This is a genomic window from Bacillus sp. CCB-MMP212, from assembly GCF_022748145.1.
In the GTDB taxonomy this organism is placed as follows: Bacteria; Bacillota; Bacilli; order Bacillales; family Bacillaceae_G; genus Bacillus_A; species Bacillus_A cereus.
The window spans coordinates 1-57,671 of record NZ_JALDQE010000016.1; the positions used below are offsets into that span (position 1 = coordinate 1).

The following is a 57,671-nucleotide window of genomic DNA, read 5'->3' on the forward strand; positions in this document are numbered from 1 at the left end:
CCAGCAATCGCAGTAGTTCCAGCTTTTCTCATCGCTTCTACACACTCTTTCGACGCAGCCAGATGTAAAAAGCCCCAGATTATAAGATCTTTTTTAAAGTAACGATATTCTTCAGGTAATGGTTCTTTTACTTTAACTACCATATCAACTTCCCAAGCTTCTCCTTGTGCTACTAAATTTGCACCTGCGCCTGTATATTCATCATTTGTATATCCTGATCCAATACCTGCATCTTTTTCTACTAAGATTTGATGCCCTTCTTCAACTAACTTCCGAACATTTTCAGGGGTCATTCCTACACGTGCTTCTCCCTTTTTTATCTCTTTAACTACTCCAATTCTCACTTCTAACACATCCTTTTATAAGCAATATAATACCTAGGATTAAAAAAGTAATACGCGAATTTACCAAACTTATTATGTCCATTCATGTTATTTTTATCGCCTAACTAGCTTTTAAGGTAGAAAACATTCAATATCAATTATTGTTATATGGATATGTAAACATTTTTGAAATCCTAGGTAATATTCCTCCTTCCAAAAATATGTGGAATTGATTCGGCGACTAAAGAGACGATGCACTGAAAGAATGTATGTACTGAAATTGTCGCGAAAACAGCATTGCTACTTGTATTAATAACAGAAACTGTATTAGAATTCACATTGGCAAAATAATATATTAACTAATTCAGTCAATGATGACCTCATAAACGTAGATTTAAATTAAGAAACCTCTTTAGAGAAAAAACCCTAATTAGGGGCTGTTACTGTGCTTTTACAACAAGGCTATTCAAGAAATTACTAATTGAAGAAGCTTGAAAAATACGTAGGCTAAAAGAGCTGATATTATAATGCTTTTCAGTAATTATAAGTATTGATGGAAAGTATTTAGATTCTTTTGGCTGCCAAGATTCGTTATGCCATTCCTGACTGTGGAAGTATAATTCATACCTATTTATTTTATCTTGCATAACTTTTTTGCTGTAAACTGACCTCTGGACTTCAATGAAGAATGGAGATCTACGCCAAATTGTAAATGCATCAGGTTCCATGAATTCTTTACCGTACTTTGGCTCCACTTTAAACAGTTTAGGTTTTTCATAATAGATAAGCTGTTTATATACATCTAATATGCCTAGAAAGTGGGGAATCTTTTGGCTAGTTTTGCGAAGTGTGCTGGATTGAGGGAAGTAAATGTATGGCTGTTGCGAGATATTGGCATCCACATGACCATCTCTTCTTAATCGCTTCATCACCGTATTACAGCATGTAACCGCGTTCTTTAATCCTTGAAAATGCAAATCAATAATGTCATCACGAGACATACATCTAAAACGCTTCAAATGGTTTAGTATGGCTTTGTCTCTATTCCTCATAATCTAACACCCCGAATAATTGATTTTCTTCTTGTGGTAAGTTTTGCAACTTTATATTCTCTTTCGGAACGCGATAAGGTTCAACTATCTTCTTGGCTTTACTTAATTCTAAATAAGGAGATTGTACTTTCTTTAATCCATTTAACTTTAATATCATTTGGCCAGATTGCTCCAAGCGTTCTGAACCAGGAGTACCCATAATATTACTGTTAATTGTACTATCACATTTAAAGCCCATTCTAACTGTCATATTGAGCTTTAACTTACCATCCAGTACTTTTGCATCAGGGCGTTGCATACTTAGCATTAAAAAAACTCCAAGTGCCCTTCCGACTGCCGATATTTTTTCAACTATAGACATACATTCTTTTTCGTCTTGCAACATGACCACTTCGTCGATAGCGAGTAAGATATATGGTTTCTGATTATCAGGATTTAATTTGTTGTATTCGTCAATATGATCTACTTCATACTCTTCCATTAATTTTCTACGTTCGCGTATTTCCTTCCACACTTTCTGCAGCATAATCTTCATTTCTATTTCTTCCATGCAAACCTCTTTTACGTGTTTCACCCTTCGCAAGAAATGAAATTCGGAATTCTTCAAATCACCCAGGTACAAATGTAATTTATCAGGAGACATATATTGAATGAGTGTGGACAGTACAACGCGTACCATACTACTTTTTCCGCTCCCTGTCTCTCCTGCAATTAGAAGATGCGGCGTGTTTGAAGCAATCATGTCATACGTAATCATATTTCCAAATTGGTCACGCCCTACAATTACGGGAAGATGATGTTGTATAAGTAATGGTTGCCACTTCTTATAACTGTAATTGTATGCTTGTAGCCCAGCATCCGAATGAAACACATTAAGAACAAACCTTTTAATATCACCTTCAATTGCTACATTACGCCCTAATATTTGTTGAAAGCAAAACCACTTCTTTTCAATGTTTTTCGGATCTAATCCGTTTGGAATGGTAAATATGTATCGAACCTTTTCTTTCGAGGAAAAAATGTCATGTATCTTCGGGTAAATGGGTACTTTTCCACCTCTTGTTTGATGGTCTACATATAAACCTGCCTTTACAAATACCTCTATAAGTCGATTCTTCAAACTTTGTTTATGAAGCCAATCCTTTAAAATCCCCATGTAATTTCCTCCCTAAAACATCTCCACAATTTGAATGAATACATAACCAATGAAACAAACTCCACCTATCCTCATTCCATAATATATTCCATCACTTAAAAGTTTCGCTGCTGCAACATGATCATTTTTCACAAGATGCTTTTCTAACAACGCCCCTCCAATTGTCGTTACTCCTAAAGCTCCTAAAGAGATAAATGTAGTTAACATATAAATCTCCCCTTTATAAACAGAATTTTGAATATTGATGATACATGGGCTTACAAACTTAGAAATTTGGTAGAGTTACCTTGATAGCTAATTTGGTAGCAACCTTGATACATCTTATTGTGAATAGCTTGTCCAATATGCAAATTTTTCTTTGCAATTGCGTATAGTTTTTTGCATTTTGGACAAGGATGATTAAAAAAGGTTATGGAGGAGATTAGCGTGTGGGGTAGAGGTATTGGGAGACATAGAACAAAGCTAGCTAAATTTTTAGCTAGCTACGATTACTCAATTCAGGATTTTTCTAAAGCTAGTAAAGTAAACAGAAATACATTAGGCCAACTGTGTAATGACAAGGATTATGTACCATCACCAAATACAATGCAAAAAATAATGAAGATTGTTAGAAAACATGATTCTCGAAAACAAGTAACTGACTTTTGGCATATATAAAGAGAATAAACTCTTTATATATCATTCCTTATGCAAGCTTGATATTAATTTTTATAGGGATACGGTAACGATTCCTTATAGGCATTTCCTTACTGCCCTCTCGTTCTCCCACTAAGCCTTAATTAATTTTTTAGTAGTGGAAGATTGTTTTCTTTTATTAAATCATAAATGAATTTTTCTAATACACTTTCAGCTGCTTCTCGCATTTGATTCGGTGTTGAATCATTAAACACCTTTTCTATCTCCCTAAGTAGTTGTTTTAAAGAATGGTTTTCCTTGCTATTTTCCAGGAATTCTTCACCTAACCCTTGAACAAATGTACTAATAACAATTACCTTTTCCAATTTAGTTAGTTCCACCTCTATTCCTCCTAATCAGATTATCATTCTCATCAAACATGACCTCTCCCCTAATTAATAAAGAGTTACAAAAAGTCTTGTTGTTATGACAAGATATGCATAGATATTGTCGATTCTCATGATTTAAGTATTATATATATCCTGCGGTCTAGTCTTAACGAAATGCTCAGGAACTTCCCTAAATCGTATAATTTTCATAATAGACCAGTAAAAGTCTCTAAAGGTATTACTTTAAATTCGAATCACACGTTTGTTAGGATCTATAAATCCACACTAGAGGTAAAAAGTGGATTTATAGATCCGTATTTTTGGACAAATTTACCGGATGAATTAGCAGAAACTTTGTGTTATTCTGAATTTGTTGGATATCCCAATACATTCAACAATGCTCAAAATTGCATATTTATTATGCAACCATCCATCCTGATACCTTAGCTAATACTTCTCCCTAATTGTCGTTATTGCTAAGGTATCTTTTTAGATGTCCTGTGTGCAGTGCGTTTTATCACAGTGATAAATCTATTTTCCCCATCATGTTATCAATACTTTTAGTACATATTCTTAACAAAATTAAATTTCATATTTTTACTTTGTGTATATAATTTTTACGTCTTTAAGTTTTGTCCTTACCATTTTGAAATCTTATGTTAAAATCTAAACATATTTTTGTTACTTAAACTAATATATAAAGTTTAAGTAACAAACTTTTATTTCATATTAAATGGTTGCCATAAAGACAAGGCAAATATCCAAGTAGGATCTCCATTTCCTTCATAGCTTTGAACCGCTTCATAAAATTTCCCTTGATACTCTACTTTATCTCCTTTTGTATATGCTTTTTTGGGATCCCATTTTTCATACGTTACATTTTGACTCTTTGTTGTTACTGTAAGGATGTTGCTTTGAACCGAGATATTTCCAGCCGTATCTACAGCCTTTACAGTATATTTATATTCTTTATTAGCTGTAAGGTTTTGATCAGTAAACTTTGTTTCTTGTACAGTTTGAATTAATTGTCCATCACGTAACACTTGATACTCTTTTACACCCACATTGTCTGTAGAAGGATTCCATTTTAGCTCTACACTGTCTGATGCAACATTGCTTGCATATAATCCTTGTGGCTGTGTTGGAGCTTCTGTGTCCGGTTTCGGATTAACAATTTGATTTACTTTCTTCAGGCCATCCTTTGTAACTTCATATATTACTTTTTTATCAAAGCTTTCGCGTTTATTATTATCCAGATTTGTTAATGTCGCTCTCTCTCCACCTTCTAGGTGTGTAAGTTCAATAAAATTGCCCACTTTTACTGGGACTGTTTTTGATTCAGCTTTTTGTTGGGTATTCCCATAAACCTCTTTGCTATATACCACTTTACCTGATGTATCCTGTACTTTAATACTTGCATACGTACTATCAAAATAATTGTGTGGTGTACCTGCTATTAAACTAACTTGCAATTCTTCTGTTGATTTATTTAAATCAAGTTTTGCAAATTCAAAATCTCCTATACCCTTCATCGACCATGCAAACCGATCCCCTTCTAAAATGTTTGGAGATTCATTTTTGATTTTCACCTTTTTTTCCACAGTTTGATCAAATATATCTGTTAATACAATTTTTGCATAAGTATTTGTTGGTAATGATATAGATTGGCTGATTCCATTTTGGTAAGATTTAATATCATTAATTACGTTAATCGGTTGGCCCGTCATATTTTCATTATTATAAATTTCAATTTTCCCCTTAAATTGAGGGGTACTACTATCTTTTAATTGCCAAGTTATATTTAATTTTTCATTTTCATAATACATAGACTTTACATCATAATCTAGTTTTCCTATTTCAGGTTGGCTAGGTTGATTTAACGTAAATGTTTTTCCTGTTCCAATAGTTGATCGAGAGTCTCCCCCAGCCTTAAACCAAAGATATTCTGAAGTAGCTCCCCCATCCCAATTATTATTCAATGGCTCTTGCCCCTCTATTGATTGAGTATTCCAAGATGTCCATTTTTTATCTGAGATATTTCTTCCATATCCATTTTTTACACGTGCCTCTCTTACATCGTGTCCATTACCAAGCCAGTCTTCTTGAAACAGCGTTTGTCCATAGTTAAATGTAACGTTAGGAACTGGAAAGTCCATAATCCCAATAAGCTTCCATTGGTTTTTTGAAACATCTTTTAACCACTGTCCAAATTTTGTGTGTCCATTCTCTTGCCAAGAACGCATTGTCATGCGATACCAATTATAATTCTTCCAATCATATGTCGTCTGAATTTTAAGACCTGTTCCTTCCCCACCAAAATTACTTGCAACTGATGTAGGGGATACATATTCTGCTTTTATTGCTTCCTTAGAAGAAATAGGATCCCAAACTGCAAAGTGCAAAGTACGCTTTCCATTTTCATCAAAACCGCTTTGTTGTTGGAATCCAGCATACCCACCAGCTTCTCCCCCCTGGTTCCAGTTATGTACAGCCCAATATGTATAAGGTGCTGTTTGAACAGGAGACCAGTCTATACTAATAATATCTGAAGAAACACTATTTTTAGGTGTAACATAAACTCCTGGAGCAGACGCCGCCTCTATGATAGAAATTGATGATCCAAACATCGAAAACACCGTACTAGCTGCTGTAATTGCTAGGATTTTTTTGACGCCATTTCTTGTTCTTTGATTGAACATAATTTTCCCTCTCCTCTTTCGTTATTAATAACTATTTAAAATAATATCTCTCTATATACAATTGAACAAATTCCCCATGAATGTAGTACTATTTTAATAAAATGGATATATTTGATGTTATTTTCACTGTTATTCAATAAGCATTTATAGTATTTCGTTATAAATTTAAGTTATATATCGCTGAATTTATCCTATTAACAATAGAAAAATTCATAAAAATAAAAATATTTTAGAACTTTTTAAGCACTTATTAATTAAAAACCCCCATTTTTCTACAAATGAGGGCGTAATGCGTTGAAAATCTTATAGTTTACTTTCTACATCTTACTTGTCTAAAAAATATTGAATTCATTTTTAAGTATTTGATGATATTGTTTCTCTGTTATTTCTTTTTTAATTTTCTTTCCATGCCGGGTTTCTGTAAAACTTTGCTTAGTAAGTGCAATATGCCCGTGTTCAATTAATTTACAAATAATATTCGCCTTATTTACTGGTGATTCTGGATGCTCTATAACCATGTTTTGTATAGCATTCACTTTCTTTTCATTAATTGCATTTAAATAAAAAGCATAACCGATAGACCAGGTATCACTAAGATCCGAATCAAAAAAATGTGAAGTTTCTCCATTTTTTCCTTTTTTCATTTCTAATACATGGGTTCCTTTCTCCGTATTTTGTTTACGAACACGATATTCACCCGTTACAGAAGTCACGCTGTCACCGTGAAAAGGAACAGGATGTAAAGGGAGATAGGATGCAAAACCGGCGTCTATAATATAGTTTTCATATTTGTGTTGTAAAACGATAAGTGCATGGCCATCATCAGGGTTCCACTTTCTTGTTTTTGGATCATATAGAGTTCCAGCTATTCGATACACATTAAATCCACAATCACATAAAAAATAATATAATAAAGAATTAATTTCATAGCATAATCCACCACGATTCTTTAAAAGCAGCTTTTCTTCAATATTTTCTCTAGAAAATTCTTTCGTATTTCCTTCCATGATGTCTAAGTTTTCATAAGGTAATAAGTGCCCCATCTGCAAAAGAATTCTATGTAAATCTTCAAATTTCACATTTTCTCTTGGGGGAATTTTTAATTTTAAGAAAAACTTTTTTTGTAATTCAGTTAACATTATATATCTCCTCCATTTGCAGAAATCATATACATTTACCTATATATTAAGACTATTAATTATATATGGTGTACAGCTTAATTAATACATTTCATAAGAGTGTGTAGCACTAACCATATTAGCGACAATTAAGGAGCAAGTGCTCAAAAATTCCTTAATATTTATTCAAATGTATGTTTTTGATATTTTGATATCTTTGCTAATTCCCCAAAACTGAGTTGATAAGAATTTTAAATGTAACGTCTAAAAGTGTACTTTATGAAAAAACAAAAATAGAGAATCTAAGATGCAGTTATTATTTAGATAAATAACTATATAACCTTTAATCCTTCTACTTATACATATAATACTCTTTATATCGTTCAAACTTAGATTTTTTTTGTTTTTGCTGGTATTATGGGTGACCTTAATGTTTTAGAGGGTGCCGCTTGCTTTGGCATTTCTAATACTCCACGTTTCTTGAGCTCTCTATACAAACTACTCACTTTACACCCTACTATTTTCGCAATGTCTGGATATTCGGTCCCTTGATTAAATAATTGAACTGCTTGTTTGCATCTTTCATCCCATTTTTCTTCTGTCGTTCGATTTTTAACTGATTTTTTTTCTAGCTTGAAATACTCTCTTTCTATATTACACTTCTCCGCATTATACTGTTCTGCGTCCGCTTGAAGATTACAAAACTCCTCCCCCTCTAAGGGTATCATTTGTGCTTTTTTCGTAATTACTTTCATGTTTCATTCACCTCATTTTATTTAATAAATTCTTGCATCCTACTACGTTATCTACAATTCTTGCTAGTTTCTCAGATAATACTTATAATAAGGCCATTAATACTTCTATCCTTATCACTTCTATTACAACTTTTAATTAATTATTTACAAGCCACATTGATTTTGCTGTTTACGTAAACTACTTATTTGACATTCAAATTGATGTACATTTCTTATACATATCCATTCCTTCTTAACACCAGCGCTTGCTAGCAAATGTAATCCCACTTCAGTTTTATTTTTCTTTTAGCAGCCTTTTCATCAAAAATCAATTCCGTTCCTATTTGACATACTGCTTTTCCAATTTTTTAATCATCAATAAAATATTTATGTACACTACTAGTATGATGATCTTGCAAATCTAAAATACAAATTCTCATTTCTCTATTATTCATAATTCCAATCTCTGCGGTATAATAGTTGCCAATATTACACCACTAATGACAGCGCTTTCTGATTCTAATAGATTTGATTGATCGCATTTGAACAAGTCTATCCATTTTTGAATCCAACTCCAAACAAGCCTACAATTCCATTCAAAACAACGGGTATTTTAGTCTGAATTTTAAAATTATTTTTCTGTACAAATGTTGCCGATGTGGTAAAATTATAAATGAAAAAGAGTATGGATTTAAAAGAAGCCAATGAATATAAAAATTGGCTTTTTTCTTGATGGAAAATGAAACAAAAACTTCTTTAAATCTTTATTAGTGATAAGTTTTAAAGAAAATCCATCCTGGTTATAGTTTTACATAATTGTAAACTATAGTAAATTGATATTATTAATATTGAATATTCTTAACGTTAATCCCACTTATACACATCAACAAACAAAACATTACTATTAATTTCTACTAATTTTTTGTAAACATACTAAATTATCACCTCTTAATGTATTTATCATTAAATTTATATATTATCTTTTATAATTTAAATACCTCTTTGTATTTAATATTTCTTTTACAAATACAGGTAATCTATCAAATATAGTGAATCTGAATTAGGGATATGAAGTCTATACATCTTCTTTAATTTCTAAAATTACTGATTCAGAAAATTTATAAGTCACCTACTATTTATCAATGTGTAGCATAACAATTGCCCTCGAATCTTCAAGTAACCCACCAAAATTAATTTGTCTTTCAATAACTCCCTTTAGGTGTCCACCTACTTTTTCAAAAAGCTTCTTTATCTTGAATAAACCCTTTTTACGTTCAAATAAATATTTTTTCAAACTTGTGCGTGCCCTAAAAAAATACAAGTGATTTTATTCTAATCACCTTGAATTTCTTGCACACCTAGTGAAAAGAATCCGTTTTTTACTAACGGGTTCTTTTCTTTATTCGTCATACTATAACTAGATTGTTACATTTTTTCACAGCTCACCTTTACTTGCATAAATATTCCGTTCTTATAAATCCGTAAATCCTCTTTCCTTTAATGCTTTTATGTTATTTGAGTCTATTCATGTAAATTCATTATTTCTCCCTTATTCAATAGCCTCTGAACCTGTAGGTATAAGGTTTATCTAGAAATATAGTCTAGGACACATAGGATTTTTGTGTACGAAAGAAAGAATCGTAATTTCAACCAAAAACCATTTATTTACCTATTTTAAGTTTCTAAATTTGTATTGATAATTCTTGGCTTTAGAAGTATCCTATACATATTCAAACATTTGAAGATGTATAGGATACTTCTGAAATGTTAAATGTAAATATATACTTGAGGTGTTTTAATGGGAACCGAAATGCAACAATTTAAAGCAGATTTCTTTAAAGCTTTATCGCATCCTTTACGAATAGGTATTTTGGAACTTCTATCAGAAGGTGAAAAAAGTGTAAATGAAATTCAAAACATTCTTAAAAAAGAAGGTTCTGCAGTTTCTCAACAATTAAGTGTATTACGCGCGAAAAATATTGTTGTTGGCACTAAAGATGGAAAACGAGTATTATACTCCCTTCGAGATCCTATGATTATGAATTTATTAGTGGTTGCGCGGAAAATTTTTAACAATCATTTAATTGATACAATTTCTATGTTAGAAGAGCTAGATGAAGCAGAAAACGAAATGGTAAAGGAGGAATAAATTGAGCAATGAGGCTAAAAGAGAAGATATCATCCAACATGGAATTGAGATATTTCACTCTATAGGAGCTCATCACGTTTGTAATGTTTGCATTAAAAGTGGGTATTCTTGTTGCGTTTCATGTCAACATTTACAAGATGGTATTGGATGTCAAAAAAGGAACACAGCTTGTACAGCATGGTTATGCGGCATTCAGAACTTTTTGTTTGATCAAATAGGATTATTAGAAGAATGGAATCGTTTTTGGACTGAAATTCCAGGACAGATGTTTCGTAGAGATATTACTCCAGATAAAGTAAAAGTCACTACGTTTATTGATACGAAGAAGCTAGATAGTCGAGCTGGAGAACTTCTAGCGGAAAGATTACAATTCCATGTACAACAAGGTGGAGATATAGGAAAATTAGAACGTCATTTAAGCAAAACTTATAGTAAGTATTAGGATGTCGTTTTCTTTGATAAAAATTAAATCCTCCTGTATAAAACGAATGCGACACATAGTTGTAATCCGGGTTTATTAAAAAGAGAAAAGAAGGGTTTGTAATGAGAGGTTTATTTACGGGAAGGTTTGAAGGATATTCATTAGGGCATTTTCAAAAAGATCTTCTTTCAGGACTGATTGTTGGAGTTGTTGCGATTCCTCTTGCTATGTCTTTTGCCATAGCTTCTGGTGTAAAACCAGAGTATGGAATTTATACAACGTGTATTGCCGGGATACTTATCTCTATATTTGGTGGTTCAAGGTATCAAATTGGAGGGCCTACAGGGGCTTTTGTTCCCATTCTTTTAGGGATTGTCATTACTTATGGGTATGAAAATTTACTACTCGCTGGTTTGATGGCTGGAATTATCTTATGCCTTATGGGAATTTTTAAATTAGGTTCGTTAATTAAGTTCATACCACGTCCTGTAACAATTGGTTTTACTTCAGGAATTGCTGTTATTATATTCACTGGACAAATTGCTAGTTTTTTAGGTTTAACAGGCATAAAAAAACATGAGGACTTTATAGCAAACTTGAAAGAAATATTTACTCATATCGGTACCACTAATTTTTATAATGTAGTAACTGCTTTGATTTGCTTTTTCGTTATACTCGTAACACCAAAAATTTTGCCAAAAGTACCGGGTTCATTAGTAGGTGTTTTGATTTCAACTATAATTGCAACTATATTTTTCTCAGGTCATGTACCTACTATTGGTACAGCATATGGTACGATTCCAAATACACTACCTCAGTTTGATATACCAGAGATCACAATAGAGCGTATCCAACATTTAATTGGCCCTGCGTTTGTTATTGCTATGTTGGGCGGTATTGAGTCCCTTTTATCTGCTGTCGTTGCAGATGGGATGACAAATAGTAAACATAACAGTAATAAAGAACTTATTGGTCAAGGAATTGCTAATATTGTTACCCCATTATTTGGAGGAATTCCGGCGACTGGAGCAATTGCTCGAACAGCAACGAATATTAAAAGTGGCGCTGTTTCACCCATGTCCGGTGTGATTCACGGAGTATTTGTGTTATTTACGCTTCTACTGCTAGCTCCATACGCCTCGCACATCCCACTTGCTAGTATGGCTCCTATTTTAATGGTTGTAGCGTGGAATATGAGTGAGCAACAGCATTTTGTTCATATACTTAAAATGAAGACCGGAGATTCTCTTGTATTACTAGTAACATTTTCCCTTACTGTATTTACAAGTTTGACAACGGCTGTGGAAATCGGTCTTATTTTAGCTATTATTTTGTTTACAAAACGTATGAGTAATATGCTTGTGATGTCAAAAGTGCTTCCTGATCATACAACAAAGAATGAAAAATTATTACCGCATGTGGTAAATAATGCTCATGATTGCCCTCAAATTAGTATTTACACAATAGAAGGTCCATTATTTTTTGGAGCTGCGCAAACATTCGAACAAAACATTTTAGCGACAATTCATTATAAACCCAAAATTCTAATCTTACGTATGGGCAAGGTTCCTTTTATTGACACAACAGGCGAAGCCTACTTTAGGAATATTGTCCAACATTTTAAAAATCAAGGTGGCGTACTTCTCATTTCAGGGGCTCAATCAGAGTTGAAAACAACTCTAATTAAAAATGGATTATATGCTGAGATTGGAAAAGAGAACTTTTTTGATCATACAGGAGAAGCAATTAACTGTGCTTTAAGACATTTGAATAAAGCGAAATGTGTAGGATGTAAACATTTTGCTTTTCATGAATGTGCCCAGCTCTCCCAACAATGCCAGGATATTAATACAATAAAAAATAAATCAAAAGCATTAGAATTTTAAAAAATATATTTCCTATACAAAGTTTACTTGTTTTGATTTACTCTTTTAAATATTTTGCTACAAAGCAGAAAAGGAGAATGTTTAATTTGGCGAATGCGAAGAAGATTTTTATAAAGCTTCAACAAGAAGGATTTTCATACATTCAAAAAATGATCATTACACAACAAGAAGAGAATATATTCCTTACATTTCAATGCAAAAAAAATTGTACAACTAGTACCCTTTCAATAGATGATAAAAAGAATTACGAAAAAGCTATATCGTTTTTTTCTCATGCTTCTGGTGGTGTAATTTTATGGGGAATAGATTCAAATAAAAATAATAATGGTGTTCACATAGCTAAAAAAATTCAACCTATCTCTAATGGAAAAGAATTTTTTAGTAATCTAAATGATTTATTATTTAAAAATCCCAACAATACAAACCAGGATGTTAAAAATATATATATTCCTTTGCCTAAAGAAGTAAACCGTGGATTTGTAATCACCTATGTCCCCAGGAAAGACTATCTATTAAAACTTAATGACTACTATACAAAAACCAGGGATAACTTTGCAATGATGATGGGACAGATTCTATTAAATGATATGTTAGAAAATAGAAAATTGTTAAGGGAATCACTATAAATCATGCATATAAAGGAACCCTCTTGCTTTTACAAGAGGGTCTCACTTTACATTATTTTATTTCGGTATAAAGATAAATAAAAAACTGTCATTTGAATAAAGAAAACACTAAATACAATGTATAAGGGATATCCTGGAATATACATATTAAAAATAGGAGAAAGCACTAAAAATCCAATTGCGATGATTAACACATACCATACTGAAACAAATGCTGTACGACAAGCTCTTTCAGTAATTAACTTTTCACGTTCGTCTTCTAGGGGAAACAATAGTGGATACATCAGATATGAAAGGGCGTTATATTTCTTCCTCTGTATCTTATAAAAAAATGTTATTACAATACCTATAACTAATAAGAATAAGACTGGTGTAATATTTAATGATACTTCAAAGGCTACTTTCCTAGCTTCAATAATATTGGCAAGTTCTATAATGCCGTAATAAAGTTCAATGAATACCCAACATGCTAATGCCATAATAAGTACATTAATCACATAAGAAATCATCAATCTATTCATCCTCTTCTTCCTCCTTATTTAATACAAACACTTCTTCCATCTTCAAATCAAACACATCACAAATTGACAATGCTAGTAATAATGAAGGGACGTAATCCCCTTTTTCAATTGCTGCGATCGTTTGCCTCGTCACTCCAACTTTTTCAGCTAATACACTTTGTGTGAAATTAAAACGAGCTCTAATTTCCTTTACTTTGTTAAAAATAGTCAAGTTCACCACCTCTTACCCTCAATGTATACCATAATTAACAAAATGTAAAATTAACTTAACATTCATTCCGCTAAAAATCCAATTTTATAAAAAACGGTACCACCACATATTCATTAATTTAAAAATTGTATAGTGGTCCTAAAACAAAACGCTGATTGCGTGCTCTAAGGCTGAATTATTTGATATAGCAGTAAACTTCAAATACTCCTCACCTTCCAATAGAATCAATTAATAACGTGGAAAAATCAAGTGAACTCTTGCTGTTCGAGTCGTTTAGGCACCCGAAGCTCACAAGAAAAAGAAGAAACCATATTTAAGTCTTAGGAAAGAGATAAACATTAGAAAAACTGTCATTAAAAATTTAAATAAACTCTCTAAAAAGTTTTACAATCAAAGCAGAGAGACTTTGAAACAGGAGGCGCCAATTTATGAATCGGATTGAACGTGAAGAGAAAACAATTAGCATTATGATTGATATATATTGTAAAAACGAACATAAACAAAATACTCTATGTGAAGAATGTCAAAAATTAAAAGATTATGCTTATTTTCGTTTATCAAAATGTCCATTTCAAGAAAAGAAACCAGCATGTCAAAATTGCAAAATTCATTGTTATAAACCAGATATGAAAGGTTTAGTTAAGGAAGTTATGAAAAAGAGCGGACCGAAAATGATTTTAAAACATCCATATTTCACGCTCATGCATGCTGTTGACACAATGAAGAATCCTCCTAGCTTACCAAATAGAAAAAAGTATAAAAAGAAAAAACGGTTTGTCTAACAAACTAGTTTTTTTATTCCTTTTCGACTAAAGAATTATATGTGAGTTTTAAATCCTAATTGCTTCTGAATCATCTTCAAAATAAAAGTATTTAGAAAATGTTATGCAGAGATCCCTTTCCTCAAATTCGTTCGCTTTATCTCCAAACTAATCATTTTTTTGAATAGAGATTTCCGTTAGAAATCTTGGTACATCTTCATCATAACTCCAAAGATAGGTTCCGAACCTAAAGTGGCAAAAAACAAAGAGTCAATTATCGCTGTGATATCTTGGGCGCACTAGTTCAGGAATAGATACTGTATTGTTCTAAAAATGCAAATGCTTCATTCGTAAAGCAACGAGCTCATTTAGAGATAATCCGTATTCTATATGCCAGGGGTTTTTTGAGGAGGGTTTCCTTATAGTAGTAGGTTTGCTTTTATTTGCTACTTTCTCCTCGACGACTTTATCGATAAGATTAGCAATAACTTCCGTGCATCTATAATAAAATCAGCATCCTCACGAGTAGTATCACTATTACTAATACGTTCAATCACTTCTGTTCCATATTCCCTATCTTCATCTGATTCTGCTAAATACCTTTTGTAAGCCCTTATAACTAGTATTGCTTCTTTTTTATCCATATCAATTTGGTATAGTTCATCTTCAAAGTTTTCCAATGAAATCACTCCTGTTTGTAAATAATAAATTACACTTGATTATATTATAATATAATAATTTATCGTTGTATTATTTTTGTGAACTTGTGTAAAAGTGTAAATGTCCACGTTTACACTTTTACACATTAAGGAAGAAATTACATGGAGAAACATGAAGTTGGATATGACAAGCGATATTCATGTGACTCTTGTCAAGAAGGATTTACAACAGAGGAATATAGCAATTTATATTTTGATAACTGTGTGATAGAATAGGGGTTTTTAGATTAAACAATATCTATTAAATATCGAGTCAATACTATAACTCGATGCGGCTGAAAACGGAATATAGTATTAAAATCGAAGAAGTTGAAAATGTATACGCAATATCAATAAAAGAACTAAAATATCTAATGGATTTCAAAAATAGTATAGGAAATGTATATAAAAAGATCACTTGTCTTGGAAACAAGTGATCTTTTTATTAGATAAATTGCTACTTGCCAACAGCAGGTAGTTGTTATCCTATTCATATGTTCAATAGATATTATAACACATATTCTAGTTATGTAGTCGGAATTGTTTCAATAGAAAATAGGAATTATACTTTTTTACTAGTGTACAAGCCGTATCTTTTAAAGGAAGCACAACATAAAATACAATACAGGACAAGACTTTCAAAAAACTTGTCCGAGTTAATTCTCAAAAAGGGTGAACAGAACTGCCTATCGTCAAGCCTTTTATAGCTGGAAGAAGATTTGTAAGTACAGCAGCAACAGGAACTGTCGCTGGAGCAGATTTAACTTTTGCTAACATAAACTTCACTGATGACACTAATGCTGTAACTACTTTCCCTGCTTCTTATGCTTATTTTACGCTTTATATTAATGACGTTTATTACCTGTGTGACTACTACAGCTGTTACTATTGTAGGAGGAGCCGTACTAAATGGATGTACTCCTATTGCAATTGAATTTACTATAACGTAACTTTAGTTGTCTTTTTAGAGGTTTCATTAAAAGAAACCTCTAATTTTAAAAACTACATAATACATTGCATATACCAGTATAGAATGATAGGTATTTATACTCACTCTTGGAAAGGGCACTTATTCATATTGCTCTTTTCACTTTTAATTTTTATTATCAAATAGCGTTTTGGTTGAAAATGATGCCTTTATTTATTTGGACATATTTACCAGTGTTTTTACCAAAAAATTCATGATACGGTTAATCAGACGAGTACGTCATTACTTGACGATTACCCTTAGAAACCCTGTAGACAAACAGGGTTTCTTTTGTTTAAATAATGATTTTTTCTTACTCCTCAACCAGCTAAAACTGCGTTAAAATTAATCCATACTTTGTAATTATGTATTTAAAATGCTCTGACCATATACATGTGTACCTTGTAATCAACCTCTCATACAACACGATGAACATTCGTTTATTCATTACTGTACTAATCCAAATTGTGAAGAAGCAAAATTACATTTATCTCTTTTTTCTTTCTAATAAGAATTTTGTTTTAAATTTGCACCTACCTTAATAGCACGCATACAATATCGTGTGTATTCATATTCAGCATCACTTTTGGTAGAGAGCTCTTTAAAAAGAGCTTTCTATTTTTTTATTTAATACATATCAATTAAAATGGTGGTAAGTAATTATATTGATTATCGCCTATCTAATTCCGGCACCTGTACGAGGTGCTCTTTTTTGATTTTTACAAAATAAAAATTTTGTTTAGTTATCCTTTGATTAATCATATTTAAAATTTTTTAACATACCTTAATATTAACCAGGAATTAGGCTACCCCCCAGTAGACCTGTAGTTCCTGTAATTGAGCCTATGACTCTGATCAGAACCTGTTATAATTAGCGGGTTCTATTTATTATCATTCTTTATCCCAGTTAGATAACTATTTGGTTCAGTTTTTCACCTTTTTATCACTTATGTGTATGCGAATTCATACCTCTCATAGAAATTACATGATAACAATTATACATTAATAATATATGATATATAGATGCAATAACAGGCTTTAGGTGGTTGTGTACACTCCCAGGCTTCGAAGAGAGTATATGTGAATGTGTTTTTAAATTTTCTAAAACTACATTGGTTCACCGTATCATTTCAGGAAAATTGTACGTTTAGACACACTTTTGACAAAAAACAACCGATTCCTTATACAATTAAGAAATCGGTTATTTATTTTATATTAAATGCTATTACCTATTGGGCTAATTTTTCAATTGTAGGCATAACAGCGATTGGTGGTAATGATGCAGTCCAACCAACTGCATATACGTTTAATTTTTCACCTAATGTGTAATTTTCCCCATCTGAAACAGGAACTCGTAAAATTTTATTCTGAGAAACTAGATCCCACAAATCATTTTGGTACGCAAGTGCTTCATCTTTTGTAGAAGTAGCAGCAACCACTAAGTAATTCTTATCTACTGAAATGACATATCCAGTAAAAGGCTCTTGCTCTTGGTTTTGAATAGAATGAACAGGAGTATTGTTGGCAGAAATCTTAGTAGAATCTGCAAAGGCTGGTGTTAATCCGAACGTAAATCCACATCCTAATGTTAAAGCTGTTACGGTTGTTACTAATTTTTGTTTTTTGTTAAACATAATATATATCCCCCTTATATTTTATCCCTACACTATCCACATTCCATTTGTATACATATAAAGCCTTTTAATATTAAGATATTTAACAAAGTTGTCACAACAATTCCATTAATGGTAATATTACCTATTAATAGGAGCTATTTTATGTTATAATTCACTAGGTGAACTATTATTGTTCCTTTCATCACTTGATGAATGTATGCCCTTCCTTAATTGTAAATATGTTTGAATTTATTGGTGAAGAGGGAGATATCCCTCTTCTTTTTTTGCTTTTATGAATAAGTATATATCCTCCTATTATATAAAAATATATAAAGTAAGTATTCTTTGTCCATTTCTTTGGCTGTTTTCCTTCAATCATAAAAGAATGTTATTCTCCTATAAAAATAGTAGAAAGTATCTATACTAAACATTAGCAATTTTTTGTAAGGATATTATCAATATACAATTCTTTTTAATGATGATAAGTTGAATATAAGCGATATAGTTGAAGGAATACAATTGTGAGAAATGCATCTTTGATATTACAGGTAATTGCATAGTGGTTTTTTACTATAATTATTTAAGGAGGCATTTAAAAGATGAAACGATTTAATCATTCCGTTATTATGAAGAAATTTGTGGGTGTTACATTAGCTAGTGCAATTGGGTTTAGTGGTTTTGGTGTTTTCGGGATAAGTGCTCATGCTGCAGAGTATACAAATGATGTTTCCATAAATCAGCTGGTAAAAGTTGAAGATATGTCATTGAAACAATTACAAGAAGCAATTCAACAAAAGAATGATCCATTTATTAATCAGGTGAAAGTATTTATAAATAAACATTTTCAGGAAGCTGAATTTTTGTGGGGAAAAGTAAGTAATCCTTTAAAAACAACTATTGTAGATTTATTAATAGGTGATGAAAAAGACTATTCTAAGAAGGTAGATACTGGCCTTAAGAATCATTTTAAGGAAGTACCTGCTTTGTTGAAATTTGCTAGTCCTGACTTTTTAAAAGATTTGATTAAGTTACTAGATTATTTACCAGAGTAAGTTAAAGAAAACTTTGTATTAGTAATAAAAATAGAAACAACTATTCCGTATTCGGATGTTATGAAATAAAAGGGGATCATTCTAATTAGGATGATCCCCTGATTAAGTTATTTACATTATTCTCGCTCTTGGAAGTTTTTCTAATTCGAAAGGATATTCATAATACAGCTAAGAACGTATTATCCTTTTATACCTCTTTTTTGTGATTCCTCTTTCATAATTTCAGTAGACTTTGTAGCTTTTTCTTTATCAATTTTTATTTCAAACTCTCGATTCCAATTGCTTTTTGTTTCTCCAATTCTATCAATTTATAATTTCATTTTAACAGAATCTAGAAATTTATAAGATTTGTCTCCAGAAATTTGAATGAATCCTTCTGATTCATCAGTCATTCTATATGGAACATCTTCTGTATTAAATTCGATAAGTTGAAGTACATCACCATATAGTTAGCAGATTGCCTCCTCACAAAACAAATAAGTTGAATTCTCATATATAACTGTAAAACTATTAATTTTTTATTTTAGTGTTCCTTCAAAATCTTAGGTTGCTGGACATGTGATGAGTCTCTAATTTTTATCTAAGAATTATAAATATTTAATATTTATTCAAATTTACAAATAAAAAAGAACCAGCTGGAGTTCAGGCCCTTTCAGAAGTACAGAGGTTGTGAAAGAAACAAATATTAGTTCATAATACTCCACTTAGGGATTATTTAAAAAAATTCAGAGAATGCCCTTTTTGGGCATTTTTTGCTTTCTTATAAACAATCCATGCTGCTGCCAAATCTTGAAATGGCATGCCTACTGCATGGTATATTGTATAATTATATTTTTCTATAGGATGTTTGAGAGGCTTTTTTAAGATAAAACCTAATTCTGCATCTATACAATTAGGATTAATCCCCAAGCTACCTATAACCCCAACGGATAATGCTAATTTTTTGCTATCACATACAAAAAATGATTTTTTAATAACTTCTGCAGACACTTCCACTTTCACTGCTATAATGCTGTAAATTTGTATTCGTCATAAAACTAATTGCTGTATTAAATGCCAGTGTAGGTTCCATTCCTTCTATTTTGCTAGGATTCAATGGAAAAACACCTTGTAACCTAAAAACAAAATAAATAAATGTAATCATACAAACATTTGTTAACAACATAGCAAATGCGTATTGTACCCAGGTTTGATTATTTTGTTTTATATTGCCACATTTAAAAATAATTCTTTCGATTGGCCCAAATACTTTATCTAATGTCTGACTACCTTGGAACGATTTTTCTAAATAAGTTCCCATTGGAATCGCTAGTAGTACAAACAGTAATATCGTTACAATAACTGCAACCCATATCATTATTGTTGCCTCCCCTTACTTAAAACTTCTCTGGATTTAATAACGCATATACTAAATAACTTGTAATAAGTAATACTACAATCGAAAGTACAATCATCATTTCGATTTTTCTTCTTTCACAATTTTATTTGACCAGCTTGCAAGCCCTATCATAGATGTTACTAATACAACCAGGATTCCGATTATTACTACATCTAGCATTATAATCCCCCACTTCCAAACGTTAAATTTTACCATTAAATAACCAAAAAAGAACACTGAGGCTCTACTCAGCGTTCAAAAACGAACAACACAAAAGTAAACCTCCTCTCCAAACGCTTACGAGGTTAGCTGTCGGATTCGGGCCTAAAGAGTAGCCCTACTTTCTTAATGAAAGATTCACCCCAAGTGACAATGCACAAAATTGGTTCCCCCGCTCCATTTCTGGACTCAGCGATATAAGGTTGTTTTTGGAAAATTTTATAATCAATTTATGAATGTAAATATACTCCTCTAGATTTAACTTGTAAAGATTAGAATCACCTTAAATAAGGATAAATTTAGCTATTTATAGGATTATATGGAGTATAATGAACCTCTTATCATCTGTTTACTTGTCTTTCCTTTCTTTTTCATCAAAATCGATTTTTAATATTAAAAAAAGAGAATGAATTTAAATATCTTCCTAGTAACATCTTGAATTCATTCCCTTTTTATATTATAAAAATATAAAGAATACTAAGAAAACGAACTATTAAAGGAGATTCAATAAAATGAACATTGCATTTTTTCTTACTCCTAAGAGTGAACTTGTATATATAAACATAAATTCAACGATGCGTCAGGCTTTAGAGAAGTTAGAACACCATCGATATACAGCTATTCCCTTAGTCAATGATAAGGGGGAATATGCAGGTACACTAACAGAAGGTGATTTACTATGGAAACTCAAAAAAACATCATCTTTAACCTTTAACAATACCCATCAAATTCTTTTAAGTGAGGTTTCTTTACACCGTTTTAATGAACCAGTTTCCATAAATGCAGAAATCGAAAACCTTGTATCAAGAGCTATGGAGCAAAACTTTGTTCCCGTTATAGATGACGAAGGTATTTTTATAGGAATCGTTAAAAGGAGAGATATTATCCACTATTGTGCACAAGGTATATTATTTAACAATAATTCTATAACATGATAAAGGAAGGAGACAGCCAAGATATACACGTGTCTCAGCTGAATCTCAAACGTTGTAATATTGCTTTTCGCAACTCTTTTTCTTTTTTAGACGTATGTGTTTAAAAATACTGGTTATTGGGTGTTTTATGTAGCCATATGCTATCGAAATCTAACTTTTTTACATTCTATTTTTGCAAGTCCTACCTGTGAAAAGTCCTCTTTTTAGTTGGCAAGCGAAAAGAGGACTTTTTTAATTTATCTCACACTATTGTTCTTTATATGATATTGTTTTTATGGGAAATTTAATCATACCTATACATTTACCATTCGAGGGGAGTTATTATTTTGATTAATAAAATTTTCAAAAGACAAAACCTATTCTTCAAACTAAATCCAGCGCATATTTTAGTATTAGGTTTTTTAGGCTTAATTTTAATTGGAACCTTTTTACTCATGTTACCTATATCCACTCAAGATCGTCATCATTTATCGTTTATTGATGCGCTTTTTGAGGCGACATCAGCTGTGTGTGTAACAGGGCTTGCCGTAGTTGATACAGGAAGTACATTTACTGTATTTGGACAAATTGTTTTGCTTATCCTTATCCAGCTTGGTGGTTGGGGATTTATGACGAGTGGGATTTTGATGTTTCTTATTTTAGGAAAAAAAATTGGCATAAAGAAGAGACTGTTACTTCAGGAGGCTATTAATTCCTTGTCTTTGCAAGGCGTTATAAAATTAGTGCAACAAATTATTTTGATTACACTTGTCATTGAATTAGTTGGAGCAACTGTTTTAGCGATACGATGGTCATATGAAATGCCTTGGCCAAAAGCAATATATTACGGGATATTCCATACCATTTCAGCATTTAATAACGCAGGATTTGGATTAGAACCAGATAGTTTGAGTAATTGGGTAGGAGACCCTGTAGTCAATATAATAATTACGTTTCTATTTATAAGTGGTGGAATCGGTTTTATTGTGATTTTAGATGTAATTAAGAAAAGAAAAATTAGATATTTCTCACTACATACCAAACTTGTTTTAGTAGCCACACTGTTTCTTAACATCATAAGTTCCATTATTATTTTATGTTTAGAATACAATAACCCTGCAACATTAGGAACATTGTCGCTTGATGATAAAATTTGGGCATCTTATTTCCAAGGTGTTGTTCCTAGGACAGCAGGATTTAACACCATTGATATTGGGCAAATGACGATGAGTTCTCAAGTCTATACAATAGCATTAATGTTTATCGGAGCATCTTCTGGATCAACTGGTGGTGGAATTAAGGTAACAACAGCATTCCTGCTTTTATTATCCATTGTAGCAATTATAAGAAATAGAGAGGATATTCATATATTTAAAAGAAGAATTCCAAAAAATTTAGTGAATCGAGCAATCGCCATTGCTACGACAGCTGTTTTGTTTATCTTTATCATATTTTTCTTATTAACAATTACTGAAAAACATGCTGAATTCTCTCAAATTTTATTTGAAACAGTTTCTGCATTTGGGACAGTTGGACTTAGCGCAGGATTAACAGGAGACCTTACTCCTGTAGGACGTATTTTGATTACAATCATGATGTTTATTGGCAGATTAGGACCATTAACTATGGCATTTGCGCTTGCTATGGCCAAAAATGAGCATAATAAGATTCGTTATGCAGAAGAAAAAATCTTAATTGGTTAAATTATAATCATTTCTGTACTCAAATTAGGTAAAACAAAGAGGTAGTTCAAGTAGTTAGTTAACTATTTAAACTACCTCTTATCATAAATTTGTGAGTGACTCCAAAAAAGATTATTGCCGTACCCCTAATACGTAAAACTATTATTCATAAACGTTTAATATAGCTGAACTGGGTGACAACTACTTCAAACTATGACGAACAAGAAATTGACCATTTCTTGTTCAAATTATCCTATGCGAGGAAAATTCATTTTTTAATCCTAACAATGTATTAGGTGTCACCATATCATTTCGGGGAAATTGTACGCTTAGACACATTTTAAACAAAAAAAACAAGTGTATAAATTTTGATGATGGTTATAATTTCAAAAGTGGATCAGATTTTTTTATTATAACTAAAAAATCTGATTCACTTATTTGTGTCCTTAAAAATAATCATATTTGAAAAAAGTAATAAATGAACTTTTATTCATCATTTAATAGGTTTTAACTTTTTCTATTCTATATAGAAATATTTGTTTATTTTTCTGTAATATTTACAAAATTAACGGCTCCCTTGCCCTTAGTTCCTAAAACCATATTCACTTTATCTATTTCCTTACTTAATTCTGGTGCTTTTCCTTGATTGACTAAATTAAGATTCCCAAAAGATTTATTAAAAGATACAATCTGTCTAGTTTTTTCTTTCCCATTTATTTCTTTAAATAATGTATCATCTACAATTAATAGGATTTCATTGGATTTACCACGATATGGAGATAGCCATACATCTCCTTTGTATTGAACATTCATTTTTTTGTTATCGAATGTTAATTCTTTTAAGTCTTTATATTCTTTATTTGCAAATATGATAGCTTCATTTTTCCCTATTTTCGGTAACGAATCAAGAGAGTCTGAAGATAGGAGCCCCTCGTTATTATCCCTTTCACGTATAAGTCCCTTTTTATTCATTTTTTCAGCAGTTGTTCTACTAATAAATAGTAAATTACTAGTAGCAGCATCCATAGAATCCCCAAAATTAGTCGGTAGCTTTATGTCGAGCTTGTTATTATCTATGGCCCCTTCTTTTATTTGATATAGGTCTTGTGATGTTATTATATCTTTGTACAAGTCTATTATAGAGTTTCTTGCTTGTTCGTTTATCTCTCCTACTTCTATTGAAATTCCATTTGCTTGGGAGTTTTTTGTACCAAATAATGAATATGCTCCTAACATGGTAATCGAAATACCAGCTACTATTAATAATCCAAGTCTTTTTTTCATCCTATATTCTCCTTTTTTTAAATTAAAAAATTGTTTTATACATTTTTTTCAAATATTGAGCTCGAACAAAGTAAAAGTATATAATTTGCATAACTAAGAAACAAATCAATACCATAACGGAACTACCCAAGACTGAAAAATTGGCTAACTTTTGCAAGGCCATAAAAGCAACCGTACTATGTGTAATCGCTATTGCAATTGGTAAAAAGAATAACAATGCAAGTTGACGTGACACAATTTTCTTTAATTCCGGTTTGCTTAAACCAACTTTTGCTATCATTTTATATTGCTGCTGATTTCGTTCTAAGTCTGTGTATAATCGGAAATATAAAAAGCTTGCAGCAAACGTAAAGAAAACAATACCTATTAATACACTCATGATAGATGCAAGTCCAAATCCTTGCTTCATAGCTATCCATTTAAAAATTAAAGACGAAAATTGATATGATTCGTTGTATACCCTAGGATCATTTACATCTTTGTTCCCTTTCTGTAAGGAAGCCAAAATTTTTTCAGCAACTTTTTTTGTTTTCTCCCAATCTTTCACAACAAAACCATTGATAGTGAATTGACCATATTGATTATCTGAATCCAGAATCATTTGATTATATACAGTATCCGTAATAATAACTGTCGTTATGTTTGTATCTTGTAGTTCTTTTGGCGTTAGTATTTTATCTACATGCATATCTTTTTTTATGTTTTCATGCAACAATTGAAATTCATCTTGTTTAGATTTTGTATTAGTAACTTTTCTTGATGGTATGACAAAACTATCATTTTCATCTTTTAAGCTTTCTTTTTCAAAACCAAATACCTCAGCTAACTTATTATAATCACTTATTTTTATAACGCTTAATAATACATTACTGTTATAAAGGGTATCTGGAATTTGTTTTATGGAATAAGCTACTTGTTTGAATTTAAACCCACCATTATTGAGTTCGCTTTCTATTTTTTTTAGATGCTCTTTTTCTAAAGGATTATTATTATAGGACTCATAAGAAAATGCAAAGGGACTATTTGATTCAGCCATTGATGAGTTACCTAATCCCATACAAGTTCCCACTGCAGTAAAGGCAACGGTAGAAATAATAGTGACCATAAAAAACATTTTTGCATTATCTTTTAATTGATACACTAAATCTGAGATGGTGAGTATGTTTGTTTTCTTAAAGAAAATATTTTCTCTTTTCTTTAATGCACGTAACACATACACACTGAGCTGGGTAAATAAGAAGTACGTTCCAAATACAACAAAGCTTACCCCTGTCGCCATCATGAATAATACATATTTCACATCCTTGTAATGAATTGCGTTAACACTATGGAAAACAGCTGTATATCCTAATCCAATACAAATTAGTGCGAACAGAGATAGCCAAAGGGATGCCTTTGGTTCAGGCTTTGGCTTTTCTTCTGCTTTTATTAATTCTACTAATTGCTCTACATTTATTAATCGAGAAGTAAAAAGTGAAATAAATAAAAATAGTAATAAGAATGCTCCAAATGTTATCCCAATTGCTTTAAATGGCATGTAAAATGGAAGTCCTTTATCAATCATTAACAGATGGTTGCTCATAATTAAGATAAACTTAGAGAACGCCATTCCAATTGTAATTCCTGTTAAAATAGAAGCGGTACCAATTATTATATTTTCAATAAATACTAATTTATTCAACTGTGAACGCGACATCCCATGTAGCATTAGAATTCCAAAATCTTTTTTTCTTGTTTTTAAAAATGCACTTACAGAATATAAGATAAAGAAGAATGAGAAGAAAAATATTAACCCCTGCGATATCAGTAATCCTGACTTTGCAAATGTATTGATTGTTATACTAGCAGCAAGATCCCCTTGTAAATTAGGATGAAATGCAAGTAATGCATAAGTAAAGAAAATCATAATAGCAAACGTACTACTTAAAAAATGAGCCAAATATGTTCGTTTACTTCGAATGACGTTATTAAATGCGAACTGTCGAAAAGTCATTTGCATTTCCTCCTAATAATGCTAAAACCTCTAGAATTTTTTGATAAAATACTTTGCGATTATCTCCACAATAAATCTCATTGTATAACTGTCCATCTTTGATAAACACAATTCGATCACAATAACTTGCAGCCATTGCATCATGTGTCACTAACATCATCGTTGTGCTATTTTCTTTATTAAGCGTTGTCAATAATTCCATCACATCACTAGCAGATTTTGAATCCAGATTTCCTGTAGGTTCATCCGCAAGTAATAATTTCGGATTATGAATAGTAGCTCGTGCGATAGCTGTTCTTTGTGCTTGCCCACCAGAGATTTCATACGTACGTTTATCTAATATTTCAGTTATCCCTAGTTTTTCAGCAATAGCTTCCACTTTACCTTCCATTTCTCTAGGGCTTACACCATCAAGCGTAAGTGGCAGAACAATATTTTCTTTCACTGTCAATGTATTAAGGAGATTAAATGATTGAAAAACAAACCCTAATTCACGTCTTCGAAATAAAGACAACTGATCTGGAGATAACAGATATGGGTTTTCTCCATGAATTAATACTTCTCCTGATGTTGGAGCATCTATAGTAGAAACCATATTTAATAGCGTTGTTTTACCACTCCCAGATGGTCCCATAATTCCTACAAATTCACCTTTGTTTATTTTTAAATCAATATGGGATAATGCTGTACAAGAAATTTTTCCAGAATAAACTTTCCCTAAATCTGAAACATGTAGTATCTCCACAAGTATTTCACCTTCCATTTCTCTTTTCGATACATGAAGTGTAACTTATATATAGTATGTCTCATATCGATTTCCCTAACATTTATCTAACAAGTTTGTAAGATTCAAAAGAAAAACCGATGAAAGGTATACCTTTCATCGGTTAACGAGATGCATACGGGAATATGATTCTAATTTTTGTTCCCTTACCTACCTCAGATTCTAGCTCAATCTTATGATTTAATTTTTCACATACTTCTTTAACAAGATATAATCCCATTCCCGTAGACTCTTTAAATTTCCTACCATTTTCTCCAGTATAAAATGGATTGAAAACACGTGGTAAATCAGCAGTAGGAATACCAACCCCATAATCTTTTACTTCCAAAACAATTGCTCGTCCCTTTGAACACGCCGAAACTATTACTTTTTCTTTCTTACTTGATGAATATTTAATTGCATTTGACAGTACTTGATTGAGTATAAATCGAAACCATTTCTTATCTGTTTCTACAATAAGATTCGGATCTACTTTTACCTCTGGATACACATAACTACGTATAAAAAGACGTTTATTTTCATGAATAACGGAATCAATCATTTCTAATAATTGCACTCTTTCCACATGAAAATCTTGTTCAAATGTTTCTAAGCGAGCAACATATAAGACCATTTCTAGCCCTTTTTTGATTCTTTCTGTTTCTTCATTAATACTGTCAAATCGTGAGTCTTCTGCATCTTGTGTAATTAACTCAATAACAGAAATAGGTGTTTTCATTTGATGAACCCATTGATTCATAAAAGTCATTTGTTCTTGTTGTTTTCGTTCCCATTTTTTTAATTGGTTTTGATAATATTGATATTGAGATTGTAGTAATGTTTCTAAGGCCATTGATAATGGAGTCAAATCACTATCTTTTATTGACTCATTTAAAGTTTCCATTGGTGTTGATAGACGCTTGTAGAATGAACGATGACTATAATAACGATAGATTAAATAACCCATTAATAAAAAAACACCCAAAAATACAGAATATAATGCTGTCAATATATGTGGATAACCATCAAACCAATATATAAAAAGAATGATAAGCAATTGGGCAAATGTATAACAAATAAGTGGAATATGTTCTTGTAAAAATAATTTCATTATTCCTTTCCTTCCTCCTCCCAAGTAGCATGCAAACGATATCCAGCACCACGAACCGTCTCCAATGCGTTTTCGATACCTAAATCTTGCAATTTCCTTCTAATTCTACCTATATTTACACTCAATGTATTTTCGTCTATATATGAACTATCCCATAATTGTTCTAAAATCACTTCACGTTTTACAAGGAGCGGAGACTTTGTTATCAATATTTCTAATAAAGTTGTTTCTTTTCTAGTAAGTAATATTGTCTTATCATTTAGTTGAATTTCCATTCTTTCTGGAAACAGGATTAACCCTGATTGCTCAACTATTCTTTCTTTTACTTTAGGAGCATATTCACCATATGCTCTTCTGAGCTGGCTACGGATTTTAGACATAACAACTTCATAATAAAAAGGTTTCGTAATATAATCGTCACCACCATTTTCTAAAGCCATAACTTGATCCATCTCTCCACTCCTTGCAGATAAAAATACAATTGGACAAGTGGAAATAGCTCGTATTTTGCGACACCAATAATAACCATCAAAATTAGGTAAATTTACATCTAATAGCACTACATCTGGTTTTATCTCTTGAAATATATCTAAAACATTTTCGAAGTCCTCTATAATAACACTTTGGTATCCATATTTTTTAATATGAGTTCCCAGTAATTCAGCAATTTTCATATCATCTTCTACAATCATGATTGTATTCATAACGTAATCTCCTTTAATTTAGGCGCAATTTCTAAAGTTCATTTAATATTAAATATTTTACTTATGTAAAAAAATGATATCTTACCTATCCCCTCAAATGCAATATACATCCAACAAATTGTATATTTGTCGTTTCTTAATTAATAAAATTTTTCACAGTAAATGGATTGGGATTTTTCAAAATATAGATAGATCTCACTAGTAAGGGTATGTAAATAGTTTATTTTTTAAAATTCTAATTAACATATATTACTGTACTATCTGTACAGTAAATTGTATTATTGAGTTTTGAGAATCCCTTAGAGTATAAAAACGTTAAAATGTGCGTGCTACCCCTTAGACTTAGTAGCTTTAAATCTCCGTTGCATTCAATTTTTAGCTCCCACTGGTTCATGACCGAGCACAAATACCTTTTTCTTTTTTCTAACTCCAGATGATACGTAATATTTTTTATGATTCATTACGATGTTAAATTGATCACGTAGACAAGCGATAACCCGACGATATCCATACCGATATTTATGATGTTGACATATTTCTATTACGGTTTTTTCTTCATAATTAGTTACTGTTTTCTCGTGCTTTTTCCAACGATAATAAGTAGCACGTGAAATACTAAATATGGAACACAGTTCTGCAATTGTGAAAGTTAATTGCCATTCTTTTATCATTTTCCTTATTTCTTCTTTTCCTCCCACCTCCTTAAGATTTCTTGTCTTTTTCCAGCAATATATTCTTTGCCTTTAAATAACGTATTTCTAATTCTTTTTGTTCAAGTTCTGTTAACTTTTTTTATGTGCAGATTGTCTTCCAATAAACTGTTCAAACCGATAGGTCTCGCCTTCACGATACCATTTCATCCAAGTTTTAATTTGAGCCACATGTCTACTTCCTAAGGCATCCATAATTTCTTTATTTTTGAATTCTTTGTGTTTCATTTCAACTACTTTCCACTTTATTTCGGCGGGATAATATGCCTTTTTCCCCACACGAAAAACACTTCTCTAAATCATAACTGATACTTACGATTTAGAGAGGTGTTTTTTATCGTCTCATTCTCAGGGTTCAATCCACTAGGAACCGACTTTTTTATATAGCATATTAAAGCTTTAATTTGTTCTTTCTAATGTACTCTTCCATACTATTTATATTTTGAGTTTCCTCTGCTAATGCAATATAACCGTCAGGTCTAATCAGAAAAGTAGATCCCAATTTTATACCTGCTTTTTGTACCTCTTGAGTATAAGGGAATGTATACAAAAGAATGTTATTTTCTTCTGCAAATTTACTAAAATCAGGGACTACATCCCCATATACGTGTAACTGCCAATCAAAAGATTCAAGTGGCGCAAAATTATCTGTATCATCAAAAGGAATCCATGGTAAACGATCGCCTCCATGAATTTCACCTGTATTTCCTTTAGAAAGTTGACTATTTCGATAGTGAATCCTTATTTGTGAAATAACTTTAAATATCATTTTTCTAACTATCGAAAACTTAGTCATCCTTGGAATAATAATTGGAATTAAGTATTGCCGAGTGAACTTTTCAAATATGCTGTTACCAACAATCGAAGAAAAAACTTTATCTGTTGTTGCTACTAAAAGTTTGGCAAATGCTATTCTTTCTTGCTCATAGGAATCTAGAATAGATTCACTTGCTTTCCCTTGAATCACTGCTCCAAGCTTCCATGCTAAATTAATTGCGTCACCAATGCCTGTATTCATTCCTTGTCCTCCTGCTGGGCTATGTATGTGCGCAGCATCTCCCGCAATGAAAACGCGTCCTTTTCTAAAATGTTCACTTACTCTATGATGTACTTTATATGTTGAATACCAATTTACTTTCGTAATTTCTAATTCCATATTTTTTTGGATATAAGGTCTAATTAAAGAAAAATCAGCTTCTAAATTTTCTTTGTGCATCAAATCCTCTGGTATTATTCCAATTAAGCGTAACGATCCAGCAGTCCGAATTGGCATAAGAATCCCAAATCCCTTTTTAAATAGTCTCATTTGAAACCCAACACTTTCTTGGTTGTGAGTTTGCACATCAGCTACGTAAAACATTTGCTTATATGAGTCACCAGGGAAATTCAAATTTAACCCTTTTCTGACGGAACTGTGTGCACCATCGCATCCACATAAGTAGCCATAAATACTTTCTTCTTCCACACCATTTTTTATGGTACTAACGTTAACATGGTCATTTTTCTGATGAAATGATACAAGCTCAGTGTTCCATTCTACATTGACCCCTTTTGCTTCTAATTGTTCAATTAAAAATTTTTCATGCTCATCTTGAGGAAAACTCAACATAAAGGGATATGGGCTTTGTCCTTTTCCCATATTCTCAAAGTTGACCGTAGCCTTCATTGTTGTATTTTTATAAAATTTCATATTAACTGATTTAATTCCTTTTTCTACAACTTGTTCTGCAAATCCAAATTGCCGATAGAATTCTAATGTTCTTGCTTGTACAGCCAAAGCCCTTGAAGCTTCTCCAGGACCTTTCTTTTTATCGATGATTCTAAAAGGGATTCCTTGCTTTGCAAGTCCAATAGCTAAAATTAATCCAGTTGGTCCGGCTCCAACAATTAACAATTTATTCTTCATAAATCTCCCTCCTGATAATTAATCAATTTTGCATAGTTGCTTTTATTTTCACAGAAGTAATTAATGCGAGTATCGTACCTACCAAACTAAAGAAAAGTCTAATATCTCTTCAGTTCTTTATTCTTACTTATCTATTTCCATCTATATGATTTTGTTTGGAAAAATAGGAGGATCACTTACTTAATATATATATATTGATTTACGAATCATTCGTACAAGTCCAGGTACCAACGTTGCTACAATGAGGGGGAAATGAGTATTTTAATCTAGATTAGGGTGTTCTTTATTCTGTAGACGGTTTTCCTAATTACACCATTTTCTTTTGCAATATGAGAAATGGCTTCGCCACCATTTAACATTTCAATCACTCGATTGTATACTACCCTTTTTTGAGGGTTTTTTGTTGTTGAAGAATAGATGGTTGGACTACCTTTTTATGCACCTTTCTTTGTGGTTATTCTATATGTTTATTGTATTGAAGAATAAAGAGAAGAGGCAAACCTTGAGCAAGGGTTTGATGGATTTTATTTTTAATAAAACTTTTTGGTACGTGAAATTATAACCACACCTACATAGGTATATCTCCCTTTCTACTTTTTTCTCTGCTTCTTTAAATAGCCTTGTTGTCTTTCATTTATTGTTTTTACCTTTTCAAGGGGAAAAATTATTGCTCTTATCTTTTTCTTTCGGTAGAAGAGGATCTGAGAGTTCGTTTTTACCTTCTCCGCAAAGTAAATATTAATTTTATGCATTTACCAAAATGTACAAGGAGTGAACCATCTGAATTAGAGGTGAATCATTAAATAGGAGGAACAATAATCATCCGCTCGATGTTTCAACTCTTCAAACGTGTATAATTTTTGTTTATCAAATAATTTCGGCTGTTTTTTTCTATAGTATTCAAAAAGCTCTTCTCCATTTTTCCTTATACAATACCGACGGCTTTGTTTGATTGTGCCTGATATTTCTTCAGGAGCTAACTGTTTTAAAATTTGTAATGCTTGCCGATCTGAGATTTCTTCTCCTGTTACGTAGGCATGGATAAAAATAAGTTCTTTCACTGTTATATAATTATATTGTGAAATTTTATTCATAGATGCGCTCCCTCCTCTATCTATTATTCCTATAAGTACATATTACTAGGCATATAAACAAATCCATGTATTTAACATGTAAGTATCTTGAGTGTTTGTTTCACCTTTTCATCATCCACTCGATAAAATACTTCTAATCCTTTTCGTTCATATGCTACGACTTTATGTGTTTTTAGCTTACTAAGATGTTGCGAAACAGTCGATTGTGGCATGGAGAGAAACTGTTGTAATGCAGAAACATTTAAAGACTTTTTCTTTATTAATTGATGTACAATTCGTAGACGGACAGGATGTGCCAACACCCTTAATGTTTCTGAAATACGTTCGGTTCCATATGGAAAACATTTGTCATCTTCTTTTCCTCCTCATTTCTTTTTTCCTTATAAAAAGAATTTAAAATTTCACATCTTACAAATCATCTTGCACCACGTATTTTCTCACCTTATACTAAACAAAAACTAACTATAATAAGAGGTGTCCTATGAATAAAACAGAATTAATAAAACAAGTCGCAATACAAGCCGAACTAACAAAACCATAAACAAGTCTTGCGGTGGATGCCGTATTAGAATATATTCAACACGCTCTGTAAAATGGAGACAATATACAACTAATTGGATTTGGCACATTCCAAGTACGAAATCGTGCTGCCCGTGAAGGACGCAATCCACATACTGGTGAAGCTCTTACCATCCCTGCGAGTAAAATACCTGTCTTTAAAGCGGGGAAAGCTGAATAATCTTCATTAGTAGCATGAGATCACTAGGATTCATGCTACTGTTTTATTCTAAAATCGAACCGTGGAGATTGCATGTTTATATACAAGCTGTTGCTTTCCTTCAAATTCTACTAAAACAGAGTAAGTATCAAATCCTCTTATCCCTCCTTTTACATGTAATCCTTTTAACAGAATCAATGTGATATTCTGACGCTTTTGAAACGCCTCTTGTAGCAATTGTTCCTGTGAAAATAGCATGTTCTTACTTTTATCCTTTTGAAATGCTTGTAATTTCGTTTCCAACGAATTCTCCCCCTATTCTTCTCGTCTGTTCTTCAACACCCAAAAAAGACGTACTAAAGTCTTTTTTTCTAGGTATTATTCCTATTGCTTGAAAAACAAACTCTGTATATTCTGACTACTAAGTAGGTATTTTTTCCTCCCCCTCCCAAAAAGGAAGAAAAAGAACTACTTAATAATTGTAGAGATTACTTGTAGATGAATTGATGCTTACCATGAACTATCATAAAGACAGTAAATTTATCTGTTGCAAGGACCTATCTACGTATTGGAACCTCACTCTTTAAAATGATAATAATGTTCCTTTTTTCTCTTTTAACTGTTCACACATATATTCTGTAAGTTATACATGGAATGCACCCTCACCTCGTGTTTCCCATTCACTTTCTATTTTTCTAAACCATTTTCCTACTTTGCTTACATAATATTTTTTCACTTCATCATACGGAATCCAGATTTTACGTTTCTGTATTTGATTCATCACTTTATGAAGAATTTCATCATGCTCGTACTTTCTAGGTTTTCTATGATGCGTTCTTACAAACTGTGTATATTCCCAATGTAACCAATTAGAAATATGTTTTTTGTTTTTGCCGGAGATGTGACCACTTTTTATTTGTTTGATGGAGTCGTCCCTTTACTTTTACATGGTTTTTCACCAAACTTCATCCCCTTTTACCATCTAAATGCATATATAACTATCGTATCACATTTAAATTAAAATACTGCTCTAATTACATGTTTTCGCAAAAAAATTCAGAATTCTCCATTTCAAAAATACAAATTATACTTATATAACATATTTATTTGAATTTCTTGCTATTCCCTCATTTCAAGGAGTTGGGCAAAGATAACCTATTTAAATATGTTTCTAGTGGTAAAATAGAAGAATTTATTGCTTTCTTTCAAATCATTAAAAATATATAAAGAGATATAAAATAACAATCCAGATACAAATGAAGGAACAACGATTTATAAAATCTACTATTTCACTTTCTTCATGTTAGTTTTCTAAAAAATATGAAATGTATCTCTAAGTATTTGATGATATTGTTTCTCTGTTATTTCTTTTTTAGATTTTTTCCCATACCGGGTTTTTGTAAAACTTTGCTTAGTAAGTGCAATATGCTCATTTTCAATTAATTTGCAAATAATATTCCCCTTATTTACTGGCGATTCTGGATGCTCTATAACCATGTTTTGTATAGCACTCAATTTCTTTTCGTTAATTTCATTTAAATAAAAAGCATAACCGATCGACCAGGTATCAGTAAGATCAGAATCAAGAAAATGCGAAGTTTCACCATTTTTCCCTTTTTTCATTTCGAATACATGGGTTCCTTTCTCTGTTTTTTGTTTACGAACACGATATTCTCCGGTCACAGAAGTCACACTGTTACCATCAAAAAGAACGGGCTGTAAAGGAAGATACGATGCAAAACCTGCATCTATTAAATAGTTCTCACGTTTGTGCTGTAGAACGATGATTACATGGCCATCATCAGGACCCCATTTTCTTGTGTTTGAATTATAAAGAGTTCCAGCTATTCGGTACACATTAAATCCACAATCGCACAAAAAATAATATAATAAAGAATTAATCTCATAGCATAATCCGCCACGATTCTTTACAAGTAGTTTTTCTTCAATATTTCCTCTGCAAAACTCTTTCATATTCCCTTCCATGATGTCTATGTTTTCATAAGGTAATACGTGCCCCAACTGTAAAAGAATTGTATGCAAATCTTCAAATTCCACATTTTCTTTTGGTGGGATTTTTAATTTTAAGAAAAACTTTTTTTGTAACTCAGTTAACATGATATATCCCCTTCCATTTATAAAAATTGTATTCATTTCATAAATATTACAATCACTAAGTTTATACGGTATATAGCTTGAATAACACATTTCAGTGCTAAACATTAATGGACAATAAGGAACCAATGCTTAATAATCTCTTAAGATTTTTAAAAAATTAATTTTTGTGTATTTTGGTATTCTTACGCATCCTGATTTCAAAAAAGAGAGTACACTGAATTGATGAAAAATAAATATAATGTTGCAATATTCAATTGTATTTCTAAACAAACGCTTTTTTAAATCCCTTTGATTATATGCAGATTATATATCTAGCAATAGTATTCCTAATTCAATTTATTGATCCTATCATCAGTAATTCTCTTATTTATACATATAGTATTCTTTATATCGTTGGAACGCCGATTTTTTTGTTTGTGGTGATAGTATAGATGGTTTTACTACTTTAGATGGTGCTACTTGCTTTGGCATTTGTAATACACCACGTTTCTTGAGCTCTCTATACAAACTACTTACTTTACATCCCACTTTTTTTGCAATAACTGGATATTCCATTCCTTGATTAAATAATTCTACTGCTTGTTTACATCTTGCATCCCATTTTTCTTCTGGCGTTTGTACCTTTTGGGTTCGTTTTTTAACTGTATTTTTTTCTAGTTTGATACACTCTTTTTCTATTTTACACTTCTGTGCACAATATTGTTTTGTGTCTACTTGACGCTCACAATGCTCCTCCAGTAAGCGTAGCCTTTGTACTTTTTTTGCAACTCCTCTCATGCTGTATTCACCTCATTTCCTTTAATATATTCTGTAAGTACCCACATCCTACTGTATCAACTACAGTCTCTGTTAGACTCTTAAATTATTCTTATACGAAGGTCATTCATAATGTCATTCCTTATCATTACTCATATGACAACTTTTAACCTACTCATTACAAACCAAGTTGATTTAGCTATTTATGTAAATTACTGACACGACATCCTAATCCATGAACAATTTTTTATTGTGTATCCTTTACTTTTAACTGGAGGGCTTGCTGGTAAATAGGAATATTGTTTCATCCCATTTAAAGCAGTCTATCCATTGTTTGAGCCTATATTCAAACACTCCTACAATTGCCTTCATCAAAAGAGGCAAAAAGTCTTAATATTGTGTGTGATTAAGCTTGTAAATGTTGATGGTTTGGCAAAATTATAAATGAAAAAGAGCATTGATTTAAAACAAGCCAATTTGTTTAGAAGTTGGCTTGTTTCTTCATGATGACTCCAACAAAAATCTCTTTAACTCTTCATTAGAGGTAAGTTTTAAAGAAAAACCAACTTTGGATATATCTTTACATAATTGTAAACTATAGTAAATTGATATTATTTACACTGAATATTCTCAATATTAACCTTTTAAAATTTTATTTTGAGCAACCAATTTCCACCAATCATTTTGATATGAGAGTGCTTCTTCTTTTGTAGTTGTATTTGCAACAACTAGATAATTATTATCCACTGAAATAACATACCCAGTAAAGGGTATTTGTTCTTGTTCATGGAGAATAGAATGTGTTGTATGATTTGCGGGACCCCCATTAAAGTCTGCGAAAATTGGCGTCATACCCACAGTTAATCCATATCCTATATGCTACAGTAGTTGCTACGATTACTAGTTTTTTTGTAAACATACGAAATTATCCCCTTTATAATTGTATTTATATATTCATACGCTAGAAACCTCTTTATATTCAAATATTTAACATTTCTGTCACAAATCAAGGGGATATAATAGAGTTAGTAAAATTGTATCTCGATAAAAACTAAAAGCAACCTGTGCAAGGTTCCTTTTTGGCAGTGAAAACATCAACAATAAGGATATTTTGACACTCCCACGGCTAAAGCCGCAAGTCCTACACCTTACGCTGTAACGGATGGGATTCTTGAATGACTAAGCATTCGCAGTCCATTTCTGTTTTGAACAGCCTTCAAGATGAGGGTGTGCCATCCCCCTCCTAAAACAGGCCATATAGTGGTTGACTATTACCTCCAACCACAGTTGCGTAGCAAATATTTATCGCCCCAACGATATCACGATGTTTCTCAAATCCACATTGGCACTTGTATTTTCTGTCTTGTACCTTGTTCTTTTCAGAACATTTCGGACATGTTTGACTTGTATAAGAATGGTTCACATATTGCATGTTTTTACCAGAATGTTTATCGATAAAAAATATCCCGATCTTCTATCCCTAAAACTTTCATATTTCGAATTTGTTGTCCTTCATTTGAATCTTTACTGGAAACTCGTACATATCCAAACTTTTTATGTTTCATTTCATACACCTCATTAAGAATGATAGTAAATCCTTATTGTAAATATTTGTAAAACAAACAACCGTCAACAAATTATAAAATCTATGAAGAATACATATGTATTCTTCATAGATTTATATGTATCTGTAAAGGTGCATCTTTACAGAAAAACTAAGAAATCACTACATGTTTAATCCATACCCATGTAAAGTTAATCTTAATTTGTAAATTTTTATAATAAATAATTAAAAAAGGTTAATATTGTTTTTTGAATTTCTTGTTGATTTTTCAGCATATTCAATATATATTAAATATAAGTTCTTAAAACGAGGTCATTTGAACTCGTTTTAAGAACTTATAATTTTATGTACCTAATTAAAATGAAGACATTCGTCATGTAGTAAAGAGAAAAGTCCTACTATATATAATTTTAGTGGGACAGAATCAGGAGGATTCAAAATGAAAGAAAATGTAAAACCAGAAGAATGGGAGAAGAAGCCATCACTACTTGGAATGTTTACTTCTCCTAGCCTTCAGTTTGAAAGGATTAAAACAAACCAAAAAGTTTGGGGTATATTCTTTTTAGTTGCACTGTTACAAGGAATTTTAGGTGGTTTGAGTAAATATGTGATGTATTCCTCACCTGAGATGATTCAGATGAGAAAAGAATTTGGAGAACTTGCTGGAAAGAGTACTCTTGCAGGAGAAGTTATTTCTGGTATCTTATCAAATTTTGTAGGGACAATGATTGGAGCACTGTTTATAACAGCTATTTACAAAGTGTTTATCGTATTTTTTGGCAATGATACATCTTATAAAACATTATTAAGCATAGTTACATATACAAACATTATTCTTATCGTTGGCGGATTTATAAATACTACTTTAAGTTTCATTGTGGGTAGTGGATCCACACAATATACAGGTTTAGGGGCAATTTTGTCCGAGGGTACATTTACATATGGGATTGGTAATGCAATAGAAATATTTTACATATGGAATTTGGTCTTAATTTGGTTAGGATTACAAATTACAGCGGGATTAAGTAAAGTAAAAGCAATTATTCCGATTATTATTCTATTCATTATTAAAATAGGATTCTTAGCTACTATTATGGTGTTAATTGTAAAATTCTTGCCGGGTGTACCTATACAATAAGAAATTTTTTTGAAGTAAGGCATGATTTTTAAACTGTTTTTCTTATGACAAATACAAATTATATTTATAAACATTCCTAACTATCTAAAGACATGTGAGTTATTAAAGAAAGGAATGCTACGAATGAAGGGGGAATCCGATGTATTCATTGGTCGTTGGGGTTGTATTATTTGTGATGATTTTATCCAGCATTTGGTTCGTATCGGGTAAACTAGGGGTTTTTGAATGGATAGGTAATGTCGCATTAAAAATAAAAAATAGCTTCAGGGAGGAAGACAAAAAATGAAAAAGAAAATGGGCGCTATTATAGTAGGAATAGGACTCTTAGTAGTTGGAGCTTTAACTGCAATAAGTGTAACAGTAATTGAACAAGGACATGCAGGTGTAGTTTATAATAGAAGTACAGGTGTGGAAAAAGAAACATTAGGCCAAGGTTGGCATCTAGTATCGCCATTTAAACGTGTAACGGAATATCCAGTTTCTACGGAAACGATACAAGTAAAGAGTTTTAATGTACAAACAAAAGATGGTAAACCATTAGCTGTTAGTTTATCTTATGATTATGCAAATGATGTAGAAAAACTCCCTAAAATATATAACAAATTTAAAGGGCAATCTCCAGATGTGATTGAGAATGGTTGGCTACAAACACGTATCAAAAAAGCGACACTTAATGTGTTTTCGAAATATTCTGTTCTCGAAGTGTTCCAGCATCAAGGAGAAATTAATGCGGCAATTGAAAAAGAATTTCGTGGAATTGTAGATGATACTGGATTTATGGTTGATTCAGTAACACTTGAAGCACCAAAACCAGACGAAAATACAGCAAAAGCAATTCAAGGTGTTGTAGATGCGCAACAAAGATTAGAAAAATTAGAGATTGAGAAAAAACAAGCTATTGTGGAAGCTGAACGTGACATAGAAGCTGCGAAAGGTAAAGCACAAGCAAATGAAATTTTAAAGCAATCTCTATCTCCAGAAATAGTAGAAATCAAAAAAATCGAGAAATGGGACGGAAAACTCCCACAAGTAAGCGGTGGTGCTACCCCGTTTGTACAAGTGAAATAATTAGGCCCTCTAGGCGATCTAGTGCAGTTTTGTTCCTTTTTTCTTTCAACAATTACTGAGCTAGTTGAATATACACAGAAATATACAACAAATAGGGATCAACATACATACCCATGAACTTAAGGGGTTTTAATACCTCTAAGTACCAAAAAAGTTATTCTTTCTAACTAGATTAATTAGAAAGAATAACTTTTTTTATGAATATTTCGATTCAAGATGAACTACTATCATTTGTTGAAAAATTACAGCGATATATTACACTTGTATTTTTAGAAGAACTGGCAAGTAAAATTTGGTTTATAAAGCTAATTTTTCTTGTTCAAACTTAGCTACCATCTGTAGGGTAGTTTCATTAGATAACCATGCAACATAACTCTATACATTATTAGATTTATTGTAATTTTTTATTATCTCCTCATTTTAAAGAAAAAATCCATTAAGAAACAAGATATTGAAATTACCTTATCTCTTTTACCAAAGGAGATCCAATCTGCCTTTTTGTTAAAGGCAGTGTGAAGTCATCTGTGAACTACACACCACTTAACACCCTTATTGTTTGTTTGAAGTGGATGCTTCTTGGGAAGTAGACACTTATATTAGCCATCTATATTTTCCAAGCTATCAGGGTAGTTCCTACCCCTAAACGAAAGCATCAAACTACAGGGCTAGCTTTAGCAAGTTGATACTTGCATTTACATCTCGATCATGATGGCTATTACACATTAGGCAATCCCATTCATAAAGATTCGTCTTTTCTACCTCTTTGTTTTTATAACCACAGCAAGAACAGAGTTGACCACTTAAGTAATTCTTCGGTGCAATAATTAACTCACGATCTTTCCATAGTGCTTTGTAGGTTTGGTATTCTCTGAATTTAGCCCAAGATACTTCACAGATTGATTTTGCCAACTTATGATTATTTTGTATATCCTTCATTTTCAAATCTTCCATCACAATTACTTGGTTTTCGTTAGTGATTTCATTACTGATTTTATGAAGAAAGTCATTGTGTTGGTTAACAATTTTTTCGTGAAGTCTTGCAATTTGTGATCTAATTTTATTTTGATTTTTAGAGCCTTTCTTTTTGCGCAGCAAAGACTTTTGTAAAAAAACTAATCTATTTTCAGTTTTTCTCATCCATTTTGGAATTTCGTACTTCTTACCATTAGATAGGGTTGCAAAACCCTTTAAACCCATAACAATACCAACTCTTTTTTTCAGTTCAGGGAACAGTCGTTCCTTTTCCTCAACTAAAACAGAAGCAAAATATTTGTTAGTAGTTGTTTTAGAGATCGTTACAGACTTAATCAAACCAAAAAACGGTCTGTGTTGCTTAATTCTTACCCTTGTCCTTAGTTTTGGTAGCTTCATATATCCATTCTCTATACATACGGTTCCTTTTTGATTATTCGTTGTATAACTACAACGGTTTTCTTTTTTATTTTTGAATTTTGGAAAACCAATAGATTTATCACGAAAGAAATGAGCATACGCCTTATTTAAGTTCATTTGTGCATTAGCTAGAGCAAGGCTATCTACCTCTTTAAGAAACGGAAATTCCTTTTTGTATTGGGCTGGTGTAGGATACTTGATGGATTTATCAATACTTGTTTGAGATTCATGATAAAAATTGATTCTATCAGCAAGCATTTTGTTATATACAAATCGTACACATCCAAATGTTTTAGAAAAAAATGTACGTTGTTCCTTATTCGGATAGATGCGATACTTGTATGCTTTTAACATGAACTACACCTACTTTCTTATTTAAATATTACATATTCAATAAACATGGAGATTATAGCATTTACCCATTCTCAAAAAAATGTCTTTTGTATAGTTTAATATCAAACACTTACATTAGATTACTTTGTTTCTTCTTCCAGCAATGTTTTCATCTCACTAAATTCACAATAAATTGCCTTCGTAGGTTCTGGTGTCAACAAGCTCACAATAATGACAACTAGTAAACTTAGTGAAAATCCTGGTACCATTTCGTACATCATCACTTTTAGATTCGGAATTTGCACCCATGTAATGACTACTGCTGCACCGGTAATCATCCCTGCAAGTACACCCCATTTTGTCGTTCGCTTCCAATAAAGACTTAGTAAAATTGCTGGACCGAATGCAGAACCAAATCCTGCCCACGCATAACCGACAAGTGTTAAAATTGTATCGCTTGGATGATATGATAAAACAACTGCAATCATAGCTACTATTAACACGGACAGCCTACCTATAAATACGAGTTCTTTATCACTTGCATGACGGCGGAAAAATGTTTTATAAAAATCCTCTGTAACTGCGCTTGAAATAACGAGTAATTGTGAGGAAATACTACTCATAATAGAGGCTAAAATAGCTGATAATAAAAATCCAGTAATATACGGATGGAATAAAACACTTGAAAACGTTACAAAAATCATTTCTGGATCTTCTAATGTAGCACCATTTTTGGCGTAATAAGCAATACCAATAAGTCCTGTAAGCATTGCACCTATTATCGAAATCCCCATCCAACCGATACCGATTCTACGAGAAGTTTTTAAGTCTTTAACGGAGGTAATTGCCATAAAGCGGACAATTATATGTGGTTGTCCAAAATATCCGAGTCCCCATGCTAAAAATGATATAATGGAAAGTATTGTAGTTCCTTTAAATAGGTCTAAATATGAGGTATCGACTTGTCTTATTATATTAAATGTTTCTGTTACACCACCCACATCTGTAAAAGCAACAATTGGCACTAATACAAGTGCAATAAACATAATGCATCCTTGCACAAAGTCTGTCCAACTGACTGCTAAGAAACCGCCAAATAGTGTATATGCAACAACAACACCAACTGTTATAAATAATCCAATTTTATAATCAAGATTGAAGGAATTTTCAAATAGACGTCCTCCTGAAACTAAACCGGCTGACGTATAAAATGTGAAAAAGACTAAAATAACAATAGCGGAGACAAAACGTAGTATTTTCGTGCGATCTTGAAATCGATTTTCTAAAAAGTCTGGGATAGTAATAGAATCATTTGCTACTTCTGTATAGGTTCTTAAACGTGGGGCAAGAATTAAATAATTTACATAAGCACCTACTAATAACCCAATTGCAATCCATACGCTTGCTACTCCTGTTACATACATTGCACCAGGCAAGCCCATTAACATCCAGCCACTCATATCAGAAGCGCCAGCTGATAAAGCTGTAACTGCTGGACCGAGTCCCCTTCCACCTAACATATAATCTGATAAATCGGATGTCTTCTTATAAGACCAATATCCGATGTACAACATAGCTGCCATATAAATGGCAAGCGAAACCATAATTTCAACCTTCACCAAATCTCTCCTTTGTGTTACCATAAGCCATTCAAAATTCCGGGAAATGACTCTTTCTATTTTTTAGTTTTTGCTTATGGTTCACTACCTTAACAAACATCTTCTGTTCTTTCAAGTTAACAATCCCTTTTAGTCAAAAGAAAAAAACGTTATAAACGCCTTTATTACAGTAGATTACTCCGCTTTTCAAAAAAAGAAAAATAACAATATTCAGTCAATATAAAATTGACTTTTTTATACATTCTCAACCTAAAAATACTAGGATTATTCAGTACTATTTATGTATCATTTAAGTATTCGCATACTTTCACTTTCAGGCATACAATTTCCATTTTTAAGGAACTACAAAAGTACTATTTTTAACAGACCCAACTAATCATAAGTTGGAATTCCACACAGAAACTCTACAAAATGGTTTACACTATTATAAAGAATAAAAAAATATGACTTTTTATAAATCAAAAAAGTTAGTAAAATAAACTCATGTTATATGTATGGATAATTATTATTGTAAAAAACTAGCTCTTTTTACTCCTAATAATGGTAAGTTGTTTTAACTTGATTTTTCTAAGTAAATATATGTTAAGAACTGAAAGTATAAACTGCAACAAAGATAATAAATCCTGATGCTAAAAATAGCATATACGCCGAAGCTTTTTGATTTTCTTTTTAATTAGAAATTCCTGTCATTAAAATCAACAATCCCATAAATAAAGACATAAAAGGCATTACTTCAAATTTATCAGTTACTAGATAGTACAACGCTAAAATACAACCAATTACCCCAAAATACTCTTTAATACTGTCAGCAAATAAAAGCCTCCTCAATTAATTTAAATATAAGTATAGAAAATCTTTTATAGAATATCATTATCTTTTTACTCCTTATTATTTTAGCCAAGAAGACGCCTTCCTCAAGAAGTGAGAAGGTTCACGGTCCAGTGAGTAGCTGGGAGATGAATTGGCTCTTCGAACAAGGAATAGCATCAAGTCATCTTAATTGTTCAACATATATAAAGTGTTACTAAACAATTTGTCATGGTTACAGTTTCGAACCATGTTAGAATATAAAGAAAAATGGTATGACAAACAAGTTATTGTTGTATCAAAAACATTTGTTTCTAGCAACTATGTTCTTGTTGTTACTAACAAAACAAAGATGTTAAAAGTCTGAAGCTACATACATGGGAGTGTCCTTCTTGTCGTACACATGATGATAGAAATATGAATGCAAGTATCCTTTAAAGAATGCAGCGATAAGGATTCTAACCGCAAGGACTGCGGGAATAGCCTAAGTTCAATAAAACTCTTTACTTAGGAACCCCTCACTTCTAAGTGAAGTGAAAGTGGGGGTAGATTAAAATACAAAAATATTCTTAAGGAGGAATTTATCATGTTCAAAAAATCATCAGATAATGAACGAGCTATTGTTATTACTGCCAGTGATACCTATGATATGTTTTTATTTCCAAATATCGTTGACAATCGATTCCATTTGATCACGGAAAACTTTCACAATATGGGATATAATCATTTTGAGTTATATGTCGATAAAGAAAATCACTTATTACATATTTATGATGATATTGGTTGGTGTGCAAAAAGAACAAGTGTAATCAATATAATTAATAAATACTTAATAGACAAAATATGTGCTTGCCTGCACCTCTCTAATCCCGAAGAAGCAAAAGTCATTATCTATTTTCCAGAAAATCACACGCAAGGTGTAGGTATTGCAACCTACGGTTACCATGCGCGAGAAGATGAATATGGTTTTGGGCATCCTTTTGACGAAACAAGTACATATGAACCATTTATCAACATGGCTAAGCAACGAAAATACTAATGTAATCCTCTAGAAATAGTACGCTTAAATTGGACCTAGACGACTATATAAGCATTAACCAAAAGGTGAGAAATTTAAATGAACTATATAAGTTGTAAATAAACAGATGGAAACACCGGTTATTATATTGATGAACCAGGTGTAGGATGAAAATTTACACCTGAAAATGATGGTGGTCAGCACCTTCCACGCGGAGGCGGTCATTAAAAATAACACTTACAAGATCGTGTTCCCTGATCTTATCTTTTTATTTTTGGATTTTAGATACACAAAAGGAATCTTTAATAGCTTAAAATTACCCTGTCATCAGCCCAGAAAATAGAAAAATTTCAAACTCCGGTCTCTACGCAGCAGATTAAAGTAGTAAAAATTACTTGAAGGAAAACGTTTGGAAGGGAATTAAAAGTACCAGAAAATATACAGCAGAGAGAACTAAATGAGTTATTTATTATAATAACATCGGAAGCAATGGAAGATACCAAGAGGACATAGGGAGATTCTTTGGGAATGATACAGTTATGAAAACATAAGCACTTGAAGGAATCTCTTGTGTATCTAAACATTTGCCAAACAAATAGATGATGTTAGGATGTAGAAAACGCTCAATAAAAAAGGAGAAATGATTATGCCAAAAGCTTTTTATATGAATATTAATGATTACGAGAGACCTGCAGATATATTGCGGATGCTTGGACATCCTATGCGCTTGATGATAGTTCGAGAATTAATTTCGAAAGGTCCATTAAATGTATCCCAGTTACAGAGGTTACTACGTGTTCCACAATCTACAATGTCACAGCAATTAATAAAGTTAAAACAGTTTAAGATGGTTTCCTATGAGCGAAAAGGAAATGAGATTTATTATATAGTGAGTGACGAAAAAGTGATTGAGAGTATGAAGCGATTAGAATGTTTACAAAAGTGGACGTAAGCAGATATTATAAATCTCTTTATTTCTATAGATTGAGATTAACTTTTTATAGTATACATAGTTTTAACATAACGAAAAATAGATAATTTAGATGAATTGTAATACTAGGCGTACCGCCAGCATTTCAGAAAAAAACACGCTAAGAGCATGCAAAGTTTTATGCAAAAGATCGGGAGACATAGGGAACTATGGGGAGGCCAAAAGGCGCGTCAAAATAGGAATATATAAAAAGATGCATAGAATTATAGAAAGAAAAAGGCAGATGCATTGCGAGAGTAAGGGGGCGCTTTTGTCCTTGCTACTGATAATAAGACGTTATGTTAACTCTCTATGAATATTTTATACATCAAAAATATAAAACAAATTGCTTATTCCGAATGTTAAAATTAGCGAAAAGGAGGAAATGTATCATGTTAAAAGTGAAACCTAAATGTGTAAGTTGCGGAAAAGACGTTCGGGGCGGGGAACTTGTCTATGTAGAATTACGATATCCGGAATATGCAGGCATGACTGTAATCAAAAAACTGCTTGATAACGAAGGAAAAATCAATTGCAAAGAGTGTTACTCCAAGTAATAAAAAAAGAGGGGAATAAGTTATGACAAAGAGAACAAGTTGGTCTTACATTATTGGTTTAACATGGTTGGCAACTATTACATTACTTGGGGCAAATTTTAATCATTCGATTCCAAATAAAGCTGTTTCCTTAAGTGTTTCTATTTTTATGATTACCATTGCAACAGGGGCCAGTCTGACAGGACTTTACCGACTTAAAAAGAAAAAATATTGAGAACGAATAACAAACCCCTCTCCATTTGGAGAGGGGTTTGTTTGTACTTCCTGTAACGGATTTTATGGTAACTAAAATTATATAGGATAGGTAAGTCGTTGTATTTATTATCACGGTATAATATGGTTAATTCGGTTGTGAAAAGGAGGAATGTTTAATGGGAGTTTTAACAGCATTCTTAGTAACTAGCTCAATTTTATTATTAGCTTGGGTTGTAGGTGTAAGAGAAAAACAAAATCAACAATAATATTTTATATTTATGGATAATTATAATGGTTAAAAAAGCTAGCTTTTTTTGTTATTGATAAGTGAGGTTATAATAATTGATTTAATTATTTTTTGTAGCAAAGTATTAAATGTTTTACTCAATAACCCCTGAATTTTCAATATTTACAATGTACTTCACTCTTATTGGTACTGTTTTATATATCTTTTCCCATTCTTTTAATTTAAATGGTTTATATTGTTGTTTGAATTTGGAGCCTAAACCAAGTGGATCTACATTTAGATTTTGTATTTTTCTTATTAGTTTTTTACTTTCTGAATTCAATTGTTTTTCTATGTCTTTTGTTACTATCTTGATGGTATTTTTATTTTCTAAATTTATCATTTTTGAGGTTTCTTGTAGACGGGCATTCATTTTAACTTGAATATAAAAAGATGGTTTTCCATCTTTAATCTTAACATGATAGGAAGGCGTGGAACTGATATTGTTAATTAATACATAACCGTCATGGGTTTTAAATTCCTTGGAATTTAATCTATGTTTTTCAAGCAATCCTTTAAAAATAAACATATCTTTTTGTTCCAATTTTCCTATATATTTGTTTTTCTTGAAAAGAGCTATACTTTTAATTTTTATTTTGTCTTTTTGTTTTTTTAATATTGCCATAAAAGTATCTCTTCCAACTTCATAGTAGCGATAAGAGTTAAGATATAAATTATCATGTGGTAATGAACCTGTTTCCATGTTGTGTTCAAACAGGTTTTTTATGTAAATTGCAACGTTAAAGGTATTATTATATTTTCCAGAGAATAGCTCATATCCTTCACCTTCTAATATTCCTAGATATATTGTACCTCCTATGCTCTTATCCCGTAGAAGCGTATCATATGCTATGGTTATATCTTTTTTTGCTAATTTTTCTGTAAGAAGAGCAACACGTAATTGTCCGATGGCAAGGGGGCGCACAGATTCGGAAAAGGATTTTTCTTTTCCTTGTGTTACTGTGTTTCCGATGTTTTCAAACACTTGAACTTGATGACCTTTTTTTTGAACAGGAGAGACAATTGTTGTTTTTATTTTATTTTTTGTTATATCAAATACAATTCCTTGAATTAATTCAAGATCATCAATAATATACTTTTGCAAGCAGCCTGTCATAAATATTAACGAAATACAAAATAGTATAATTTGTTTTTGAGTAATTCTCTTCATATTGTCTCCATCCAGTAAAAAACAAAATTGAAACACAACTTATTCTAAGTTAGATTTTATATCTCATCAATTGTTGTATTTTGAATTTTAATCATTTGTAGTATTTTTCCAAAAAGATCATCATCATATTCATATTTTCACTAAAACTACCGATAAGTGGAATTATATTAACTATAGATAGGATATATAAAAGGTTTTTATTTATAAATTTAGAAATATTATAGTAATGGTTTTTAATTTGGTATATGAAGGAGTATATGGATAAGATGAAAAAAGTGCTAGGAGTGTTTGCAACTTTAATAATTGAAGGAGTAATTGTATATAAATTAGCAGAATTTATTGGTTGGAATTTTATTGACCTGACCTTTTTTGCTGGAATTTGTTTTACTCTAATTATAGGTTTTTTCAGTAGTAAGGGTGGATTTTCTAGTAATAGCAATCGACTTCAAGTTCAAGCTCAAACTGGTATTAAAATCGATGAAGAAAAGTTTGAATTTAATATGAATCCTATTTTTATTGGATCTATTCTCTACATAGTAGTGTCTTTATTATTTGTAGTAATAGGATATTGGAAATATTTTATTAAATAGTGCTTACTCCTGTTAACTTAAATTATGTAAAAAAGCTAGCATGGATCTAGCTTTTTCTTTTTTATCCATGATGCTTTAACCTGTTTATTTATTGTGTTTTGAATGTATACTTTTGTCGTATGTTTTGAAGGTATTAGAGAAATTATCGTGAATTCAATATTTTCAGTAATTTGAATGCAAATTACTTGATATTAGTTTACATTCGTTTTTTTTTCATCATTTATCGTTTATTTTGTAATTTTTTCTCAATATAGATATATATGTTATTTATGGTTTTATATAGAATAATAACGAAAAATATAATATTATAAAAATTAAGCTGTTGTCATTTGTTTTTCCCTTACGCTAAAGATAAGATCATACTCTCCGATCTTATCTTTTTCATTTGTAGTTTCGTATTACAAAAAAGAGAATCCTTTTAATATTAAAAGGATTCCGCAACAGGAAAGAACAAGTATATAATAATAAAAAGAATTACTTATATTATAATTTAAAAATAAGACAAATATATTGAGAAAATTCAGAACGCATTGAATATATATGTACCCTTATTTATAATTGATTATGAGTTGGAGTACTAATCTGTCATCTGTTCCTTTTTCTAAAGAAGATTGATTTCAATCTTCTTTTTTTTATTAGTTCCTCTTTCCTCGAAAAAAGGACAATAATTACTTAAGAATTGTGGAAATAGCTTGCTTGTAGACTAGTTGTTGCTTACCATGAACTATCATAAGAACGGTGAATTTATCCATTGCAAGGATCTGCCCACGTATTGGAACGCCATTTATTAAAAATACAGTAACTTCCCCTTTTTTTTCTTTCAATTGTTCATACATATCTTCTTGTAAGTTATACATGAAATACTCCCCCTAATTGTATCTACTTTTCTTTTAATGCTTGCTGCATCCCTTTGTTGTCTATTTGTATTTCCCATTCTTCTTCTATTTTTCTAAACCATTTACCTATTTTGCTTACATAGTATCTTTTTACTTCACTATACGGAATCCAAATTTCACGTTCTTGTATTTGATTCATCACTTCATGAAGAATCTCATCATGTTCATACTTTTTAGGTCTTCTATAATGTGTTTTTACAAACTGTGAATATTCTCTACGTAACCAAGTAGAAATATGTTGTCTTTGTCTTTGCTTGAGATGTGACCATTTTTTATTTGTTTGAAGGATTTTTCCATTTACTTTTATGTGGTTTTTCATCGACACTCATCCCCTTTTACCAGCAAAACGAATATATAACTATCGTATCACATTTTAATTGAAACACGGCTCTAGGTACATATTTCGCAAGAAATCTATCCAAAATAAAAATATTATCTCCATTTCACACAAAATAGTACCCAAAACATACGAGATCGAATCCATTAAGCGGATTAATTAGGCACAAAAATTAGTAGTGCTGATCCAGATGCCAAAGAGTTTGGGAAGAAATTAGAAAAAGAAATTACTGATTTGTTTAAAACAGAAGAAGTAAGCAAATGGATTTGAAGTGATTCATACATGATCGAAATTTATAGTAATGATAAACAAAAGATTAACTCATAAGGAATAATAAAAAAGAATGCACATAAAATGTGCATTCTTTTTTATTACTATATACCTAAAGACTTTGCAAGAAAATCTAATAAAGTTGTTGTTCCCAAAAGTAATGATATTATTTTTTCGAAATCACATCGAAAATCAATCTCTACTTCTCCTGATGATGATTTCTTATATTTAATAAAAATCAAATCATGTCACCTACTTTTTTTAATGTAGGCGTCGGAAGAAAGACATGTCTTGATATAAATTAAAAATTCCCTTATGTTGATATTATCTCATAACCAAAATAGTTTTACAACAAATATAAGAATGAGATATTTCGATCTTATTTTGTATGTATTCACCAGTAAGAGATACTCTTAGATTAATTAAAACATATTATTTATTTCCTCTGGTTTTATTATAGCCTCTTTTATAAGAATCGTAGGTTTCAATTGCATACCTTTCTAATTCATTCAAAGTATTAAAACCACTTTTTTCAAGAGCTATCATCTTGATTGTCCAATAATCTCCGTATTTGTAATCTGCATAAACATCTCCATTGCCCTTTCCAGTGAAATGATTGTTCACTCGATTTAAAACCTGCTTTCCTTGTCCCACATAATATAAATCTTTAGATTTATTATGTAATATATACACTCCTGCGAAGTTATAATTATTAGAATACAATGCTCTCCCTTTTCCACCGAAACTTTTATTTCTCATTTCTAAAAATTCCTTAGTCGTTAACTCTAAAGTATTATTAGCTAATCCGAAAATTTGTTCTCTAATTTTTTTTGCTGACGAACTTGAAATATAAAGATTAAAATAATAAATACTATAACAATAAATGGTAATAAGTACAAAAAGTCCATATTCGTACACTCCTTTTGATTAATGCAATGATGACTTCTCTCTCTTTTCTCTCATATATACTGCAAATTGCATCATTTCTTCTTGGGTAAATTGTTTTCCTTCAGTTGCCCCTTATTTAGCCGACCCAATAAATACTAAATCATCCCATTTGGAAAATGGTGCTTCTCCTTTAAAAACCATTTCACTATATCTTTTCCATTCCCCATTAATGTTCACTACATTATATCTTCCCTCATTTGCTAAGAAACTCATTGCAAACATTTTATCAGAGTAATAGAAATCACAATCCCTATTCGGATCGAGTAATTCTTCCCAACTAATATTAGTCATTAAATCTTCTTCTGGAATTTCACGTTTCTCTGTTTCAATAAGTTCATAAGATGAAATTGGTAAATCGTCTAACTCATCATCATATACTTCTTTCATGATCCAACAGTCTTTACTAGCGTCTGCTGCATAATATTGATACCATTCATTGTCATGCGTTTTAAATACATAAATAAATCCATTTGTAACTGTCTTACGATAAGTTTCAACGATATAACTATGATTAAAATTCCCTGTTTGGTCATATAGTGTGTCATCATTATCATAAGTTTCAGTTTCAACAAAAAGTTTCTTTTTCTGTCCCTCAATTATATATTCATAGCCGTCTACTACTGGAAAGTCTTCTGGATACTCATTCATACACTCTTTTTCTAATAAACAGTCCTTCACTTTGCTTATAGCTGCTTTTGGAATCTCTTTTAACTTTACGAACTCTTCAAATTCATTATTAATATTTATTCCATAAGGCTCTAATATTTGATGCAATTCTCTAGCAACCCTTGTTTCTTCGTAAATCATATATTCATACTCTTCAGGATTGAATTCTGTTACTAAAACATACGTATCCAAAGGGTTTATCGTATATGTATTTACCCATTTATTAGGCTGATTAAAAACTCCGTGTGGGATTAAATATCCCCATAGCACCACATACTTCTGAAATTTCTCTTCTGGCACTACAAAATAGGATGAACCTTCGTTTGTTTCTCTTTCTAGTACACGTTTGTGATTTGAATCATAAATCAGCCACAATTTGAACCATATTATTGCCATAGATCACTCTTTTTTTAGAATATGATTATAAAATATGAAGCATATTATTGCCCAAAGTTTTTAATTAACCCATAACCTTGCCACTATTTTCAGCTTTACCTACAATTACATATTATTAATTCAATTAGTATCAAATAAAAATTAAAAAATCATAATTATTATAATAAAATTCCTGTGAGGGAACTGGTAAACGCTCTCGACTTGCAACCCAGTACCCTTTTATGTCGTGTGGGTTCAACGCTCGCCAAGCTCATTACAAAAAGCACCTTTTCAGGTGCCTTTTGTGATTTTATAATGCATCTTACTTTTCTCTTATTCGTTATAAATAAAGCTTTGCTAATATCCAATAGAGTTAGAAACTATCCTTTAAAGACAACCAACAATATGTTACTAGCGATACCCTAATTTTTTTAATAAATCTAGGTAAGTTTCTCGAAAAACTGGTTTAAGGAGACAGGCTGGTTCAGAGAGAGATTTAGCAAGCTGGTGCCCACTGGGATAAATCCCTTGCTTATATAGATAATAAGTATAATGTTCAATTTCTTTAATAATTCTTATTTTACGTTCTTCTTTCATCTTTAATTGATAGCTTTTATATCTCTTACTAATTTTATTACACACTTCTGAGAAATTAGTTCTTCCTGCAGAACGAGAAATCTCTAATTTCTGTAAAATTAAATATAAACTCAAATCTTCATATAAATTATCATTTACAACTTTCTCTAACGCTTCCTTTCTTTCATCGTTTCGTTTTTTGATAATACTATCTTTATGCATCTTATGTTTCAATTTATTTTTCCGATATAAATTAGGGAAATGTTTTTTTATTGTAACTGGTGCATACCCATACTTTATACGTATGTCAGCTAGGCTTTTCGATTCATTTGATTCTAATTCTTTTTCTAATACATCTTTTAAACTCGATTTCTTAAATTGCCTACTCTTTATATTCATTTTCTTCTTACTATCTTTTGCTTTAATGAATAACATAAGGTTATTCATTTCCTCTTTATATTGAGAAATTTCCTTTGTAAGAAGATTATACAACTTAACATTAGAGTGGTAAGAAAATTCAAAAAGAACGGAATGAATATTCATTCTATTCTTCCCGTCATTTTTTAGATATTAAGCTCTCCTCTTTTGAAACGCAGAAACACCATTTTCCATATAATATTTGATTAAAGATAACCAGACACTATAATTAGGATTTGGACATTTTCCTTTGCTCATTCTTTCTAATTGTTGTTCATACCAACCTACTTCTAGCATGGCTGCTTTTGAATCTACCCATTTCACTCCTGTCTGGATAGGTTTAATCTGTACCGTTTTATATCTGCCTTGAAAAATTTGATTAGGAAGATCTGGTACTAATGCAAATGCCTTTCCTATCCCTACCATATCTATAGCCCCACTACTAATTGCCTCTATCATACCTTCTTCTGAACGAAATCCTCCCGTTACTACCAATGGAGTTGAGATTAATTTTCTTGCCTTATCAGCATAATCTAAGAAATACGCTTCACGTTTTTTAGTACGCTCATTTGAATTTTCAACAAACATCTTTGGATTTTCATAATTGCCACCTGAAATTTCAATAAGGTCAACCCCGATTTCAGACATCTTTTGGATAACCAACATGGATTCCTCTTCTGTAAATCCTCCACGTTGAAAATCAGCAGAATTCAATTTGAGGCCAATAGGAAATTCTTTGCCTACTTGCTTTCGGATTTCGAAATAAATTTCTACTAAAAATTTCATCCTATTGTCTATGCTTCCCCCCCACGTATCAGTACGTTGATTATGATGTGGGGATAAAAATTGATTAATTAAATATCCATGTGCAGCATGAATTTGAACACCTGTAAAACCGGCTTTTTTTGCAATTCTAGCTGCATTCCCAAAACGTTTAATTATATCTTGAATTTCTTCGTGCTTAAGAGCACGTGGTGAGTTAAAAAAATTTTTAAGATTGCCAGTTAGCGGAATAGCACTTGGTGCTACCGGCTGACTAGACAAAGCTTTTGGTGACTGTTTCCCAGGATGATTTAACTGCATCCAAAGATGTGTTTCATTTTTTGTGCCAGCCTTTGCCCATTGTTTTAGCATATCCAGATTGGCTTCATCCTCAATAACAACATTACCCGATTCACCTATAGCTTTTCGATCAATCATTACATTACCTGTTACAAGAAGACCAGCTCCTCCATTTGCCCATGTTTCATATAAAGTAACTAGTGATTGGGTTGGATTGTGATCTTTTGGTGCAAAATTCTCACTCATTGCTGCTTTATAAAATCGGTTTTTAATCATTGTTCCGTTTGCTAACTGTAAAGAATTTGCTAAAATAGTATTGTTTTTCATGTTATTCACTCCTCATTCATTTCTCTATATGAAATGTAGTAATTAAATGAGACATTCTATTGCGTTATGCTAAGAATTCCCGTTCGAGTAACACCTTACACATCCATTTAGTTTGAATGTTTAACGATTAAATCTTCTAATTTCAAAAGTGGTTACTGACTATGTTGTTTGTTAAGTATTTCCTTATATTTTTGAATAAAAAGATTCGAATTAAAATAATTATTATTTCTAGTTTCTATCTATAAAAATGCTTAAATATAAGTGATTAGCTTTCTTTTTTACTTTGAGAAGGCCAATAATTTACCATGACTTCTTCGATATGCTCGACTAAACTTTTAAGGAATCTGATGGTACTTTTATTTGGATCTAAATAATAAAAATTTTTTGTGCCCTCACGATGAACATTAACTACTTTTGCGTCTTTTAAAATTTTCAAATGATGTGATACTGCCGGACGAGATAAATGAGTTCTTTGGGTTATTTCACCAACACGCATTCCCTCCTCACACCCTGCAGCCATTAAAGCAATAATAATTGATTGCCTTGTTTGATTTCCAATCGCAATTAATACATCTTGACATTCTAGAAATTCTACTGCAAGTGTATCCAATTCTTCTGTATTTTTCATATGCACACCTCAAATCATTTACTTGTTTATTAGCTTAACGATTTAATGGTTCTAATGTTTAATCAATTAAACATTCTAACTGAAATATATCATCCATAAAACATTAGGAGAGAAAGTCCAAACTGTATCATTAATTAAGCTCATCTTCTCATAATAAACTTTAATATGCTATATCACTCCCCCATAGAATTCACCACTGTAAATTATTCATACAATATCTTTACTTACATGAATTTTATTAAAAAATGCATCTGACATATCAAGTGTAGATTATAACCAACTATGGAAATATTGGATGATATTTCACTTCAAATTATGATCAATATAAGTATGGGCCTTTCATTGTATAAAAGAAGAAATTATAGAAATCCTAAATAGCTAATATTAGTTTGATTCTAGTGACATAGATACTGCGACAAATGGTTCTTTTGTTCAATAGTTCGATTACATAAACCATATTAGCATAATTTTTTCAAAATAGATTAATGGGAAAGAAAATCGAGACCATTGAATTTTTTAATTTAAATGAAGTGGAATTTCAACTCCATTTAAAAGATTTTTCACTTTAACATTTCTTTTTTAAATTTTTATTTTTATGTTTTTTTTCGCAATAATATATGAGCTTATTTATGGTAATAAAATCAGAGGATTCATTACCATTAGAAATTAATGTTAAAATAGTAGAGGAATTATCAAAAGGAGCTATTATTGATATTACCGTTCATTAAATTTTTTATCCGTTTTCAAGAGTAAATTATCATGTGACGGAAGGGGGTTTAACTGTTATAAATTATTGAAAATATACGTTTTTTATTTTTCTGGGAGGAAGTAATTTCTTGACTTGATGGCTTATGGTGTGAACCATTAATTTGCCACAATTTAAAGCGTATTATTGAACAAATTTTTTGATTAATCCACAAAAAATTCCAAAACTGGTATGCCCACCTTCTTTCAATTTTTCATATGCGCATATTTTATATATTCTTTTGTTTAATTATTAAAATTTTCTTCAAATAACATTTCATTTGAAGAAAAACATCGAGAAAGAAAGTGGAGACCATTAAAATAAGTTCATGGACCGAATATGTACAAATTAAAATTATGTCTGTAGTAGTTGATGCTTAAACAAGCATCAACTACTACAGACATAATTATTTATTAAGTAAAGTGAAGGCGTTTTATAAAAGAGGGGTACAGTGAAGACAAGCAAGAAATATATATGATTACAACTCAAAAAATATTAAATTCCTAGAAAAAATCCGAAGAGATTTTTGGTTATCTTTCGAAAACAATTGCATTAGAGAATAAGAGTTGGAAATATCTCTAAATAGGAGAACAAAGACTCTTTGACAGAAACATCTGTAAAGTTCTATACTAAATAAACATCTAAACGTTCGAACAATTAAACAAGGAGAGGTATCATGAGCCAAAAAACAATAAACATATTAAGAGAATGTACTCCTATTTTTTCAATCCTTCAGGATCTAAATCGTCAAGATATATTGGTGTTACTTTATGATGAAGGAGAAATGTCTGTAAATCAAATAGTAGACCGACTTTCTTTATCTAGACCAGCTATTTCACACCACTTGAAGCATCTTTTAAATGCAAATCTAGTTACTGTTCAAAAACGTGCTACTGAAAGGTATTATGCTCTTTCTCTTGATAATTCCATTGTATTATTAAAACAACTAATTGAATCGTTGGAAACTGATAACCAATTAAAAAAATAATCAACAAAATAGTATACACAATGATAAAAGTAGTATTTTAAAATGCTACTTTTTCTACAAAGTGAATTAAAAATTATTTATTGACAAATATAAAAGAGTCGAATAATATTTTAATCACAAAGCGTTCGAACGTTCGAACATTAGAACTTAATGAATTTCGAAAATTGTTTTAAACATCCTAAGGAGGAAATGAAATGACATACAGTGAACAAAGCGAATGGCGTGAAATCCAAGCCTATTTACCTAAAAAATATCACTTTACAGATAATTATCATCCAACAGAAGAATGGTGGAATTGGAAAGGACATAAGGTACATTTAGATTGTTTTCGGAATAAAAAAGCACCTGTTAAAGTTATTTTATTACATGGAGTAGGTACAAATG

54 protein-coding genes, 18 pseudogenes and 1 riboswitch (1 of these 73 running past the window's edge) are annotated in these 57,671 nt (G+C 31.4%); of the genes and pseudogenes, 24 read left to right on the top strand and 48 right to left on the bottom strand.

All coding sequences use genetic code 11. The annotated features are described in order from the left end of the window. From MRP26_RS27790 to MRP26_RS27805, 5 genes and pseudogenes are all read right to left on the bottom strand, one after another. Nucleotides 1-344 (bottom strand): annotated as a pseudogene (locus MRP26_RS27790) (alanine dehydrogenase); the annotation flags it as partial. Between the two features lie 173 nt (nt 345-517). Then, nucleotides 518-661: a hypothetical protein gene (locus tag MRP26_RS31160; RefSeq protein ID WP_186314965.1), complete on the bottom strand. Its 144-nt coding sequence runs from the start codon at nt 659-661 to the stop codon at nt 518-520. A 102-nt stretch (nt 662-763) separates the two neighbouring features. Then, nucleotides 764-1,375, bottom strand: coding sequence for a replication-relaxation family protein (locus tag MRP26_RS27795; RefSeq protein ID WP_242807277.1), 612 nt, complete (start codon nt 1,373-1,375; stop codon nt 764-766). Continuing rightward, nucleotides 1,365-2,531 carry an FtsK/SpoIIIE domain-containing protein gene (locus tag MRP26_RS27800; protein ID WP_000511835.1) on the bottom strand — a complete coding sequence of 389 codons (1,167 nt, stop codon included), beginning with the start codon at nt 2,529-2,531 and terminating at the stop codon, nt 1,365-1,367. Before MRP26_RS27800 ends, MRP26_RS27795 begins: the two co-directional genes overlap by 11 nt. A 12-nt stretch (nt 2,532-2,543) precedes the next feature. Further along, on the bottom strand, nt 2,544-2,738 hold the full coding sequence (locus MRP26_RS27805; RefSeq protein ID WP_000958230.1) for a hypothetical protein: 195 nt from the start codon (nt 2,736-2,738) through the stop codon (nt 2,544-2,546). Nucleotides 2,739-2,957: 219 nt separating this feature from the next. Here MRP26_RS27805 and MRP26_RS27810 point away from each other — a divergent pair, with 219 nt between their 5' ends. After that, complete coding sequence (locus MRP26_RS27810; protein ID WP_000264559.1) at nt 2,958-3,188, top strand: helix-turn-helix domain-containing protein; 231 nt, start codon at nt 2,958-2,960, stop codon at nt 3,186-3,188. 122 nt (nt 3,189-3,310) lie between these two features. Here MRP26_RS27810 and MRP26_RS27815 read toward each other — a convergent pair whose 3' ends face one another. From MRP26_RS27815 to MRP26_RS27830, 4 genes and pseudogenes are all read right to left on the bottom strand, one after another. Next, nucleotides 3,311-3,547 (bottom strand): hypothetical protein, encoded by a 237-nt coding sequence (locus tag MRP26_RS27815; RefSeq protein ID WP_242807279.1) that lies wholly within the window; start codon nt 3,545-3,547, stop codon nt 3,311-3,313. Between the two features lie 707 nt (nt 3,548-4,254). Next, a complete protein-coding gene (locus tag MRP26_RS27820; RefSeq protein WP_242807281.1) occupies nt 4,255-6,234 on the bottom strand; it encodes a DUF3472 domain-containing protein in 1,980 nt (659 codons plus the stop codon). Nucleotides 6,235-6,566: 332 nt separating this feature from the next. Continuing rightward, nucleotides 6,567-7,373, bottom strand: coding sequence for an arylamine N-acetyltransferase family protein (locus tag MRP26_RS27825; protein ID WP_097982017.1), 807 nt, complete (start codon nt 7,371-7,373; stop codon nt 6,567-6,569). Nucleotides 7,374-7,704: 331 nt separating this feature from the next. Further along, nucleotides 7,705-8,107 (bottom strand): annotated as a pseudogene (locus MRP26_RS27830) (hypothetical protein). Between the two features lie 1,777 nt (nt 8,108-9,884). On the opposite strand from MRP26_RS27830, the gene MRP26_RS27835 reads away from it, so the two are divergent. From MRP26_RS27835 to MRP26_RS27850, 4 genes are all read left to right on the top strand, one after another. Beyond that, nucleotides 9,885-10,235: an ArsR/SmtB family transcription factor gene (locus tag MRP26_RS27835; protein ID WP_242807283.1), complete on the top strand. Its 351-nt coding sequence runs from the start codon at nt 9,885-9,887 to the stop codon at nt 10,233-10,235. 1 nt (nt 10,236) lies between these two features. Further along, nucleotides 10,237-10,677 (top strand): DNA mismatch repair protein, encoded by a 441-nt coding sequence (locus MRP26_RS27840; RefSeq protein ID WP_081143351.1) that lies wholly within the window; start codon nt 10,237-10,239, stop codon nt 10,675-10,677. A 101-nt stretch (nt 10,678-10,778) separates the two neighbouring features. Next, a complete protein-coding gene (locus MRP26_RS27845; protein ID WP_242807285.1) occupies nt 10,779-12,542 on the top strand; it encodes a SulP family inorganic anion transporter in 1,764 nt (587 codons plus the stop codon). Nucleotides 12,543-12,628: 86 nt separating this feature from the next. Next, the gene (locus tag MRP26_RS27850; RefSeq protein ID WP_029442954.1) at nt 12,629-13,168 is read left to right on the top strand and encodes a hypothetical protein; all 540 of its coding nucleotides are present in this window, start codon (nt 12,629-12,631) and stop codon (nt 13,166-13,168) included. A gap of 47 nt (nt 13,169-13,215) precedes the next feature. On the opposite strand, the gene MRP26_RS27855 is transcribed toward MRP26_RS27850, so the two are convergent. Continuing rightward, on the bottom strand, nt 13,216-13,689 hold the full coding sequence (locus MRP26_RS27855) for a DUF2178 domain-containing protein (RefSeq protein WP_242807287.1): 474 nt from the start codon (nt 13,687-13,689) through the stop codon (nt 13,216-13,218). Next, a complete protein-coding gene (locus MRP26_RS27860) occupies nt 13,682-13,900 on the bottom strand; it encodes a helix-turn-helix transcriptional regulator (protein ID WP_000151822.1) in 219 nt (72 codons plus the stop codon). Before MRP26_RS27860 ends, MRP26_RS27855 begins: the two co-directional genes overlap by 8 nt. A 428-nt stretch (nt 13,901-14,328) precedes the next feature. On the opposite strand from MRP26_RS27860, the gene MRP26_RS27865 reads away from it, so the two are divergent. Beyond that, a complete protein-coding gene (locus tag MRP26_RS27865) occupies nt 14,329-14,682 on the top strand; it encodes a nitrous oxide-stimulated promoter family protein (RefSeq protein ID WP_071714065.1) in 354 nt (117 codons plus the stop codon). 35 nt (nt 14,683-14,717) lie between these two features. Here MRP26_RS27865 and MRP26_RS27870 read toward each other — a convergent pair. Together MRP26_RS27870 and MRP26_RS27875 are read right to left on the bottom strand one after the other, a co-directional pair. Next, a pseudogene (locus tag MRP26_RS27870) lies at nt 14,718-15,051 on the bottom strand (integrase); the annotation flags it as partial. 45 nt (nt 15,052-15,096) lie between these two features. Next, nucleotides 15,097-15,341, bottom strand: a pseudogene (locus MRP26_RS27875) (hypothetical protein); the annotation flags it as partial. A gap of 700 nt (nt 15,342-16,041) precedes the next feature. On the opposite strand from MRP26_RS27875, the pseudogene MRP26_RS27880 reads away from it, so the two are divergent. After that, nucleotides 16,042-16,309: pseudogene (locus MRP26_RS27880) on the top strand (DUF4183 domain-containing protein). A gap of 1,246 nt (nt 16,310-17,555) precedes the next feature. On the opposite strand, the gene MRP26_RS27885 reads toward MRP26_RS27880, so the two are convergent. After that, complete coding sequence (locus tag MRP26_RS27885; protein ID WP_242807291.1) at nt 17,556-17,960, bottom strand: DUF3221 domain-containing protein; 405 nt, start codon at nt 17,958-17,960, stop codon at nt 17,556-17,558. A 581-nt stretch (nt 17,961-18,541) separates the two neighbouring features. Here MRP26_RS27885 and MRP26_RS27890 point away from each other — a divergent pair. Then, the gene (locus MRP26_RS27890) at nt 18,542-18,994 is read left to right on the top strand and encodes a hypothetical protein (protein WP_242807293.1); all 453 of its coding nucleotides are present in this window, start codon (nt 18,542-18,544) and stop codon (nt 18,992-18,994) included. 711 nt (nt 18,995-19,705) lie between these two features. Here the strand turns inward: MRP26_RS27890 and MRP26_RS31165 are convergent. The 4 genes and pseudogenes from MRP26_RS31165 to MRP26_RS27905 form a co-directional block, all read right to left on the bottom strand. Continuing rightward, a complete protein-coding gene (locus tag MRP26_RS31165; protein ID WP_481747185.1) occupies nt 19,706-19,984 on the bottom strand; it encodes a hypothetical protein in 279 nt (92 codons plus the stop codon). Between the two features lies 1 nt (nt 19,985). Then, nucleotides 19,986-20,351 (bottom strand): annotated as a pseudogene (locus MRP26_RS31170) (potassium-transporting ATPase subunit KdpA); the annotation flags it as partial. 19 nt (nt 20,352-20,370) lie between these two features. Then, nucleotides 20,371-20,451, bottom strand: coding sequence for a K(+)-transporting ATPase subunit F (gene kdpF, locus MRP26_RS27900; RefSeq protein WP_098688002.1), 81 nt, complete (start codon nt 20,449-20,451; stop codon nt 20,371-20,373). Further along, nucleotides 20,448-20,552, bottom strand: a complete 105-nt coding sequence (locus MRP26_RS27905; protein WP_242807295.1) for a hypothetical protein — start codon at nt 20,550-20,552, stop codon at nt 20,448-20,450. Before MRP26_RS27905 ends, kdpF begins: the two co-directional genes overlap by 4 nt. Before the next feature lie 100 nt (nt 20,553-20,652). Next, nucleotides 20,653-20,796: riboswitch (cyclic di-AMP (ydaO/yuaA leader) on the bottom strand. A gap of 307 nt (nt 20,797-21,103) precedes the next feature. On the opposite strand from MRP26_RS27905, the gene MRP26_RS27910 reads away from it, so the two are divergent. Together MRP26_RS27910 and MRP26_RS27915 are read left to right on the top strand one after the other, a co-directional pair. Beyond that, a complete protein-coding gene (locus MRP26_RS27910) occupies nt 21,104-21,526 on the top strand; it encodes a CBS domain-containing protein (protein ID WP_098425949.1) in 423 nt (140 codons plus the stop codon). 326 nt (nt 21,527-21,852) lie between these two features. Beyond that, on the top strand, nt 21,853-23,208 hold the full coding sequence (locus tag MRP26_RS27915; RefSeq protein ID WP_242807296.1) for a TrkH family potassium uptake protein: 1,356 nt from the start codon (nt 21,853-21,855) through the stop codon (nt 23,206-23,208). A 519-nt stretch (nt 23,209-23,727) separates the two neighbouring features. Here MRP26_RS27915 and MRP26_RS27920 read toward each other — a convergent pair. The 11 genes and pseudogenes from MRP26_RS27920 to MRP26_RS27970 all read right to left on the bottom strand — a co-directional run bounded on the left by MRP26_RS27920 (nt 23,728) and on the right by MRP26_RS27970 (nt 33,072). Continuing rightward, nucleotides 23,728-24,471, bottom strand: coding sequence for a lipoprotein BA_5634 family protein (locus MRP26_RS27920; protein WP_242807298.1), 744 nt, complete (start codon nt 24,469-24,471; stop codon nt 23,728-23,730). Between the two features lie 22 nt (nt 24,472-24,493). Beyond that, nucleotides 24,494-26,464 (bottom strand): FtsX-like permease family protein, encoded by a 1,971-nt coding sequence (locus tag MRP26_RS27925; RefSeq protein ID WP_242807300.1) that lies wholly within the window; start codon nt 26,462-26,464, stop codon nt 24,494-24,496. Next, complete coding sequence (locus MRP26_RS27930) at nt 26,439-27,209, bottom strand: ABC transporter ATP-binding protein (protein WP_346770929.1); 771 nt, start codon at nt 27,207-27,209, stop codon at nt 26,439-26,441. The genes MRP26_RS27925 and MRP26_RS27930 overlap by 26 nt, the downstream gene beginning before the upstream one ends. Before the next feature lie 142 nt (nt 27,210-27,351). Then, a complete protein-coding gene (locus MRP26_RS27935; protein WP_242807304.1) occupies nt 27,352-28,338 on the bottom strand; it encodes a sensor histidine kinase in 987 nt (328 codons plus the stop codon). Next, a complete protein-coding gene (locus MRP26_RS27940; protein WP_242807306.1) occupies nt 28,338-29,042 on the bottom strand; it encodes a response regulator transcription factor in 705 nt (234 codons plus the stop codon). The genes MRP26_RS27935 and MRP26_RS27940 overlap by 1 nt, the downstream gene beginning before the upstream one ends. Before the next feature lie 368 nt (nt 29,043-29,410). Beyond that, on the bottom strand, nt 29,411-29,713 hold the full coding sequence (locus tag MRP26_RS27945; protein WP_242807308.1) for an IS3 family transposase: 303 nt from the start codon (nt 29,711-29,713) through the stop codon (nt 29,411-29,413). 111 nt (nt 29,714-29,824) lie between these two features. After that, complete coding sequence (locus MRP26_RS27950; protein WP_242807310.1) at nt 29,825-30,031, bottom strand: hypothetical protein; 207 nt, start codon at nt 30,029-30,031, stop codon at nt 29,825-29,827. Between the two features lie 112 nt (nt 30,032-30,143). Next, complete coding sequence (locus MRP26_RS27955) at nt 30,144-31,658, bottom strand: FAD-dependent monooxygenase (protein ID WP_242807312.1); 1,515 nt, start codon at nt 31,656-31,658, stop codon at nt 30,144-30,146. 266 nt (nt 31,659-31,924) lie between these two features. Next, nucleotides 31,925-32,092, bottom strand: a pseudogene (locus tag MRP26_RS27960) (helix-turn-helix domain-containing protein); the annotation flags it as partial. A gap of 351 nt (nt 32,093-32,443) precedes the next feature. Continuing rightward, on the bottom strand, nt 32,444-32,752 hold the full coding sequence (locus tag MRP26_RS27965; protein ID WP_150190410.1) for a 50S ribosomal protein L7ae: 309 nt from the start codon (nt 32,750-32,752) through the stop codon (nt 32,444-32,446). Nucleotides 32,753-32,823: 71 nt separating this feature from the next. Beyond that, nucleotides 32,824-33,072, bottom strand: a complete 249-nt coding sequence (locus MRP26_RS27970) for an ArsR/SmtB family transcription factor (protein WP_481747186.1) — start codon at nt 33,070-33,072, stop codon at nt 32,824-32,826. A 161-nt stretch (nt 33,073-33,233) separates the two neighbouring features. On the opposite strand from MRP26_RS27970, the pseudogene MRP26_RS27975 reads away from it, so the two are divergent. Then, nucleotides 33,234-33,491: pseudogene (locus tag MRP26_RS27975) on the top strand (HU family DNA-binding protein). Between the two features lie 48 nt (nt 33,492-33,539). Here the strand turns inward: MRP26_RS27975 and hfq (MRP26_RS27980) are convergent. From hfq (MRP26_RS27980) to MRP26_RS28015, 8 genes and pseudogenes are all read right to left on the bottom strand, one after another. Continuing rightward, a complete protein-coding gene (gene hfq / locus MRP26_RS27980; RefSeq protein ID WP_242807313.1) occupies nt 33,540-33,773 on the bottom strand; it encodes an RNA chaperone Hfq in 234 nt (77 codons plus the stop codon). 185 nt (nt 33,774-33,958) lie between these two features. Then, nucleotides 33,959-34,101 (bottom strand): annotated as a pseudogene (locus MRP26_RS27985) (LSm family protein). A 12-nt stretch (nt 34,102-34,113) separates the two neighbouring features. Continuing rightward, nucleotides 34,114-34,429: pseudogene (locus tag MRP26_RS27990) on the bottom strand (transposase). A gap of 352 nt (nt 34,430-34,781) precedes the next feature. Next, the gene (locus MRP26_RS27995; protein WP_242807314.1) at nt 34,782-35,588 is read right to left on the bottom strand and encodes an arylamine N-acetyltransferase family protein; all 807 of its coding nucleotides are present in this window, start codon (nt 35,586-35,588) and stop codon (nt 34,782-34,784) included. A gap of 363 nt (nt 35,589-35,951) precedes the next feature. After that, nucleotides 35,952-36,365, bottom strand: a complete 414-nt coding sequence (locus MRP26_RS28000; RefSeq protein WP_150191942.1) for a hypothetical protein — start codon at nt 36,363-36,365, stop codon at nt 35,952-35,954. Between the two features lie 621 nt (nt 36,366-36,986). Further along, nucleotides 36,987-37,263, bottom strand: a pseudogene (locus MRP26_RS28005) (DUF3221 domain-containing protein); the annotation flags it as partial. 324 nt (nt 37,264-37,587) lie between these two features. After that, nucleotides 37,588-37,785, bottom strand: a pseudogene (locus tag MRP26_RS28010) (zinc ribbon domain-containing protein); the annotation flags it as partial. Next, nucleotides 37,759-37,909 (bottom strand): annotated as a pseudogene (locus MRP26_RS28015) (recombinase family protein); the annotation flags it as partial. The pseudogenes MRP26_RS28015 and MRP26_RS28010, both read right to left, overlap by 27 nt. A gap of 438 nt (nt 37,910-38,347) precedes the next feature. Here MRP26_RS28015 and yknW point away from each other — a divergent pair. The 4 genes and pseudogenes from yknW to MRP26_RS28035 form a co-directional block, all read left to right on the top strand. Further along, nucleotides 38,348-39,046, top strand: a complete 699-nt coding sequence (gene yknW, locus MRP26_RS28020; RefSeq protein WP_242807315.1) for a YknW family membrane protein — start codon at nt 38,348-38,350, stop codon at nt 39,044-39,046. Nucleotides 39,047-39,185: 139 nt separating this feature from the next. Further along, nucleotides 39,186-39,332 carry a hypothetical protein gene (locus MRP26_RS28025; protein ID WP_190322695.1) on the top strand — a complete coding sequence of 49 codons (147 nt, stop codon included), beginning with the start codon at nt 39,186-39,188 and terminating at the stop codon, nt 39,330-39,332. Further along, entirely contained in the window at nt 39,329-40,114 is a 786-nt protein-coding gene (locus MRP26_RS28030) for a prohibitin family protein (protein ID WP_242807316.1), read from the top strand. Before MRP26_RS28025 ends, MRP26_RS28030 begins: the two co-directional genes overlap by 4 nt. 197 nt (nt 40,115-40,311) lie before the next feature. Then, a pseudogene (locus MRP26_RS28035) lies at nt 40,312-40,466 on the top strand (IS4 family transposase); the annotation flags it as partial. A gap of 305 nt (nt 40,467-40,771) precedes the next feature. Here MRP26_RS28035 and tnpB read toward each other — a convergent pair. The 3 genes and pseudogenes from tnpB to MRP26_RS28050 all read right to left on the bottom strand — a co-directional run. Further along, complete coding sequence (gene tnpB, locus MRP26_RS28040) at nt 40,772-41,860, bottom strand: IS200/IS605 family element RNA-guided endonuclease TnpB (protein ID WP_242807317.1); 1,089 nt, start codon at nt 41,858-41,860, stop codon at nt 40,772-40,774. 119 nt (nt 41,861-41,979) lie between these two features. After that, entirely contained in the window at nt 41,980-43,458 is a 1,479-nt protein-coding gene (putP, locus tag MRP26_RS28045) for a sodium/proline symporter PutP (RefSeq protein ID WP_242807318.1), read from the bottom strand. Nucleotides 43,459-44,040: 582 nt separating this feature from the next. Further along, nucleotides 44,041-44,118, bottom strand: a pseudogene (locus tag MRP26_RS28050) (DUF3953 domain-containing protein); the annotation flags it as partial. Between the two features lie 376 nt (nt 44,119-44,494). Between MRP26_RS28050 and MRP26_RS28055 the strand changes: the two are divergent. From MRP26_RS28055 to MRP26_RS28075, 5 genes and pseudogenes are all read left to right on the top strand, one after another. Continuing rightward, nucleotides 44,495-44,753, top strand: a pseudogene (locus MRP26_RS28055) (zinc ribbon domain-containing protein); the annotation flags it as partial. A 98-nt stretch (nt 44,754-44,851) separates the two neighbouring features. Further along, nucleotides 44,852-45,304, top strand: coding sequence for a hypothetical protein (locus MRP26_RS28060; protein WP_242807320.1), 453 nt, complete (start codon nt 44,852-44,854; stop codon nt 45,302-45,304). A 625-nt stretch (nt 45,305-45,929) separates the two neighbouring features. After that, nucleotides 45,930-46,235, top strand: coding sequence for an ArsR/SmtB family transcription factor (locus MRP26_RS28065; protein WP_150190404.1), 306 nt, complete (start codon nt 45,930-45,932; stop codon nt 46,233-46,235). A 410-nt stretch (nt 46,236-46,645) separates the two neighbouring features. Then, entirely contained in the window at nt 46,646-46,810 is a 165-nt protein-coding gene (locus MRP26_RS28070) for a Fe3+ hydroxamate ABC transporter substrate-binding protein (RefSeq protein ID WP_242807322.1), read from the top strand. A 22-nt stretch (nt 46,811-46,832) separates the two neighbouring features. Then, nucleotides 46,833-47,024, top strand: coding sequence for a hypothetical protein (locus MRP26_RS28075; protein ID WP_016086129.1), 192 nt, complete (start codon nt 46,833-46,835; stop codon nt 47,022-47,024). 361 nt (nt 47,025-47,385) lie between these two features. On the opposite strand, the gene MRP26_RS28080 is transcribed toward MRP26_RS28075, so the two are convergent. Further along, complete coding sequence (locus MRP26_RS28080; RefSeq protein ID WP_242807324.1) at nt 47,386-48,462, bottom strand: Ger(x)C family spore germination protein; 1,077 nt, start codon at nt 48,460-48,462, stop codon at nt 47,386-47,388. 266 nt (nt 48,463-48,728) lie between these two features. On the opposite strand from MRP26_RS28080, the gene MRP26_RS28085 reads away from it, so the two are divergent. Further along, complete coding sequence (locus tag MRP26_RS28085) at nt 48,729-49,052, top strand: hypothetical protein (protein WP_242807326.1); 324 nt, start codon at nt 48,729-48,731, stop codon at nt 49,050-49,052. Between the two features lie 668 nt (nt 49,053-49,720). Here MRP26_RS28085 and hfq (MRP26_RS28090) read toward each other — a convergent pair. Then, the gene (gene hfq, locus MRP26_RS28090) at nt 49,721-49,909 is read right to left on the bottom strand and encodes an RNA chaperone Hfq (protein ID WP_086401225.1); all 189 of its coding nucleotides are present in this window, start codon (nt 49,907-49,909) and stop codon (nt 49,721-49,723) included. A 22-nt stretch (nt 49,910-49,931) separates the two neighbouring features. After that, nucleotides 49,932-50,267, bottom strand: a complete 336-nt coding sequence (locus tag MRP26_RS28095) for a transposase (protein ID WP_242807328.1) — start codon at nt 50,265-50,267, stop codon at nt 49,932-49,934. A gap of 177 nt (nt 50,268-50,444) precedes the next feature. Here MRP26_RS28095 and MRP26_RS28100 point away from each other — a divergent pair. Further along, nucleotides 50,445-50,555 (top strand): annotated as a pseudogene (locus MRP26_RS28100) (DUF4030 domain-containing protein); the annotation flags it as partial. Nucleotides 50,556-50,987: 432 nt separating this feature from the next. Here the strand turns inward: MRP26_RS28100 and MRP26_RS28105 are convergent. From MRP26_RS28105 to MRP26_RS28125, 5 genes and pseudogenes are all read right to left on the bottom strand, one after another. After that, complete coding sequence (locus MRP26_RS28105; protein ID WP_242807329.1) at nt 50,988-51,314, bottom strand: GIY-YIG nuclease family protein; 327 nt, start codon at nt 51,312-51,314, stop codon at nt 50,988-50,990. A 168-nt stretch (nt 51,315-51,482) separates the two neighbouring features. Next, nucleotides 51,483-52,565 (bottom strand): annotated as a pseudogene (locus MRP26_RS28110) (hypothetical protein). Nucleotides 52,566-52,955: 390 nt separating this feature from the next. After that, nucleotides 52,956-53,663, bottom strand: a complete 708-nt coding sequence (locus tag MRP26_RS28115; protein ID WP_242807331.1) for a hypothetical protein — start codon at nt 53,661-53,663, stop codon at nt 52,956-52,958. A gap of 27 nt (nt 53,664-53,690) precedes the next feature. Next, a complete protein-coding gene (locus tag MRP26_RS28120) occupies nt 53,691-54,926 on the bottom strand; it encodes an NADH:flavin oxidoreductase/NADH oxidase family protein (RefSeq protein WP_242807333.1) in 1,236 nt (411 codons plus the stop codon). 265 nt (nt 54,927-55,191) lie between these two features. Next, nucleotides 55,192-55,554, bottom strand: a complete 363-nt coding sequence (locus MRP26_RS28125; RefSeq protein WP_242807335.1) for an ArsR/SmtB family transcription factor — start codon at nt 55,552-55,554, stop codon at nt 55,192-55,194. Between the two features lie 1,421 nt (nt 55,555-56,975). Between MRP26_RS28125 and MRP26_RS28130 the strand changes: the two genes are divergently transcribed. Together MRP26_RS28130 and MRP26_RS28135 are read left to right on the top strand one after the other, a co-directional pair. Continuing rightward, nucleotides 56,976-57,287, top strand: coding sequence for an ArsR/SmtB family transcription factor (locus MRP26_RS28130; RefSeq protein WP_242807337.1), 312 nt, complete (start codon nt 56,976-56,978; stop codon nt 57,285-57,287). Nucleotides 57,288-57,481: 194 nt separating this feature from the next. Continuing rightward, a protein-coding gene (locus MRP26_RS28135; RefSeq protein WP_242807338.1) for an alpha/beta hydrolase crosses the window boundary here: on the top strand, nt 57,482-57,671 show its 5' portion. Its footprint extends 752 nt past the window's final position; the window shows 190 of its 942 coding nt (coding positions 1-190); the start codon lies at nt 57,482-57,484; its stop codon lies off the right edge, out of view.

Coding starts and splice junctions, on each gene's coding strand:
- MRP26_RS27795 (WP_242807277.1), bottom strand. CDS start 1,375: ATGAGGAATAGAGACAAAGCCATACTAAACCATTTGAAGCGTTTTAGA.
- MRP26_RS27800 (WP_000511835.1), bottom strand. CDS start 2,531: ATGGGGATTTTAAAGGATTGGCTTCATAAACAAAGTTTGAAGAATCGA.
- MRP26_RS27805 (WP_000958230.1), bottom strand. CDS start 2,738: ATGTTAACTACATTTATCTCTTTAGGAGCTTTAGGAGTAACGACAATT.
- MRP26_RS27820 (WP_242807281.1), bottom strand. CDS start 6,234: ATGTTCAATCAAAGAACAAGAAATGGCGTCAAAAAAATCCTAGCAATT.
- MRP26_RS27825 (WP_097982017.1), bottom strand. CDS start 7,373: ATGTTAACTGAATTACAAAAAAAGTTTTTCTTAAAATTAAAAATTCCC.
- MRP26_RS27835 (WP_242807283.1), top strand. CDS start 9,885: ATGGGAACCGAAATGCAACAATTTAAAGCAGATTTCTTTAAAGCTTTA.
- MRP26_RS27845 (WP_242807285.1), top strand. CDS start 10,779: ATGAGAGGTTTATTTACGGGAAGGTTTGAAGGATATTCATTAGGGCAT.
- MRP26_RS27855 (WP_242807287.1), bottom strand. CDS start 13,689: ATGAATAGATTGATGATTTCTTATGTGATTAATGTACTTATTATGGCA.
- MRP26_RS27865 (WP_071714065.1), top strand. CDS start 14,329: ATGAATCGGATTGAACGTGAAGAGAAAACAATTAGCATTATGATTGAT.
- MRP26_RS27885 (WP_242807291.1), bottom strand. CDS start 17,960: ATGTTTAACAAAAAACAAAAATTAGTAACAACCGTAACAGCTTTAACA.
- MRP26_RS27890 (WP_242807293.1), top strand. CDS start 18,542: ATGAAACGATTTAATCATTCCGTTATTATGAAGAAATTTGTGGGTGTT.
- kdpF (WP_098688002.1), bottom strand. CDS start 20,451: ATGATGATTGTACTTTCGATTGTAGTATTACTTATTACAAGTTATTTA.
- MRP26_RS27905 (WP_242807295.1), bottom strand. CDS start 20,552: ATGCTAGATGTAGTAATAATCGGAATCCTGGTTGTATTAGTAACATCT.
- MRP26_RS27910 (WP_098425949.1), top strand. CDS start 21,104: ATGAACATTGCATTTTTTCTTACTCCTAAGAGTGAACTTGTATATATA.
- MRP26_RS27920 (WP_242807298.1), bottom strand. CDS start 24,471: ATGAAAAAAAGACTTGGATTATTAATAGTAGCTGGTATTTCGATTACC.
- MRP26_RS27925 (WP_242807300.1), bottom strand. CDS start 26,464: ATGACTTTTCGACAGTTCGCATTTAATAACGTCATTCGAAGTAAACGA.
- MRP26_RS27935 (WP_242807304.1), bottom strand. CDS start 28,338: ATGAAATTATTTTTACAAGAACATATTCCACTTATTTGTTATACATTT.
- MRP26_RS27940 (WP_242807306.1), bottom strand. CDS start 29,042: ATGAATACAATCATGATTGTAGAAGATGATATGAAAATTGCTGAATTA.
- MRP26_RS27945 (WP_242807308.1), bottom strand. CDS start 29,713: ATGATAAAAGAATGGCAATTAACTTTCACAATTGCAGAACTGTGTTCC.
- MRP26_RS27955 (WP_242807312.1), bottom strand. CDS start 31,658: ATGAAGAATAAATTGTTAATTGTTGGAGCCGGACCAACTGGATTAATT.
- MRP26_RS27965 (WP_150190410.1), bottom strand. CDS start 32,752: ATGAATAAAATTTCACAATATAATTATATAACAGTGAAAGAACTTATT.
- MRP26_RS27995 (WP_242807314.1), bottom strand. CDS start 35,588: ATGTTAACTGAGTTACAAAAAAAGTTTTTCTTAAAATTAAAAATCCCA.
- MRP26_RS28000 (WP_150191942.1), bottom strand. CDS start 36,365: ATGAGAGGAGTTGCAAAAAAAGTACAAAGGCTACGCTTACTGGAGGAG.
- yknW (WP_242807315.1), top strand. CDS start 38,348: ATGAAAGAAAATGTAAAACCAGAAGAATGGGAGAAGAAGCCATCACTA.
- MRP26_RS28025 (WP_190322695.1), top strand. CDS start 39,186: ATGTATTCATTGGTCGTTGGGGTTGTATTATTTGTGATGATTTTATCC.
- MRP26_RS28030 (WP_242807316.1), top strand. CDS start 39,329: ATGAAAAAGAAAATGGGCGCTATTATAGTAGGAATAGGACTCTTAGTA.
- tnpB (WP_242807317.1), bottom strand. CDS start 41,860: ATGTTAAAAGCATACAAGTATCGCATCTATCCGAATAAGGAACAACGT.
- MRP26_RS28060 (WP_242807320.1), top strand. CDS start 44,852: ATGTTCAAAAAATCATCAGATAATGAACGAGCTATTGTTATTACTGCC.
- MRP26_RS28065 (WP_150190404.1), top strand. CDS start 45,930: ATGCCAAAAGCTTTTTATATGAATATTAATGATTACGAGAGACCTGCA.
- MRP26_RS28070 (WP_242807322.1), top strand. CDS start 46,646: ATGTTAAAAGTGAAACCTAAATGTGTAAGTTGCGGAAAAGACGTTCGG.
- MRP26_RS28075 (WP_016086129.1), top strand. CDS start 46,833: ATGACAAAGAGAACAAGTTGGTCTTACATTATTGGTTTAACATGGTTG.
- MRP26_RS28080 (WP_242807324.1), bottom strand. CDS start 48,462: ATGAAGAGAATTACTCAAAAACAAATTATACTATTTTGTATTTCGTTA.
- MRP26_RS28085 (WP_242807326.1), top strand. CDS start 48,729: ATGAAAAAAGTGCTAGGAGTGTTTGCAACTTTAATAATTGAAGGAGTA.
- hfq (WP_086401225.1), bottom strand. CDS start 49,909: ATGTATAACTTACAAGAAGATATGTATGAACAATTGAAAGAAAAAAAA.
- MRP26_RS28095 (WP_242807328.1), bottom strand. CDS start 50,267: ATGAAAAACCACATAAAAGTAAATGGAAAAATCCTTCAAACAAATAAA.
- MRP26_RS28105 (WP_242807329.1), bottom strand. CDS start 51,314: ATGAGAAATAAAAGTTTCGGTGGAAAAGGGAGAGCATTGTATTCTAAT.
- MRP26_RS28115 (WP_242807331.1), bottom strand. CDS start 53,663: ATGAATATTCATTCCGTTCTTTTTGAATTTTCTTACCACTCTAATGTT.
- MRP26_RS28120 (WP_242807333.1), bottom strand. CDS start 54,926: ATGAAAAACAATACTATTTTAGCAAATTCTTTACAGTTAGCAAACGGA.
- MRP26_RS28125 (WP_242807335.1), bottom strand. CDS start 55,554: ATGAAAAATACAGAAGAATTGGATACACTTGCAGTAGAATTTCTAGAA.
- MRP26_RS28130 (WP_242807337.1), top strand. CDS start 56,976: ATGAGCCAAAAAACAATAAACATATTAAGAGAATGTACTCCTATTTTT.